Source organism: Robertkochia sediminum, assembly GCF_016786255.1.
Classification (GTDB): domain Bacteria; phylum Bacteroidota; class Bacteroidia; order Flavobacteriales; family Flavobacteriaceae; genus Robertkochia; species Robertkochia sediminum.
Map to the genome: position 1 here is coordinate 46,840 of NZ_JADMKT010000075.1, position 57,671 is coordinate 104,510.

The following is a 57,671-nucleotide window of genomic DNA, read 5'->3' on the forward strand; positions in this document are numbered from 1 at the left end:
GAACGAATGCTTTACCATTCTTCATGAGATTGCCACGTCGTAGCTTCGCTCCTCCTCGCAAAGACAACGGCACCCTTTAGTCCCCTTTACCTCTTGATACTCCGTAGCTTTAGCGAAGGAGTACTTCACCTCTTTACACTCCGCAGCTTTAGCGAAGGAGTGCTTTACCATTCTTCATGAGATTGCCACGTCGTAGCTACGCTCCTCCTCGCAAAGACAACGGCACCTTTAAGCTCGCTTTACCTCTTGATACTCCGAAGCTTTAGCGAAGGAGTGCTTTACCCTTTCACACTCCGTAGCTTTAGCGAAGGAGTGCTTTACCATTCTTTATGAGATTGCCACGTCCTAGCTACGCTCCTACTCGCAAAGACAACGGCACCTTTAAGCTCGCTTTACCTGTTACCTGTTACCTGTTACCTGTTACCTCAAAAAAAAACCACCCCTCCATTATCTGAAAGGGCGGCTTATATCTTGAGTCTTTATTCTTTATTCTTTACTCTCGATTCTAACTACCTTCTAATCATCATACGTCTTCCTCCCATAGAATTCGGACGCTTACCACCAAACTGGTCGAACTTCCATGTAAGGGTTACCATAAAGTACTGGGTAAGTACAGTACCCTGGGAATCCTGAACAAAATCGACTCCGGCAGTACGCTGGGTATTGATATTCTGGTTGAGCAGGTCATAGGCGATCACTTTAAGGCTGGCACTTTTCTTAAAGAGCTCAACCCCCAGGCTCATATTCCAGAACACGGCATCGCGATCAAAAGAAGGATCTACATTCCCGTTATAGGTATAGGTAATATCATTCCCCCAGATAATATTTTCCGGCCAGTAGGTCGTGGTTCTAAGTCCTGCTGTCTGGGTAATGAAATTAATATCTTCAAAACGATCGAGGTTGTATTTCACCTCATTGTAGTTAAAGGAATACTGAGGCTCGAACTCTACCAACTCATTCCAGGCAAAGGTCATCGAGGTTCTCAATCCGGGAGCCGAAGTCTTGGTTTCCAGCTGCACCCCGTTCGAAAAGTTGATCGCTTTGTTGTAACGGTAATTAGGATCAAAACGAAGGCTCAACGTATAATTATCATTCTTCTTCAACTGCTTGTTATAGCCCACTCCGGTAAACAGGCTATAGGCCCCATCAACATTTTCATAGGTGGTAGTTCTCAGGAAATCGGCATCGGTAGTGGTTCGGGCCACCACCTGATCTTCTGATAACTGACCGCTCAGGTACACAAAGAATCCCTGACCACTCCTCCAGTCGTAATTACTAAAGTTCATTCGAACGCGGTGTTCCAGTTCAGGATCAAGGTTAGGATTACCCACCACGATGTTCAGCGGATTGCTCACATTAGGAATGGGCTGCAATTGGTTCACCGAAGGCACATTTACCCTTGGGAAGTACCCCATAAAAATTCGGGTATTCTTACCGAGCGACAAGCGGCCGCGCATTTGAAACAAAAAGTTATTATACTCCTTGGCAAACGACCCTCCCTGGAGAAAATCTTCATTCTTAAGGTCGTTGGTCTGATAGATGCCTTCCAGACTTATAAAATTACGCCCTTTGCGGTATGAGAGCCCTACCGAAGGACTCTGACGGATGTTCCTGAACTCAAAGTCCGAACTTAACAGGTCATTAAAATCAGTATAGGTCCCGCTGTTCTGATCAAGATCAAAAACCGAGCGCTCGTTCTTTTGCTCCGATTGCTCGTACTGGTATTCGAGCTCCAGACGCAATGCCTCCGTGATCGGATAGCGATAGCTAAGCTCTGCCAAATAGGTGTTGTTGGCATTGCTCACCTCAGTCTCCTGATCAAGGGTTTCCACAGAAGCATTCGTTCCGAAAATCTCCCTGCGACTCTGCTGTGCACCAAGGCTTTTCGTCAGGTTGTTGGTATTACTAAAAGAGAATTGTACAAACTGCCCAAGGGTATCGATCCTTTTAAAAACATCGAATCTATTGGAGAAATTTCGAACATCGGCATCGCTACTGTTAACATTCTCATTCTCATTGATCAAGGCATCCTGCTCGTCTGTAGAGCGGGTACTGCTCGAGGTAAAGCGCTTGGAGTTACTCACGTTCATACTCGGTCTCACAGACAGCTGCCATGATTTATCCAGATTGTATTCCAGGTCACCACTCACCCTGTGTGCGTTGGAGAAGGAATTAGAAGAAGATTCCGATTCGGTAAAGAAACGGCCATCCGGGAGGAGGTTCTCTCTGGAGGTACGCTGGTCGTTCACGTTCTCACTATTTCCATAGAAGTAGTTCGCCCCTAATTCGAAGACATCTTTTTTAGCATTGGCATAACTGGCACCTGCATTGGTCGAGGTGGTGATCCCGTCGCCTCCACCAAAACTTACGCCATTCACAGAAAAACCACCATTACCGCCCCCAAAGCGGCTTCCATTGACTGTAATAGCACCATTTCCTCCCACGGCCTCAAAGACCTCATCTGTAGAAAATCCGGGACTGTTAATATTGTTAGAGGCAGCGAGTACACTCACCCGCTGGGTGTTGTTGAAGTAATTCATGAGTCCGCTGGCCTGGTAACGATCGTCGGTACCATATCCGGCAGCAACCCTTCCGAAGACTCCTTTGTTCTTATCCTTTTTTACGGTGAGGTTAATGGTCTTATTCTCGCCATCTCCCTGATCTCCCGTAAACTCTTCGGTACGCGTCTTGGTATCGGTGATCTGGATCTTCTCGATCACGTCTTTTGGTAAGCTACGGGTAGCCACCTTGGGATCACTATCAAAGAAAACCTGTCCGTTAACCAGTACCCTGTTTACAGGCTGTCCGTTCACGGTAATATTTCCATTGAGGTCTACCTGCACTCCGGGCAGCTTTTTCAAAACATCCTCCACAGAGGCATCGGGACGGGTCTTAAAAGATCCGGCATTGAATTCCAGCGTATCTTTCTTGATCTTTACCGGAATACGCTCAGCTACCACATCGACACCTTCCAGCTGTTCAGCCTGAAGCTTCAACAGCACGTCACCCATGGTGAGGGAGCGCTTATCCAATGTGATCTCACGGGCATTGGTCTCGTATCCGTTATACGACACAAAGAGTTTTACGCGTTTTTCGGGCGTCTTAAACTCCAGGTCGAAGGCTCCCGATTTATCGGTTATCGTATATGATATCAGGCTTGAATCGGCAGGATTCTCTGCATAGATGGTCGAGGCCTCAAGGGCATGAAGGTTATCGGCATCTTTTACGGTTCCTGTAATGTGGTATTCCTGGGCTGCAAGGTTCTGAAGCCCCATTAGGGCAAATAGTAAGTAAAGTTTTTTCATTTAGGTTGTATCAGTTTAGGGCTTAGACCAGCCTTGGAAGAAAGGGTTTAACCTGTTTTTGTTAAGCTATTCTTAAAAAAACAACCTTTTCACACAAAGGCATGACATTTACCTTAAGTCGTGCCGAAAATAGATACAACCTTTTACAACTAATGTTAAAGAAAAACCAATATTTCAGGAAAGTTCTTACTTCTTTCTCAGGTACACCTGAACGGGAACCCCATGAAAGTCGAAATTCTGTCGAAGTTTGTTTTCCAGGAATCGCTTGTATGGGTCGCGCACATACTGCGGCAGGTTCGCAAAAAAGGCGAACTGCGGTGTAGGCGTTGGCAACTGGGTACAGAATTTGATCTTTACATACTTCCCTTTATAGGCCGGTGGCGGCTGGTGCTCTATGATCGGAAGCATGGTATCATTGAGCTTTGATGTAGGGACACGTTTTGTCTTGTTCTTATACACCTCTACGGCCGTTTCTATAGCCTTATAGATACGTTGTTTGGTAAGCGCAGAAATAAAGATGATCGGCACATCGGTGAAAGGCTCGATCTCTTCGCGTATGCGATTCTCAAAATCCCTAACGGTATTGGTCTCCTTATCTACGAGATCCCATTTATTTACCAGGATAACCACCCCTTTCTTATTGCGTTCTGCCAGCCAAAAGATATTCTGATCTTGTTTTTCGAAGCCCCTGGTAGCATCGATCACCAGCAAACACACATCACTGTGTTCAATAGCACGCACAGAGCGCATCACGGTGTAGAATTCCAGATCTTCCTTCACCTTGGCTTTCCTTCTGATCCCGGCGGTATCTACCAGGTTAAACTCAAAACCAAATCGATTGTATTTCGTATCAACGCTATCTCTGGTAGTTCCGGCGATATCGGTTACGATATAACGTTCTTCTCCGAGGAGGGCATTGATAAATGAAGACTTTCCGGCATTCGGACGCCCCACTACAGCAAACCTTGGAAGTTCACTATCTTCTTCCTCTACTTCCTCCGGCAGCTTTTCTACCAGGGCATCGAGCAACTCCCCTGTTCCACTACCATTAATACTTGAAATGGTGTAATATTCACCCAATCCAAGGGAATAGAATTCAACGGCATCGGCCTCACGCATGGCATTATCGACCTTGTTCACTGCAAGGAACACAGGCTTTTGGACCTGCCTCAGCAATTGGGCCACTTCTTCATCCATACCGGTAACACCAGTAGACACATCGACCACAAAAACGATCACATCGGCTTCATCTATCGCCAACTCCACCTGCTTATCGATCTCCTGCTCAAAAATATCATCACTCCCCACTACGTAACCACCGGTATCGATCAGGGAGAACTCCCTTCCGTTCCAGTCACTACGGCCATAATGCCGATCCCGGGTAACCCCGCTTATTTCGTCTACGATCGCATCTCTACGTTTGATCAGACGGTTAAAAAGGGTCGACTTCCCGACATTGGGCCTACCTACTATGGCTACGATTCCGCTCATATCATTCTATTTAGTGTGCAAAGTTACGCACAAAGCTTTGAAGTTAAAACAAATACTTCTCAGGCTTGATCTCCACCGGCGACCTTCTCACAAAACCCGGCTCTTATAAGAAGGATGCCAAGGCAAAAACAAGCCATGTTTACAACAAAAATTATTTTCTTAAAAATAAACTAAAAATCTCATTATCAAGTTATTACGTTTTCTTAAATTTGAGATCCTACTATACCTGCATTAAAAACAAAAACCAGAATCATTATGAATACTTTGAAAAATGTGATGCTAATTATTTTTCTGGGATTGTTCACGATAAGCGTATCGGGGCAGACCACGAAGGATAAGAAAGTAATGTTAGACGCAGATGATGCGAAAAAAACCCTGTTGGCCGAAGATCCCGGGTTACAAAAAATGTTCGACAATTCTGTGGGGTACGTCATTTTCCCCAACGTCGGAAAAGGAGGTCTCATTGTTGGTGGCGCCACCGGTAACGGCGTTGTTTACGAAGGTGGCAAACCCATTGGAATGGCTACACTATCTAAGGTAAGCGTTGGACTACAGGCCGGAGGGCAGGCGATCATCGAAACCATTTTCTTTGAAACTAAGAACGAGCTGGAAGAATTCAAAAAAGGAAAGTTTAAACTGGACGCCGGTGCTTCTGCCGTTGCCCTCGAAGAAGGGGATGCGATCACCGCCAACTACTCTGAAGGGGTAGCCATTGTAACCCACACCAAGGGTGGATTAATGGCCGACGTTTCTGTAGGGGGCCAAAAATTCAAATTCAAGCCTTTCAAATAAGCGTAACGATATACATGAAAAGGAGAAAGGAGTTCCCGGCCGGTTGGCCGGGTTCTTTATTTCTGGTCGTAACCGAAACGCCTTAGCTGGCGCTGATCAGACCTCCAGTTCTTATTCACTTTTACATAGAGCTCAAGGTGTACCTGCTTTCCGAAGAACTTTTCAAGATCTTCACGGGCCTGTACCCCTACCTTTTTAAGCGCAGCCCCTTTATGGCCAATGATGATCCCCTTTTGGGTATCGCGCTCCACCATGATCACCGATCGCATGCGAATGATCTTCTCGTCTTCCAGAAACTCTTCAGTCTCTACTTCCACCGCATAAGGGATCTCCTTTTTATAATTCAAAAGGATCTTTTCGCGTATGGTCTCATTCACAAAAAAGCGCTCCGGCTTATCGGTAAGCTGGTCTTTAGGATAGAATGGCGGAGACTCAGGAAGGAGTTCCAGAATCCGATTAAATACCTGTTCTACCGAAAAATTCTCCAGGGCAGAGATCGGGTACACCTCGGCATTAGGCACTTGTTCTCTCCAATAGGCCACCTGGGTCTCCAGTTGCTCCTGGTCGGCCTTATCGATCTTATTGATCAACAAGAGCACTGGCACCTTAGAGCCGGTAAGCTTTTTAAAGAAGTCTTCATCCTTCAGCGCCTTTTCGCCGATCTCTACCATATAGAGGAGCACATCGGCATCGTCAAAGGCCGAACGTACAAAGTCCATCATAGACTTTTGCAGCTCATAGGCCGGCTTGATCACTCCCGGTGTATCAGAAATGATCATCTGAAAATCGTCTCCGTTCACGATCCCGAAAATACGGTGACGTGTGGTCTGGGCCTTGGAGGTGATAATGGAAAGTTTTTCGCCTACAAAGGCGTTCATAAGGGTCGATTTCCCCACGTTGGGGTTACCGATAATATTTACAAATCCTGCTTTATGCTTGGTCATAAGTTGCTTTTGAGAAATAGGCCTTCATCCCGGCGTTGATATGGGGGGCAAGGTATAATACGGCGATCATGTTCGGGATCGTCATCACCGCAAAAGCCAGGTCGATCAGATTGATTACCAGGTCTAAAGAGGCTATCGCTGCAAAAATAATACTAATTATATAAATATAGTTGTAGTACCCTCCGATCTTTTTACTCTTCGTTAAAAAGGTAAGACACTTGGTTCCGTAATACGAATAGGTAAACAGGGTCGATATGGCGAATACCACCACCAGTACCATCAGGAATTCGGCTCCCCATCCATAGAGCGAACGTTCGAATGCCATCAGGGTAAGACTTATCCCGTTGCTTTCCGGCTCCAGGTAGGCTCCACTCACCAAAATGATCAAGGCGGTAATGGTACAGATCACTACGGTATCGATAAAGGGCCCGAGCATGGCCACGAGGCCTTCCTGCACGGGTTCATTGGTTTTTGACTGACCGTGATACATAGGAGCATTTCCCACTCCCGACTCACTGGAGAACACCGCACGACGAATCCCCAGCAGGATGATCCCCCAGAGTCCGCCCTGAATGGCCGTATTAAAATTAAATGCCTCTACAAAGATCATTTTAAATGTTGGCAATACCTTATCGATATTGGTGATAATGATAATGGCTGCAGCCAGCATGTAAAGGGCAACCATCCACGGTACCAGCGATGCTGAAGCTTTTGCAATATTCTTGAGTCCGCCAAAGATCACAAACGAAGTAATGATCACCAGGGTGACACCGATTATGGCCCTCCATGTGAACTCTCCCAGGTTGGCAATATGGGTATCCGGTTGCACCACGGTGATCAGGGTTTCGGTAAGCTGGTTGGTGGTAAATGCAGGAAGCACTCCCACTAGGCCGGCAACACTGAAAACCACAGCCAGGGGCTTCCCGTATTTCCCGAGTCCGTTCATCATATAATACATAGGGCCACCCAGCACCCCTCCGTCGGTATCCGGCGAGCGGAACATCACGGCCAGGGAGCAGGAATAGAATTTAATACACATCCCGATGATCGCGGTAACCCACATCCAGAATACCACCCCGGGCCCTCCATGGTGAATGGCAATAGCCACCCCTGAGATATTCCCGAGACCAACAGTAGCCGCTACGGCTGCCGCAAGGGCCTGGTAATGACTTACATCTCCCGGATCAGAATGTTTATCGTACTTCCCTGCGGTGATCTGCAGGGCGTGTTTAAAATACCGGTATGGCGTAAACCGAGAGTAGAATACCAGGAAGGTTCCCCCTCCGATCACAAAAATGAGCATGAGCCATTCGGCGATTCCGATAAGTTCACTGGTAAGGTTTTCGAGAAATGCTATCATAGGTTGTTAGTGGTTTTGAGGTAAAAATGGGTTACGGCCGGTTAAAATAGTCATTTTGTAAGAAATCAACGAGTGAGGAAGCATCGGAAATTAATGAAGCAAGTGCATTCTTCGCCCTCTCATGGTATAGCCTCGAATACGCTCCTTAACCCCAATACATTCCAGACAGCAATAAAAGAAAGGGGAGCGAATTCCGCTCCCCTTGTGTATAAAGTTCTACGTAGATCAACCTGTAAAACTCAGCTTCAGACACTTACTCAGTTGTTTTCAAGACCGGAGGTCTTCCGCTTTGCGCTAACTCAAAATTTTCTTATTCCACTACCTTCTTCAGGGTATCTTCGATATACCCGGGGGTAGACATGATCTTGGTAAAGGTTCCCATAGTAAGGTCCGGGAACGACAGGGCGATACGATAACGCCCATGCAGCATCACCACCTCTTTTCCGTTCACCAAAAGTTCGTAGGGAAGAAATGCGGTATGCTTATGATCTCCGATATCGATCTTAGGCATAAAGTTCTTTTCACCATCGGCATCGATCATTCCAAATCCGTAAACCACCAGATCGGTATTGGGGATCGCCACCTTATACACCTGTGTGAGTCCGCTAACCCCATTTTTCACCGCAGCATCAATATGATCTACGGCAGCCTGATGACTTGCGAATTCACCCAATTCCACCACATCATCAAACTTGGGCATTCCAAACATATAGCGGTACGACTTCAGTTTTTTAGCATCGAGTCCTTTTTCTGAACCAAAGGCCTTTCCGTTATAGTCCCCTATAGCCGACATGGCGTTAACCAGCTTTTTAGCCAGGGCATCGTAATTCGATTTTACTTTACTGTAGTTATCTCTAAAGTAAGCCGTACCCCAGTATTCCGGAGTGGTATAGCTCACTACCGACTTCCCACCTTCTTTGGTGATCGCCACACGAAGGGTCGCTGCAAGACCCCTGAGTTCACCAACCTGCTGAACAGATCTCAGCAATTCTTCGGCGGTAAAAACAACGATAGCCGCATCGGCATGCACGTTGTCATAGGTACCCACCACCTTAAGCCCTTGTGCGTTCAAGGCGTCAACCACCGCAGTTTTTGTAACTGCTACAGATTGATCCCCGGCAGTTCCCAGGGTATACGGGCGAAGTTCCTGGGCCTGAATATTCACAAAAACTGCAAGAAGCAGTGCTAAGAACCATATATTTTTCATTGGGTCGTGTTTTATTTACCCAGTAAAATTAGGTTTGAGGGTGAAGGATTCACATGATAAATCTCATAGAAGGCAGAAAAACGGTTGTATTTATGAGGGAGCGTGTGTAATGAGGAATTATTTTCAACGACAAAGACAACAAAATGAAGCGCTTACGAACAGGTTTAATTTTTTTTGTGATTTTAGTTTGTTTTAAACCCTGAAAGTTTCGTATGTTTGCAGTCCACATCGCGGGATAGAGCAGTAGGTAGCTCGTCGGGCTCATAACCCGAAGGTCACTGGTTCGAGTCCAGTTCCCGCTACTAGCAAAATCAAGGCTTCTGAGAGATCAGAGGCCTTTTTTGATTCCAAAAATTGGCCCGGGTACAATATAGGTCAAGCGAAATCCGCCTATTCCTGCTTTTTTTCATTCCCCTATAAAATTGACCTTAAATGGTATTATCAGAGTATAAAAACCCTCAAAAAAAAATTAAAATTATTTTTTGTTTGTCCTGTTTGGGAATCGCTAAATGGAGGAATAAGTCAAATAAGCTCGTTTACCCGGCCTGAAATGGGGGCCTGTAAAGGAGATGAAAAAATTTAGTTTATGTCTAAACCCAATTCCGAGAATATCCAAATTCCAGGTTGGAAGCACTAAAACCTATATTTTACTTCTGCTAAAAAATATCTTGGTAATATTGGAATGGAAGATTCGGTGGTCTGAAACTCATTAATAACAATATTTGCAAATTGCCCTCGGTTGGCTAAATTCTTTCCTGAAATTCGATAGGACCAGTTACCCTTCTTGGGATTTAGATTGAAAATCACATCAGAAAACAAATAGTAGTCTGAGTTGAGCGTATAAAAGTTGTTATTTACATCAATCTTTATCCAATCATTCAATTCTACAAGTGCATTTAAAAAGCCTTGGTAATAACCATTTTCAGATTGTTGATCATTAAAATATCCTTTAGAATAATTGTATTGCAATTGAAATTTAAAATTCAACGGAATATTGAAATAAGAGGTACCCTGAATGGTATATAAAGCATTGTAGTTTTCGAGAATACCACCTTCGTTATTAATCATTACCCCCATGGTGTTCCAGAATTGATCTGAACTAATTTTAACGGAGAAAGGAATGAAATTCAGGTATGTTGATATTGCAAAATTTCCATTAACCATTTTACCACCTTCTAATAATTCGTACTGGTTGAATATTATATTTTCATTTACAAATGAATTGAAACTATACCTTTTATCGGACAATCCATAAGACAAGGAGGAGTTGATGAATAATAAATTTTTATAATTCTTGTAGGCATATCGAATACTGAAATTATGATTTTTGGAGTCTGCAATGGTATTACTTCCTCTGACTAGGGTTCGGTAATTCCTCAATAAGTAATTACTATTTATTTGAAAGCTCCCAGGTAATTGATTGTAATACACATAATTAAAGTTAAAAACCCCTGTACTCTTACTTTTATATCCTATTGAAATAGAAGGACTTAAAAAGCTGAAGTTCTCAATTGATAAGTCACTGCGCAGTTCATTCATGGAATACTTTAAAAATGACTTGAACTTCCAACTTGAAGAAAGATCGTAGTGATATTTGGTTGTGATTTTATACCCGTTATTTTCGTATCTGAAATTCCCGGAAAGACTATCTACCATTTGGTTGTCACCTACGAAATATTCACTGGTTATTTTCTTATCCTCGGCGAATCCTTCAACTCTTACGGTAGCTTCAGAGTGTTCGAATTTCATAAACAATTCACTATTAACACCACCATACTTTTGGGGGGCATTTATAGCTTGTTTCCCATTGCCGTCATTTTGCGTATTTGAATTTTGATCAAATAAATTTGGCCTTAGTGACAGTTTTTGATCTACTTCATTAGAACCCCAGTAACCATTAATGAATAATAATTTGTTTTGACTCAGCTTTTTCGAAATATCTAATTGATTGTAAAAACGGAAATTTTGTCCCTCTACATTTTGAACTATATTTTCCCCGTTTAAATCCATTTCTCCATACCTTTCAGAAGGCTGAAAATTAAGATCTGCCCGATAAACATAATAGGTTTTTGAGTTGCCCAAATATTTAACCTCTACCTCCGCGTTGACAACATCATCGTTTAATTCTAAATATTTCCTTTCGTAAAACGATATAGAATCTAATGCTCCAATGTATGATCCTGATATTTGATACCATTTATCTTGCTGATCCTTTGATATGTTTATCATAGACCGCAGTGTTAAATTCTTATTCAATTTACCAACTATACTAAATGAGTTTAAAAACGAATTATTGAAAACATCTTCATTTTTTGAAAGTTGAGATTGAGAAACCTCATCAATATCAACAATTAATTGATTCTCTTTTCTAAAGTTTTTGTCAGATAGGTTGGAAGATCCACTGGCAGCGGTAATTTCTGAAGTCTGAGGGACTGTCAATTCTCCAATATTATTTAAATGGCTGAGATTGAAAATTTTAATTTTCTTTCTGAGTAAGCCTATGTTTCCCCTATTTGAGTACCTCTCGTTATTACCTAAGCCAAGATTAATATTACCGAACCATACGTTTTTCTTCTCATCATTCAATTTTAAATTAATGGCTACTTTATCACTTTCTTTAAAGGATTTTAGTACTGGATTATCTTCAAAGTTATCAAGGATCTCAACAGCGGAGACATGGGATGCATCCAAATTTTTAGAGAGTATTTTGTACTTATTATCGAATAAATCATCACCTTCAATTAAAAGCTTATCAATAAATTTTCCATGAACCTTGATCTCGCCATTTGATTCGACCTCTACTCCTGGAAGTTTTGCAAGTAAATCCTCAATCACTTGCTCATTTCCATCTTTATAGCTATCAGCATTAAAAACAATAGTATCTCTTTTGATTATAATTTTTTGCTGCCCCTCTAATACAACCTCATTTAATTGCTGAATATCCTCAACCAACTCGAAGTTGTATTCATTAGCCTTTGCTAAATCAAGAACTATCTCTTTAACAATTGATTTATAACCCAGAGCGGTAATTTTTAATTGTAACGTATCGTTCTGTTTCACATTTTTAGGCAATAGGCTGTACCGCCCGTCTACATTTGAATAACCAAATGAATTAATAGCTTTATTATGAAACAATAGAACAGAGATACCTTGTAATTTATCTCCATTACTATTGGTGATTTTCCCATAGACTTGTGCATTTTGTGCGGAAATACCAAGTGAAAAAAAAAATGCAATTAGACACAAAAATTTATTCATCAAAGGCTTCGATATAGACATTACTCATCGGCAACTTAACCTGATTACTCAATCTTGAGTTTCCAGCTTCAGATAACACTCTCCCTCTTTTGACACCTTTTTTATGTCGCTGCATTAGGTTCTTTTTATATGTGTTTAAGTCAATCCATTGTGCATTTTCTGTATCCGGTCGAGGCAATTCTATTTGGCTAAATCGTTTAGTTGGATATTCTAAAGATTTGAAGTAAAAATATATCTCTTTATTCTTGTCATATGCCTCCAAAATAAGGCCGGGTAGTCCATACAGTTTCCATGGTCCAAATGGAACGGGAATCTCAGGGCTAAACCAGGCCGTGTACTCACGACCTCTGAATGAACCAGTCGCTTTAATACAATCTAAAGCACCTATTTTTTTTGTTTCCTGACTAATCTTCCAATCAATAACCGGAATCTCTTCCTTAACATAATTCGATCCAACATTACTGGAATTTAGGGAATTATCAATTCTATTAAAATGACAAATTAAACCATTAGGAAATGTGGCCTTATTAATGAAATAATGTTGATTCTTATTTTCAATATGAGTCATTTTATTTATCGGACCACCCTCCAGGGAATCCTTTCGAAATACATAGGACGATTGATTCTGGTTAAAGGTTAAATAGGCATTATAATCAATTCCAACGGGAGCCCCCATTCCAAAACTTTGTATATGGCCATACTCCACTAAGCCATACCTATTTTGAGAATGAAGAATTTGAGTTATGATAATGCAGGATAGAAAAATTAATTTTTTAATCATGTTTCACAGATCTAGACAGTTGTAGGCCATATTACTTTTTTGAACTCCTTCACAACTCGTTTCTCACTGAATTATTTATTACTTCATTTATGCCTCCTGGAAAAAGTTCCACCTTAATTCCTATAAAATATCGAATATAAGCTATATGATAGAATTAGCAAAAGGTATTCTGACCTTTTAATTTTATCCTTTAGTATGCATTGTATAATGAATAGCGAGAGGGTAACACGCTAAAGCGATGTTACGGATAGTAGGATTCCTTTCAATCCTTTGTGATTACTGACGAAACCCTAACCTCATTTTTACTATAAAAAGGAAGTCTTTTAGTAAGGTGTTAGCCATCACATTTCATAGGATTAGTTATGGAAGATTAGGGGCTTACAACCTACTCAAAAAAGAATTTCGAGAATAATTTCAACCTTTCGCGGTATAAAATATCTCCGTTTACAAACGTTTAATTAGTAATACTAGAAATTCACCACCTTATCCAGGGCATCGTCGGCTTCCCTCTGCATAAAGCTAGCCTGATAAGTGATAGTGGTAGTGATGGAAGAATGGCGATATAATTTTTGCAACATCTGGATAGAAATCTTATCACCGGAAATATTACCAAAGGTATGGCGTGCAATATGCATAGATAATTTCTTATCAATACCCAATTTATCAGCAATAAGCTGCAACCTTCTGTTAATGGTTCTGGTAGCGGTCCGGATCCTGGTAAGGACCTGCAACTTATCATCAAAATTGGTCCCCTTAAGATAGTCAAACACCAGGTCATTTTTTAAAATGGCATCCTTACGATATATGGCAAGAATCTGTTCAGCCTTTTCCGGCACCTTCAGCGAAACCAGTTTCTGGTTCTTATTCATACGATATAACAACCTGCCATCATTGAAATCACTCCACCGGAGCTCCAAAACATCACTTACACGTATTCCGGCAAAATAGAAACTTATAAGCCATACGTGTAAAGCTCTCAATTGTGCTTCAGTGAGATCCTCTGCGCTTTCCAACTTTACCACCTCCGAGATCGACAAACCTATTTTCTGAGATTCAGGAATCTTAATCGTGATCTTACCTCTTCCAAAGGGATACTTTGCCCTGGAAGCCACCCCCTCGGCTATGGCCATGTTATAGATCTTACGGATCATGATCAGGTAATTTACAGCCGTTCTTGGTTTCCTTTTCTCCTGATTCAGAATAAATCCCTCAAATTTCTTTAACACATTTACGGTAATCTCATCAAAGGGTATATTACCCGGTCCTAAGAACTTCCTGAACTTCTCCACCCTGGCTTTTTGGGTCTGGTACTGCCGGTACTTTTCTGCTCGTTTAAGATTATCCAGATGAATATTAGCCATATCGAAGAAATCGAGTCGATCCTCCCCTTTCACCCTTTTGCGCACTCCCTTAGCACTGATATGTTCTCCGTTAATCTCCGCTTCCAGTAACTTATCGTTGACGGCTGCCAGTTTTTTGACAATAAAATGATTTAAACGAGTGGCATTGGGATGACCGGATCTAACCAAACCCCGATCTTTATCCCAAAATCTCGGAGCAATATATTGACCGGTAAAAACATAAGAAGTCTGTCCGTTTTTTGTGATCCGTATAGTAATTGGATACAAACCCCGGGAGTTCATCTTCTTCTTCAAAACTGCCCTTACCGATGCCATTTTTTACAACTGAATTCGAATAAAGTTACCTATAAAAAATGGTACCCGGGTACAATATGGGTCAAACATTTTGTGATATTAAACGGTATTATTTGAATTCAACAAAAATTAAAAACCCAGTAATAACAGGGGATTGAAGCATTTTGATGAATATTGATTTCCCTTCCAGCCCCCCTCATAACCCGAAGGTCACTGGTTCGAGTCCAGTTCCCGCTACTAGCAAAACCGGTTTCGAGAGAAACCGGTTTTTTTATGCCCTTTAGCGAGCGGAATTTATTCCAGCGAGCGTGAGGGCATAAAAAAACCAGGCCTTGCGAAGCAAGCCCAGGTTTTGGTTGTAAAGCTTCTCCCCCATGGTCCGCCGAGCAAAGCGAGGCAATCCAGTTCCTCAACAAATAAAACCCTTGAAACAATCCTTTTGAAATAGTCCGATAAACAGTTTACTGTATTATCGGGATACGAGAAAGGAGCTACTTGTGAAGCAAGTGAAGGGTTTTATTGGCACTATCAACTCCCCGGGATCATGAAAGAGCGAAGCGAATTTCATAATCCAGTTCCTCAACAAATAAAAGCCTTTAAAAGCATCCTTTTGAAATAGACCGATAAGCAGTTTACTGTATTATCGGGATATGAGAAAGGAGTTACTTGTGAAGTAAATGAAGGGTTTTATTCGCACGAAACATTTAATTTCTGATACTCCGACAGCATTACTGTAGCAATTTCCTGACCGCTAAAGATCCTGATACAGGATAAATCCGAATTTCGATCAACTCTCAAATCGAATAATTGCTCATTATGACTTACATCGAGACGATTTAAGAGGTTACTGGAAATATACAGGTGAGTTAAATTCGCATTCTGCTCCAGGTCGATCGTCTGCAAAAGGTTACCTGAGATCAACAGGGTCTCGAGCAAAATGTTGGTGGTAAAATCTACAACCTGAAGCTTATTGGAAGGAATAAATACATGTTGCAAATTAATGGCTCCTGTGGTATTAAGCGATACCAAATCATTATGACTTATATGTAACACTTCCAATGTCTTATTATGAATACTAAATTCCTCAAGGTAATTCCAGGACAGATCAAGATCTTTCAGGCCTGTCATTTCAGACAAGCCATAAATATCACCAGCTGAAGTGAATTCATTAGCCTGAAGGTCGAGGTAGATAAGGTTTGTATTGTTGCTAAGATCAATTGCAGCAATGCTGTTTCCGGAAAGAGAGAGTGTATCCAATAATACATTTTGACTTAAATCGATCGCTGTTAAGTTCTGGCTTGCGGCGGATAAAAACTTTAGATTGACAAATCCCTCTATCCCCGCAAGATCTTCTATTTCTCCAATAGCACCGGAAAAATTTATATCTAATTGGATCACCTTTTCAGCATCCTCTTTTAAGATCTTCTGATTGACCACGCCGTCTGAATCAAAGCCCTGTTCAATGAGCATGGTTTCAAAATGAGCATCAGGAATATTAATATATGCTTCAGCATTCGGTCCGGTGGCATCATCTGTTGCGCATGACACCACTATAGCTAATGCAAAAAGGCCAATCGAATATGTTATGCTATTTTTCATAAAGGGGTATTTAAATTCTTACAACACCTACTACAAGACGTCTCTTCAATCTGTTTGTTACAGTTATTTCCCGGCTTTCTTTCCATGAAAAGACGGCGATGAACAGCACATCATTGGCAAGAATTTTCTGCAAAAGCAATTCTTTATGCTTATTCCTACCAAACCTGACGAATAAAAAACAGGGGACTGCGAAGCAGAAACCGAGTTTGACTGTAAAACCCCGATGGTCCAACGACCGAACGCAGCGAGGGAGTTACTCCAGCTTCCTCATTAATAAAACCCTTTAAACAATTCTTTTGAAATAGCCTTTACTTGTAGGTAATTCTCCTGCTGGTTTAAAACTGTAAAACAAGTATATTTACTTTATATTGTTGACAATGACCTATTATCGCCTCGAACATTCATTAGATTTAAATATAATTGGAGATTACCCTCAAGTCCAATCCTCCATTTATCCATCAGATTTAAATGATATAATTAATCATTCTGAAATACAAAGAATCGAGAACTTATCTCCTATAGGGGTATTAAGTAAGAAGGCGAAGCTCACGGACTTGGTCAGTGCAGTGGGAAAAGGATATAGCCTAAAACTCCTAGTTAGTAATAATCTCAAAATTATTCTTGAGAAATACGCGATAAAATCTGAATTCATTAGCACAATGCTCACGCAGGGCAAGAAAAATTTCAATGATTATTTCATAATTGATTGTAATAATGACAGAACAAAAAATATTGATTTTTCAAAAAGCAAATTCAGTGTAAATACCCGAAGGATTAGAATAGGAAATTCAACTCAGGAAATCTCTATTGGGTCCTATCATGAATTGGAACAGGCCATTGAGGAAGCAAAAAAACATAGAAACCGAATAACTATTGATGTCCTTGCATTTCCTGATAATTTTGAGGACCATTTTTTTATAATTAGAAAAGTTAAAGGTGGAATTGGATATTATGTTTCAGAAGAGCTCAAAAGTGCAATAGAAACTTCACGATGCACAGGTATTAAATTTACCGAAGTTTAATATTTGAATAGTATCTACGAACACTAAATAATATTTCGTTACTCAATTTTGCGCAACCTTTTTCAGTTAAATTCCCAAAAGCAAAACACAAAAAAACTCGTTTACCCGACCTGATCTCAGGGCCGATAAACGAGCTGAAGGAATTTTATTTATGGTTTATACGTGATGAATAGTCTTCTATAATATTAAGAATATCATTCTACCTCCCTATCCTGAGCACTCATAATTCTATTCGATCCATACCGGTAAGGAGATACTGCTGTTTCCTGTGAACCGGATCTTCAAAGGTGTATCTGCATCTTTTATACTTTCTGCATTGACATCTTTACCTGTTCCGTAATTGATCTGGGCGTTGTTGTTCTTATTGACGTTAACCACAATTACGATACGACTCCCTTTTTCGATCATCTTGCTCACCAGTTTCGGATTGTTAAAGGAAATCCTGTGCAACTTATCCGGGGTCAACAAGGTTCTCTGTTCCCTGTTACCGGCATAACTCGCCCTGCCGATATAATAACTTAAATGAAAATAGTTTCCTTCAGGGGTTTGCTGATACAAGATCACCGAATAATCAACATCCTTTTTATTAACGGCTAACTCCAGGTTCCCCAAAAAAGAACCGTTTATAATCACATCTTTATCTAAGGGAGCTGACCGGAACACCAAACCATCTTTCATGTTAATTTCTTCGCGCTCCAGGGGCCATGGATAGTATTCTGTATTGGTCATGGTCGACCGATCTTTAAGATCCACTTCCATTGCGAGTTTAGCGCTGTTTGCTGATGTTACCAATTCATGAAAACCTTCCTCCTCGTCGTTACTCAGATAATAGGTAAGGGTGTCGTTCGTCATGTCCTTCAAACTGGGCTTGTGCATCCAGGTGTTCCTTCCCATGACCTGAAAATTCACTTTATCCCTGAGCAATTCAGGTTTTTCTTTTCCCTTAAGAATATGATCAAACCACTGATAGACCACGTCATATCTGATATCTATTAAAGCTGCCTTATCCAGCTTATAATTTCTAAGGTATTCCATGGGCCTGCCCTGTGCGGTCCAGTGATCATAAGGTCCGATCAACAAATAATGTTGCGGATCTTTTACGTATTTATGGTGCTCCTCGTAATAATACAGTGCGCCTCTTTGGGCATCGTCGTAATACCCGGTGATCGTAAGAACGGGGAGGTCGATCTTTGAAAATTCGTCTTTATACGGAATCATTTTTTTCCAGAACGCATCGTAACCCGGATGTTGCATATAGGCATTCCACAAGGTATTTACTTCGCCATCCAGGCTGTCTAATTTATTAAACGCCACCCCGCTGTTATACCAGGTATTCTTCAGGTTGTTCCAGCGATCAAAATCGGCCAATACTTCTCTATCCAGATACTTGTTGTTAGTCACATAAAAATTCCATGAATAAGAGTAGTTATGCAGCACATTGTTTTCCATAGGATAATCGATACCCGGAGCAATAGCCACCGAAGGAACAATGGTTTTTAAAGCCGGATGTACCCGGTGTTTCATGGAAGCCCATTGCGTAAACGCATCGTAACTCCCTCCATACATCCCGATCTGCTTATCAGACCAGGGCTGTTTACTGATCCAATCCAGAACCTGGTATACATCGGTATTTTCATACTCAAAGGGGATGATCCTGCTCTTACTCTTTCGCTTTCCACGGGTATTGGCAACAACCCCTACATACCCTTTGGAGGCAGAAAGCATGGCCCACAAGGGCTTTTCTTTTGCATAGATCGAAAATGCCAACAGGGTTGGCAGCTCTCCTTCCCTCCTGCCCTTCCGCTTTACCACCACTGCCGAAATTTCTTCACCGTCTTCAGCAGGGATAATAATGCTATCGTCTATATCGTACCTGCGCAAGTGATCTTTTGCTATTTCTTCTGCCACAATTGTTTTGGCCGACGAAAACACAGTACTGAAGAAACATGCATTTACAAGAGCCTTTGCCTCCTCTACCGAGAGCTTACCCTCTTCTGTATGCTGGTAGGAATCTTCAAAATTTTCAAGATAGCGCGCTGTCTGATCTCTGATCACCATGGCCAGATCGAGATCTATGACATGAATATCATCGGAAGCCCTTAAATAGTTTTCATAAGCACTTCGAAAAGACGCCTCAAAGTTTCCTGACATCCGGGCCTGGGCATACAGCTTATAAAAGCGCAAAAACAATTGTTCATCTTTTGAGGCGGTATCTTCCAGCTGCAGGATCACCTCATGCGCTTTTTGATAGTTTTCACTAACCATATACGCACGGTAAAGGTCTCTCTCTTCTAATTCCTGATTCGATAATTGTTCTGCCAGTTGTCGCACCTGTGCCCTTTGCAGTTCGGGGTTTGGAGCATCATTCTTTTCGAAGCGGATCTCCTGACCAAAGGCGATGCAACTAAATGCCATGGCCCCTGCGATCATTAGTTTTCTCATTATTGAGGATACATGCATGGCTACTTCGTTTTTTGTGGATCTGAATAGGCGATTAACTCACTGGTATAGATGCCATAACCATCATCCTGGGTATGCATAATGTATTCTTTCAACAACGGACTATACCACCAGAAATCGGTTACTTCTGCTTTCCCTCCTGTACTTAAATTTTCGATGGTACCTTCATATTTGATCTTATAAGCCCAGAAGGTACCCGCTTCTACAGTGATCTGTTCATAGCTGATAATTTTCACATTCCGATCGGATATTCCTTTACCTCCCGATTCGTTTTCCCAATGTTCGATATGCTTCCAAGTTTTGCCCACCTTCAACGGCCAATCGTGAAAGGGATTTTCGCCTTCCTCACCATTAACCATCGTAGCAGCAGGTATGGTATCGTGTCGGCTATTACCAAAATAGAATCCGAGATCGCCATTATAGTCCACCACTTCTTTTACATCTACTCCTTCTCCCATTACCTTATCGTTTATGGTACGCTGCCACTTCCAGGTCCACTTCTCACCGATCTCGAAATCGGTTAAAGTGGGTCTTCTTGTTTCAAGAGAAGTATTGTTTCCGCATGAACAAAATAGGTTTAAAATAAATAAAAGGATCAGTTTAGTTATACCCGTAAAATTTAATAATTGATACATGATCAGGTGTTTTTATATGTTATTCAGGGCGAAATAACAGGGATGATATCATTTTAGGAAGGGAAAGTACAGGAGCGTGCAAATACCGCTTTAAGCGTAAAATTCCGAGGACTTCGATTACAGGCTATTCAGGTTCTTGAACTTGATCGACTGACGGCTGGAAACTTCAATTTTTTCTCCTGTGGTCAATACAATATGCAGCCTGTTATTAAAATGGGGGTATATCTCTTCTATGTATTGGGTGTTAATGATCTGGCTTCTGTTCGCCCTAAAGAAAACCGCAGGATCCAGCTTTTCTTCCAGTAGATTTAGTGATCGCTTTATCATGGCCTTATGTTCGCCAAAATACAACCGCGCATAATTATCCAAAGACTCTATATAACGAATTTCAGACAGGGGTATAAAATGACATTGCTCCCCGTCTTTAACGAAGATCTTGCGGTGCATGGGCAATACCTCAGGCTCTTTCTTTGTTGTTGATAATTCCTGCTTCACCTTTTCAATAGCCTTAGCAAAGCGCTCGGCCCTCAGTGGCTTCACCAGATAATCCAATGCATTTAATTCAAAGGCCTTTACCGCATACTGGTCGTAGGCCGTTGTAAAGACCACTTCCGGAACCGTTGTAAGTTCTTCCAGGAGGTCAAAACCCGATTTCTCGGGCATATGTATATCTAAAAAGATCACATCAGGGGCCTCTTTGGCAATCAACGCCAATGCGGCATCGGCCGTACCGGCCTCCCCTGCAATGACAAATTCAGGGTGGTTTTTCAATGCCCGCTTCACCTCTTCCCTGGCCAAACGTTCATCATCTATAATTATCGCCTTAATTGTTCTCATCCGTGCTCAAAGGTAATCTTATGGTTGCTTGCACCCTATCCTGATCCAACTGCTTTAAAGTCAGGCTTGCTTTATCCTTAAATTGCAGGTATAACCGATCCCGCAAGTTCTTCAGTCCCAGGCCGCCCCCGGGAGCATCTCCCGAAATTTTTCCCGGATTACTGACTTGAATATGCATCTCATCATCGCTTTTATGGATAACCAGGGATATTCTCCCTCCCTGTACCTTTTTATCGATGCCGTGTTTAATAGCATTTTCCACTAACAGTTGTACGCTCAATGTAGGCACCTTTACGGCCTCTAATGATTTATCTACGGAGACATCCATAGAGAGACGTTCTTCAAAACGCAGTTTCTCCAGCTCTATATAATCATTCACCAGGTCTAATTCACTCCTTAAGGTATTCAACCCTTTATCCTTCTCATACAGGGAAGAACGCAACAGGTCTGACAACAGATCGATGCCGCGTCTTGCCGTGTCCGGATTCTCCAGGATCAAAGATTTAATGGAGTTGAGGGAATTGAATAGAAAATGCGGATTCAGTTGGGCCGATAAATTATCGAGCTGGGTTTGCTTGATCAACGTAGACAGTTGTGCATTTTCTTTTGCTGTATTGACCTCCTTCTGATAGTAATGATATAAATGATAGGCCAGGATCCAGATCGACATCAGCCTTAGTGCCGTGATCAATATGGGATTCCAATACACAATGGCCTCTTTAAATGAAACATTAGGGTCCATAAGGGTGCTCCAGAAAAAATACCATTTCACATTGCTGATCAGCACATAGATAACAGACAACAAAAGTATACTGGGAACCACGCGCACCAACAACTTCTCAAGCGGTAAGCGTATCCAGTTTGCTTGTACCGCAAATTGCTTATAGAGATGCGTCAGACTGATCCCAATGGCCACATCAATGGCATAATTCAGGAACGTACTAAAAACACTGTAATGATCTCTTGTGTATACGATGTAAGCCCAATAGGTGGCCACCAAACCCCATCCGGCCAACTGACATTGCCAATACAAGGGGAGCCTGCCTTGTTTTTTTGTTCTGTTTCGTGTAGTGTCCATAGGCCGCTCAAACTAGTGAGAATGATGAATAGTTAAAAACAAAAATACATGAGCGTGAAATAATAGTGGTAAGCGTGAACAAATTTTGCAATGCCCCCTTAATTACCTGTAACTTATACTCATGGATTCAAATTCTTAAGGCCGATTCTCCCCGATCCATTTTTGCAGATCACCAATTTCCTCCCGAACAAAGTTGTTCCATTCGGTGGTATCGGTTAGCCCGGCTTCTTTCAATGCCCTAAGGTACCAATCCTTAAATTTAAACATGGGCATACTTACAAAATCACTAAAGTCGGCACCAATAAACCACACCTTATCTAAATGTGCCAGCACCTCATCTACAGAGAGGCGCTCATTGCTGAATTTCAAATGGTAATTGCCATAACTAAACACCTCGATCAAATCCAATTCGAACAATGCTTTGATCACCTCCATCCCCTCAGTCTTTGCCTCGGCGCTGGTATAATCGCTATATCCAATGTTATTAAGAATGTTGTAGATATACTCCACTCCATCGGGCATAAAAAGTTCCCTATTCTTTTCTGCAAACAATTGAGCGTTCATCGAAGTTTTTAAAATCAAAAGTTCCTAGACAATTTAGACCATCTCCGGCAATAATGTGAATTTATCTTTCTTTTTCTATATCATTTAAGTAGAAAAAAGGAATAACGAAAGGGATAGCTTCCATAAATAACCAGATCACAAAAGACGAAAACACAAATTTTTGTTGTAGGTTAAAACCTACTTTTTTAGTTTTACCTCCCTAATTATTAGCAACCCCTATGAAAGCAATTTACTTTTCATTACTACTTACTTTACCACTGCTCACATTCAGCCAAAATACCTTTGAAAAAGCACACATTACCACCACAAAAGGTGAGAAATTAGATGTTTTTGTTAAAAACTGGGACTGGATAAATTCTTCTAAGACCATAAGCTATAAATCATCGATGGACTCCAAAATAGTAAACCTACCCGTTGAAGACATAATGCTTTATGAGATTCCGTCAAAAGGGATAAGAACAGAACGATTCACTGTTGAAATAGATTGGGAGAATGAAAACAGGAAAGAAGATAACGCATCAAACTATCAAGAGGAAAGTATACTACTTAATTACCTGGTAGATGGTGAGATCGATCTACTGGAACATGGAAGAAGTCAGCGCTATTTCTTTTATAGAAAAGGTTCGGAAACTCCAAAATTACTGGTAAGCTACAGGTATACTGAAAACAACCTGGTACAATCCAATGCTAAGTATCGCGAACAACTCTATTCACAATTCAAATGTGCTTCAATAGGATTAGAAGTATATAAAAAACTCCCCTATTCGAGGAAAAAGCTAACGGATATCTTCGAAAAGGTTAACGTCTGCCAAAATGCGACCTTCAAATCGTATGAAACCAAAAAGCCATTAGGCGTACTGAAGATGTCTGTAAACGGCGGAATTACTTCCATGGCCTTAGAACAAAGTGTAAGGCAGGAAAACGGCATACAAAAAATCGATTACGACAATAACACGGCTGTTACCGGAGGACTGGAAATAGAATACCACTTTAACTTTAACAAAAGAAACTGGAGTATCTATACCAATCCGACCTACCAAAACTACGGACGCCAGGAAAAACAACTCTCCTTGTTTGGATACCCCGGAACAGCTACTGCGCAATACAGTTTTATCGAAATACCTTTCGGGATCAGACGCCATTTCGTCCTGAGTACCAAGTCCGCCTTATTCATTCAAGCCGATTACGGGGTTATCGTTCCCTTGAACAAAGACGACATCTTTTCCTTTACACAGGACCGGGAATTTCAAGAAAACTTTTACGTTACCGATGATTCAGGGTCGAATAGAAGTCTGAGTTTTGGACTGGGATATAGTTTCAAGGATAGCTATGGGGTAGTACTGAAATACTATTCAAGCAAGGAAATTTTTGATGGAGGAGCTATCAATGGAAATTTTGACGGAGCTTTAATGATCCTTTTCAGATACAGGGTTTTATAAGGCTTCCTTTCTTCTGCAGATCGGATGTTCGCGCAAATAAGTCTCCAGGGGTAATCAGCGGATTAGCCTTGAGAAGCGATTCTCTGGATATTCGATCTGTAGTAAAGTTAGTATCCTCACCCCGAGCTTGATTTGTTTTATACAAGGTAGCCATAAACTTATCTGAAATGTTTTTTAACCCGGCTATTACATACGCAGGATCTTCTCCTAAATAATCATTCCTCAAAAAGGTAGGCTGAACGATCTCGTCACCTATTTTTCCGGGTTGAAGACTGTCACTAGAGCGGATCTCAAGCTCCTGCCACAGGTCATTGACTGAATCCAAACGCGTAAATCCTCCCTCCCATTGTTCTACTTCAGCAAACATTTCTTCCAATTCCCCGTCATTCACCCAGGCATTCAGACCTTCATCAGCCGGCATCTTTAAATCAGGATCCGAATCGCAATCAGTCAGGGAAATGTTTGGATAAAGCATACGATCACGATCGTGCTTTTGACCTTTAACTCCGTAGAACGAACCCCATATACTCTTCTTCATACCACCTGAAGCATATGTCTTTTCTCGTAAATCTTTGAGATCCTCCTCTCTGTTGATCCGGATCTTATAAGTGGATTCCCCTTTGTGAGTGGCCCCATTAAAAGACTTGTAAACAAACTCAGAACAGATCATGGTGGATCTATTCTGCTCCCGTAAGGTGTTCAGAATGGCACTAGCCTTCTCCAGGACTCTCCTCACAAACCTAACCACCGCCGGATTGAGATCTACTTTTCTGGTAAGACAGATCATTGCGATCATCAAAACCTTCTCATGGGCGAAGTCACTTCCAATAAACTTTTTACAACTCGCCATAACGGCACTCATATCCTCAGCAGATTCCATATGCCTGAAAACGGTGATATCGGCATCTGTATAACTTTCTTCCAGGTTTCTGATCACAACCCCTTCCCCTATAGCCTCGGCTACCTTGCCATTACCCATATAGATCGCGGCATGATGTGCCTTAGTACCATCAAACCACATGATGGCCCTGGAAAGCCAGTGACTGCCATTGCAATGCATCAGGATATCTCCTTTCTGAAGTTCGTTTTTAGTCATAAATTATCTGTTACTCCTTTAATTCAGGCCGCTTGGTAAGCGAAAATTCCCCCGAAAGATCTCTGTAAACCCGGGCATTCCATACTTCATTATTTTCCATCTCAAAGTTCAGATCATAATTCATGCCTTTAACCACCTGCTTTTTCGCACTAATGATCCGAACAAGCTTTAACGGAGTATCCATCTCGTCCAATACAAAGGCTACCGCCTCCTCGATCTCAGGATCGATCGGAGCCTCTTGCCACCCTCCAGCCGTGCTCTTTCCAGGAGCACTTTCCCAATCCTGTTTACATGAAACAAGCAATAACAACATCGTAATGAAAAACAAGACATCTCTTTCTTTAAGACCTTCTAATCTCATCTTAAATTCACTTTACATTATTCAATGAACACCGATCAACACTTTCCAGTCCCTCACCTATTCTTAGTAATCTATTGCGTATCACCCCTCATAATACCAAAGGAAATGCCGGAAGAAAAATGCTTCCTGGCTGGAGGATATGGAAACGATCTCTATGCTATCTGTATTCGCATTTACAAAATCCAGTAGCTGCTGCTTATGACTAAATTCTTTTACTTTGAGTGCTTTCTTCATAGTTATAGGGTTATGCCTTCCTTCGCTAAAGCTATGGAGGATGACACGGTTGTGCCCTCCTTCGCTAAAGCTATGGAGGATGACACGGTTGTGCGGGTTTATATCTGTAATTGTTACCGGGACATGATTTTACTTTCAATAGGATACTAAATACTGATAAAGGATCGTCATTACTCTTTATTCTTGGCTCTTGGTTCTGTTTAATACACTATACTTTCTCCGTCTTCCGGCACAAACACCTTATCTGATAGCCCTATACTTTCAACTTCTCTTTTGAGCTGTTCTCTTGTGGTCGGACAATGATTCACCGCCTCCATATGGTTGGCGATTACTTCTCCCGGGGCATTTTTGATAAACTTCAGAATATCATCCATACGCATGAGTAAAGGCTGGAAGAAATCCAACTGCGCTGTACCACAGGCCACGACGGCGATACCGGGGTTGAATTCGGTAAGCACCTTATGCACATCATCAGTGTAAATGGTATCGGAACTCAGGTAAAGGGAACGCTCACCAGGTAATTCCAGGTAGAATCCCATAACATTCCCCATGGGTTTTGCCACATATCCATAACCATGGCGGGCCGGAATACCCGTAATGGCTCCTCCCAGAAATCTACTTTCTTTCCAGTAGTCTATAGTCTGTTCTACGTTAAGGCCCCTCTTTCTGAGCTCCTCGGCATCGAGCACACTGCAGGCTACCGGAATTTGATGCTCCTTTAAAAAACGCTCCCCTTCCTTGTCCAAATGATCGGGGTGCAAGTGGGTGATCAAACAATGGGTGGTTCTTTCCACGGCAGCCATGGCATTGGCAGGCAGGTCTACTATGGGGTTACGCCTTGGTTTAAACCTTAACAAGGTAAACGGAGGTCCCGCTTCCCCCTTTTTCGAAAGCATGGGGTCGACCAGGATCACATGGTTCCCCGATTCGATGATCATGGTGGCATTACGCAAATGTTGAACCCTCATAAATGTGATGTTGAAGATGGATAAATGATGATCACAGCACCGGAAAGAAATGGCAGGGATGAGGAATACTAAGATACGGGGAAATGGGGAAATGGGGAAATGGGGAAATGGGGAAATGGGGATGTGGGGATGTGGGTAGACAGGTAGTGATAAAGTAAAAAAATACATCCTTCGTCTTCGCGAGGTTTACGGAGTAAACCGTGGCGATCTCATTAAGGGTAAGTAGGTACCTGGGTAAGCGGGTAAGCGGGTAAGCGGGTAAGCGGGTAAGCGGGTAAGCGGGTAAGCGGGTAAGCGGGTAAGCAAGGATAGAAAGAAATGGTAAAGGTTAAACATTATTAACGCTAAAAGTCTAACTAACACCAACTTGCCCGTCAAATAATGTTAATTTTTAGACAAAATTCTATTTTTGTTTAACTTTTTGATTAGTTTTGATAAACAAAATATCTACCAATTATGAGATCTTTAATCATTACTGCCTCCCTCATCCTTTTGATCGTATTCACCTCCTTTGCACCTGAAATCCAGCAATTCCAGGGGCAAGCCGTATACTATTCCAAATCGAAAATGGAATTAGGAAGTTTTGGGGCACGTATGAGCGAAGCCCAAAAGAAGCAAATAGAAGCCCGGCTGAAGAACCGACTGGAAAAAACCTATACCCTTAATTTCAACAAGGAGGAGTCGATCTTCACTGAAGACGAAAAGCTTGATGCCATTTCCGGAGCTACTGACTCCTGGGGCGACAACTTCTCAAGAGGTGACCAATACAAGAATGTGAAAGAAAATGCGCTTATCCAAAGTCAGGAGTTCTACGGTAAGCGTTTCCTGGTAAAAGATAAATTACAGGAGATCAAATGGGTCATGGGAAAAGAAACCAAACAGATCGGACAATACACCTGTTTTAAAGCGAACGCGGTGGTACCGACCAGGGAGCTTGCCTGGTACGATTTTTCATGGGGAGACCTCAGGTCTGCTGAGAACACAGAAGAAGGTGCTGAACCGGACACTGCCCTCACCAATATTGAAGCGTGGTACACTCCACAGATCCCCGTGAGCCACGGTCCCGGAGAATACTGGGGACTCCCCGGACTCATTCTCGAAGTAAGTGCAGGGAACACCACCATGCTCTGCTCCAAGGTAGTACTGAACCCTAAGGAGACCATTGAGATCAAAGCTCCCAATAAAGGACAGGAGATCAACAAGGAAGACTATCAGGAAACCGTTATGAAAAAAATGAAAGAAATGCGGGATAACCGCGGAAGAAGAAGATCCTAACCTCCCCTTCTAAATTCCTGAACCCTTTACCACCATCTGATGAAAAACATCCTTTTACTCGCTTTTCTGATCTCGGCCCTTACTGCACAGGCGCAGATCAAGATCGAAGGCGTTGTTACCGACACCCTTAACAATCCGCTGGAACTGGCCAATGTTATTGCCATTAACCAACAATCCAATACGCTGGAATCCTACGGGATCACCAGTGCAGAAGGCAGGTATCAACTCGATCTCACAAAAAATGCCTCCTACAAGATCCAGATCAGCTATGTGGGGATGAAAACCGTAGAAGAGATCATTACGGTTAAAGAAACCGATATCAAAAAGGACTTCATTATGCAAGCCGACAATGTGCTCGATGCCGTAGAAGTGGTGTATGAGATGCCGGTAACCGTTCAGGGGGATACCGTAGTATACAATGCCGATTCCTTTAATACAGGTACCGAAAGGAAACTTGAAGACGTCCTCGAAAACCTGCCCGGGGTGGAGATCAATGCCGACGGACAAATCGAGGTCGAAGGTAAAGTGGTGAATAAACTCATGGTAAACGGCAAAGACTTCTTTGATGGCGATACCAAACTGGCCACACAGAACATTCCTGCCAAAGCGGTAGACAAGGTGCAGGTATTGCGAAACTATTCGGAGGTAAGCCAGTTGAGGAGTGTGCGTAACAACCAAGATAATTTTGCCCTTAACATCAAACTCAAAGAAGGTAAAGAAAACTTCTGGTTTGGGAATGTCACTGCAGGCGCAGGTAGCTCTCCCGATGACGCCTTATACCTGGCCCAACCCAAACTCTTTTATTACAGTCCGAAATACAGCCTCAACTTCATTGGCGACCTCAACAACACCGGAGAGGTAGCCCTTACACGACGGGACATCAGAGGCTTTGGAGGTGGATTCCGCCCCCCGAGTAATGGCAGTGGAACCAACCTCAACCTTGGGGATAACAGCCTGAACTTTCTCACCAACCAAAATAATGCCCTGGAAATAGAAAACAAACTGGCTTCGGGAAATTTCAGCTACTCTCCCAATCCCGGCCTTGATCTGAGCGGATTCCTGATCTACAACAGCAGTCGTATCCTCTCACGTGAAAACAGCTTTGTACAATATACCGATCCGGAACTTGGCATTCCCGATGAGATCACCGAACAGTCCAGTAAGGAGCGTTCCAACCAGGGGGTGCTTAAGCTCAGCGCCTCTTATCAGCCTAACGTCAACAACCAGATGGATTACGATGTACTGGGACGTATAAGCGACGACAATCAGCTGCAAAACGTATTCTCCTCCGTGATCGGAAATACCGATCAGCTGGATGAAGTGACCTCATGGAGTATCAACCAAAATTTCAATTACTACTACACCCTTAACGAAGACAATATCTTTGCCTTTGAGGCGCAACACCTGTATCGCAATGAAGATCCGTTCTACAATGCCATACTTCAAAATGACGCACAAGGAGATGACAACTACGATCCAACGGCCGAAGCCCTTGGTTTAGACACCACCCAGGATAATTACAATATCGTACAAGATCGCCGGATCAAGTCCAACCAGCTCGATGCCAAACTGGACTATTACAATATCCTCAACACCAAAAGTAACCTGAACCTCACCCTGGGAACCATTCTGAGCAAACAACAGTTTAACTCCGACCTGTTTCAGTTCCTTTTGGACGGTTCGCGATTTGACCCTACCCCTAATTTTAATGAGGGAAGGGCTACCAACGATACCGAGTACATTTTTAGTGACATCTACCTGGGAGCCCACTACCGCTTCAGAACAGGGAAATTCACCATAACCCCGGGCTTCTCCATCCATGCCTATGGGAATAAGAACATCCAGTTTGGGGAGACCTATGAAGATAACTTCTTCCGTTTCCTTCCCGATTTTGAGACCAGGATCCAACTCAAGAAAAGTGAGTCGCTCACCCTGCGCTATGAGATGCGTAACCAGTTTACCGATGTAACACGGCTGGCAGCAGGGTTGGTGTTGAACAACTACGATAACATTCAGTTTGGAGAGCCGGAGCTACAAAATGCCCTGTCGCATAATGTAAGCCTTGTATACAGCAGCTTCAACCTTTTTAATTACACCAATGTTTTCGTAAGGGCATCTTATGCCAACAACATCGATCAGATACGAAGCCTGACGAATTTTGAGAACGTGATCAGGACCAGTACCTTCTTTAACTCCCAGTTCGCCGATGAGAACGTGAATGTGTTCGGGAGGGTACAGCGCACGTTTGGAAAGGTGCAGGCCAGTTTGAACGCCAGTTTCAATTACAGTAAGATCAACCAGTTCATCCAGGGCAACCGCTCAGTTAATGAAGGATATACACAAACCTATACCCCCGGCCTTCGCACCAACTTCAAGGTGGCTCCTAACCTCACCCTACGGTACCGCTATAGTGTGACCGATAACAACCAGGGGAATCGTAAAACTAAATTTGTCACCAATGCCCCTTCGGCCGAACTGGATGTTTACCTGTGGAAGAAGGTAACGCTCAGATCAGACTACACCTATACCGACCAGGACCTGGGGAACGGGAATTCACAGTCGTTCCAGAACTGGAATGCCACCCTCTCCTACCGCAAGGACCGGGATGCGCGATGGGAATATGAGATCAGGGCCACGAATATCCTGAATATCGACGCCCAGGTTCGAAACAGCGCCAACAATATTTCGGTATTCGTTTCTGAAAATTTCATTCAGCCGCGATTCATTACCTTTAGGTTTGTTTACAACCTTTAAAGAAGGGTGTTATTATTTGTACCTCAGGTTTATGACGCCTGAAACCTCACAGGCAAAAAAATTAATCGGCAGGGCTACCCACCGCCATGATCACCGGCATTTCTGAATCATCGAAAGACATGCTGAAAGGCACTGACAAGGTTTTGATATGGAGGTTTGCCTTTTCAAAAGCTTCTTTGATCTGTCCCCTGCTAAGGGCATTGGGAGCATCTTCCTGCTCCGCCAGCCAGTCCCATTGCACAAAGACACCTTCATCTGTCAACATGGAAGTGAGCAACCTCAGCGTTTCCGGATAGTCGGGAAGAAAGCTACACACCGAAGATGCCACGATAAGATCGAACTTTTCGCTTAACGCCTCATACGACCGGATCAACTCCAGGGATAATTCGGCTGCGATCACTTCGACATTCTCAAGGTCTTTTTTTGCCAACATATCGATCATCCCTGCCGAAGCATCCAGAGCGACGATCTCCCGCGCTTCAGGCAACATCAACTCACTCAACAGGCCTGTACCACATCCGAAATCGAGGATGCGCAGTGCTTTCAGATCAACAGCTTCCGTAAGATTGGCATATGCCTTTTGAGCATAAACCGTTACCAGGGGGTACTCCTCCCACTGCCCGGCCATATCGTCCCATTCGTTACTCATACCCTATCGATTGAAATAGTAGTAACCCCATCACAGAACTCTGCAAGAAGGATGCTGAATGTTATGAGGTTATAAAGTTATGAAGTTACGGGGATATGCATGTTATAGCTCTGAATCCGCGATTGCCTTACCTCTTTATTTTTTTCGTAAGACGTTCCCATAAAAGGGTCACACAGTACAAGCTGAGGACCAGTAGTGCACCGTAAACGATCCCATTGGTAAAACGCATAAACCACACATAGGCTTGCGGACTCCCTCGGAAGCCTTCGACTGCCGAAGAGAAGCTAAAGCTCATATTACCGGCAAGCAAGTAAGACACCGGAGCCCACAGGATCGCGAGCAACAGAGACAACCGCAACACCCCGGAAAGAAAAGCATACCATTTCCCGGAAGGATCCCGCAATTCCTTCACCCAGAAATACAGGGTTGCAGGCAAGGCCATTAACCCCGCCCAGGTAGTAAAGGTCCCCAGTGGAATGGTATCGGCAGTATCCAGACCTAAGGTTAATAGTGAAGAACCAGAGAGTAATAAGGCCAGAGAAATCAAGGTAATGCCTAAGCTGGTAAAAAAGTAAAGCTTTCTGTTTTTCATGGGTGTGGGTTATCTGGTTTCCTCTTTTATTCTCCATGGCGGATCCAACCTGTTCTCCCCTCCGTAATACAGAATAAGCCTGTTCCCATCGGGATCCTTCAGGCGTGCTTCCCGCCAGAGCCAAGGTTGGTCGGTGGGATCCTGATCGAATTGAATTCCCAGAGTTTTTAGTTCGGCCACCTTTTCATCCAGGTCATCACATTCAAAATACACATAAACCCCTTCTCCTGAAGGCAATTCATCTACACGGTGAATGGAAAAGGAGGCATTTCCGTCCGGACAAACAAAACGGGCGTAATGCGGCACTGCCTTTACAATAAGTTTGAGTCCGAGGTTTTCATAAAAGGGCACAGAGATATCGAGGTCAAGGGAAGGTACGGTGATCTGGTTTAAGTTCATTCTTCTTCTGATTTAGCATTGGAGGCTTCAAAATCGGTCTCCAGTTCCGGATTTAAAAACACGTAGCGTTCTCCATCTATGCTAACGATAATCGCATCATCCCTAACCTGGTTGAGCACATCATATTTATCGTGAACTTCCAAAGGTTTAACGAACAGCATGCGCTCCTGCTCCTTATTGATCCTGGCATTACCCCATAGCCTGTCACTGCGTAAAAAATCACCATGCTTTCTTGAAGTAACCTCAACAGGCAGGTCTGCAATAGGTATAGATGACGTTTCGCTAAGCGCTATCAACACTTTCAATACCTTGCGATGTTTACCATATTTGCGGAAATAGCTCACCGAAATATTAATATCGGTTGAATCCTTGAAGGTCAGATTATAAAAATCTCCTTGTACTTCATTAAACCTCCCCTTTTCATTGTAATACAAATACGGCACTAAGTGATAGTAAGAACTTTTATAGTTCGGACTCATGGCAGCAATACCTCTCGCATTAAGCGCTGATAAAGGAACCTCAGGTTTTATGGCATAATTGGAAAGCACCTTATTACCGGAACAAGAAACCAGAAGGAAAACCAGTAAAGCATAAACGGGGATGAATTTCATTTTTATAAATACATGGGTTTGTTAATTTGACCATCTTCGAATGCCATGATGGCCTTCACCCTCTAAAGTAATGAAAATATACTATCCCCTTCAGGTTGAGATATTCAAGAAAAGAAACTTTTATCCATTAAAAAACTCAGGATCGAGGCAGGTATGCTTCAGAACGGATCGGGTTGCCGTGTATATCGACCACCGAAAACGGAGTATGCGGTTTTCCTTTTTGAGCCGCGAACTTCTTTTTCAGATAATCTTCCTTCAGCGTTTCCGGAACCTCGATCACCAGGGTATCCTTTGTACCACCGGTTCCCCGAATGCGACGTTTGAAAATATGCCTTCCCCGATAGGATTGAAACTCTTCATCAGAAATGATCCTGCCATCTTCTTCAGACCTATATACGGCATCGATCTCCTTGATCACCATTTGTGCCTGAAGGCTATGGACTCCAATAACTGCGAACAATAAAAGAAAACAAAGAACCCGGAGTCCTGTATACTCATGTTTCGTCGTGCAATTTGCCATCGCTAACTTTTTATGTGTTTTGTTAATACAGACAGGGGAATATCTCCATAGGCCAATAAGGCTTCATGAAAATCCCTGAGCCTGCTATCAGGAATATCGCCTCTTAACTGTTTGATCACGGCAGCGCCGTATTTATAGGTAATGACCTGTGCCGGCCATTGTTTCATGCGTTCAATTTCACGCATCCCAATTGCATCTTTTCCTCTAATATGCTGTCGCCAAAAACGGAGCGCTTTTTCATCAGACCACCCGTAATAATTAAGCCCTACATCAAGAACCACCCTTACCGACCGGATCAGATTCCATTCGAGCATGCCGTACTCGGTAGCCGGAGTATCGTAGAGTCCCAATAAATCTCCAAGCTCCTCCACATAGGCACCCCATCCTTCTGTAAAGCAATAGGAACTAAAATGTTCCCGGACCGTTCCGGTGGTCGCTAAGCCTCTCAAATAAAACTGATAGTGATGCCCCGGTATCGCCTCATGAAGATACATCCAGTGTGTGCTTCCTCCGTCATAGGTATCTCCGAAAAAATTATAATAAAAGGTATCATTGCTATAGTAGCCCGGTACACGAGCCAGGTCTGGGTTAGTCCCCCTGTCTATGTTTACCACGGGCACTTTATCAAGGTGCGGAAAATAAGATGTTGCCTTACGGCGTAAACGAGAGCGAAGCTCAATATAATACGCCTGTACCTCCTTAGCATCCTTGAATTCAAAAGCATGTTCGCTGAGGAATTGAGCCAATGTTGTTTCGCCAACACCGTGCTTCCTTTTAAAATCTTCGATCATCTCCTCAACCCCGGCGATCTCCTGCAATCCGAAGGCATAGGCCTTTTCGGGGGTCAGATCCTTATCGACCCATCGCTTGAGGAAATAAACATACCATTCTTTCCCCATAACCTCATGTGCGAGTCCGCTTCCCTTAAGCGGCGTACTTTCTGCACGCCATTTTTTCTCAAGGTTAATACGCTCCAGGTTCATGTCGATCTCGTATTGGATCATATCGAGTTCGAGCCGCTGATGTGCCGTAAGTGCAGTACGGTCTGTATGGTAGAAGATAGATCCTTGTTCACGAAAAAAGGCCTCCTGAGCGGCTACTGCTTCCGGAGATCCTATAGCCTCCAGGTTGGCACGGTAACTCAATTGAAAAGGGGGGAGTTCCAGATCCTGATACTTTTTAATAAAACCATCAACTGAAGTATCAAAATCATTCCCCCCTGTCAATCCACCCCAAATGAAAAGGGTCATCAAAACTAAACCAGAAAATAATCGCATTGCTCAGAATGTTTAACCCCTTACCAGGGAATTCATCCAAACGATACTTCTTTGGGCCACCTCCGGATTGTACTTTTCCCTGAGCGCCTGGCTGTAGGTACCATTGGTAAGAGCCCGTATATTTTGCTCCATGCTTTCGAATTTCAGGAAGGCGTGATCGGTATCGGGAACCAACTCAAAAATTGCCTTCCCCTGATGGTCGTTCACCAGGTCTGCGATCATCCTGGCGTACTTAGCATTTATTGCCTGTATATCATACTCACCATGCATGACATTGACGTTGGTGGTTACCTGCTTCCAGGCATTGGGAATATCAATATCTGCCAGGGAGCGCCAGAATTTATAATGACGTCCCAGGTAATAACCACGTTCCAGCTCGGCTTTTAGTCCCTCCCTGCTCAGGTATTCGGTATAACGCCCGCTGTTTACCATTTCAGTATTCGAAAGGTCACTAACCATTAGATCTTCTATAAAAGGGAAGCTTTGCTTTGAGGCTTCCACCACCTGTTCTTTGGTCGACCCGAACATCATTTGTTGTTCGGTAACCACATCTTTCATATAATCGCACCAATTCTTACCCACGGTACCATATACGATCACCCCTTTTGGTGAAACCTGTTGGGCTAATATGGGAGCCACGATCCCGCCCAGAGAATGTCCAAACAGGAAAATATTATCCTTATCTATCCGGGCATCTTGAAGTAATGTGCTATAGGCCTGGGAGAACGCTTCCAGCTCCTGGTGAAAGGTAATATCCATACATCCGGTCTCACAGTCGCTATCGCCCATACCTGGCTTTTCTACCATATAAACAGCGTATCCAGCAGTTATCCATTCATTAATGAGCTTCTTCATAGGCACAAAGTCCGGGTACTCCACCGACTGGCAGGTGTATCCCTGCAAATAGAACACTACAGGAGCGTTTTCTTTTCCCTTGGGAGTATAGAGTATAGATCTTAAGTTATTCCCTGGGTAAGACACCACTTCGTAGTGCAGATCGGCCTGCGGATGCTCTTCAAAGGGTCGTGCCATGGCCTTACCCTTATAGCGACGCACCTCCCCGTTCTCATTCACAGCGACCTCAAGGTCTGCTCCTCCTCTGATGGCACTGGTTACACTTCGAAAACTATTGAGGTCATAGGTTTCCTGACCATTGATCGACAGCAATATGCTGCCTTCCTGAATGCCCATTTTTTCGAAGGTGAATCCGGGTCTCACGCCCTGAATATAAACACCACGGTCTACATCTCCTTCAATATTGGCTTCAGACAATGGCCCTACGGCTACCCCGAACATGGCTCTTCGTTCCAGCTCCTGCCCAGTCACCAAAGTAATGACGAAGAGCAGGAGCATACTCATAACTGTGTTTTTTGATCTCATGATGGTTTTAATTTTTAACTCTGAAGTCAAAGAAACCGGATTTCAAAAAGGGAAAGGGCGTAAAAATTGCTAAAACAAAACAGCGGCCTTGTAATCGCCTATTTTACCGGCGCTATACCTGGTTAAGCCTGGACCTTACTGAGAGCATACCTTATGGGTTTTACAGAAAGATAAATACTGATAAAACCTATATACAGGTAAAAGGTAAAAAGCAGGAACCGTTGTACCGCACCATAGTATTCAAGAGGGTAAAGGTCTGGAGCAAATGCAGGGGTCAGGTTAAGAAAGATCCCGGTTACAACCAGGGCAAAACAGGTGAGTGAGATCCTTGTAAAGGCCGCAGAAGTCCTTCCCTTCCATAACAATGCAAAGCTCAGCGGAGCGCTATACCCTACGATCATGAGCAGTCCGAAAACATTATGTAACGCATGAGGGGTGGGAAAGAAACCCAATCCGATCTGACAAATGGCGTAAGACAATAGCAGGATTCCGGGAACCCCCGACATGCTGTTTTTTCGGGCAAAACCAATAAGCAATCCGGAGAAGATCGCCAACAGTACTCCAACGACCACGCAAAAGATCTGCCAGGGCAGTTGAAGCGGAGATCCGGCTCTTCCGATCTCACTCACGGTCTGCGCCAGAGGGTTATAACCTTGTACGAGGCCTCCCAATAAAATAGTTCCGGCGATAAAAAGTATCGCAACATTCCATCCTAGGGCAACCCCTCTGATCTGGTGTGAATTTGATGTTTTCATAATTGATGATTTTTGATTGATGAAATGTAATAGTATGCTACCCCATGAATACCATGGGGTTCTAGATCGATCTCAATGTATAAGTGAATCGCCTTAGAGAAAGCGTAAAAATTGCGAAATAGGATCAGGAAGCCTTTTTGAGGGCACGTCTCAGGTTCTTGACATCTGAAAATCCCACCATATGATTCACCTCGGCCATCGAGAAATCCTTTTGCAGCAGCTCTCTGGCTTTCTCCAGTCGGATATCCAGCAAATACTTGTAAGGTGTTTTGTTATAGATAGACTTAAAACTCCTCAGGAAATGATACTTCGACAAACAGGCATTCGCTACGAGGTCGTCAAGATTGATCTTCTCGGTGTAATTGGCAACGATAAAATCTCTTGCTAAAGACACCCTGCGGTAAAGTTCCTCACGGGTTACCCTTCGGGCGGAATCAAGATTCTTCATTTTTCCTTCCAGCTTCAGCTGATCATTTACCAGACACTCGGCCAGACCAACAAAAAAACCATCCATATCAAATGTCTCCTCTCCTCCTTGATGTACTGCATTAATAACCGTATTCACGTTATCGTTCAGAAAAACACCCGTTTGGTTCTGATGATAATGACAAAACTGCTCGGTAAGCCTAACCTGATCCTTTACCATGAGGTTATCCAGCAAGGCCTCCTCATGGAGCAGGCGGGTGCGTGCCACATCATTGATCAGTTCGGCAGAAGGAAAGATGCAGACCCCATGAACTCCATTGTGGTCATCTATGGTAAGTCCCAGATCACAATGCTTATCAACGATCAGAAAACGATCGCCTTCAACGTCGTAATGGTGGCCGTTAACTTTATAGCGCTCTGTACCCGAACGCACGATCTTCACTGACGGACGAGGAGTTTCTGTGCGAACTTCGAGATGGGAAACCGAAGAGATCACAAAGTCTCCCAATGGGTTATTCTCAGCAATGCTTTTTAATTCAACTGATGCTTTCATTGGCTAGGTGTTTGTTATAAGACTTGAGAAAATTCACTATGTAACAGCTCTTAACATAGTTTAACAAACAGTGATGCGGTAATGCGTTGATGCGGTGACACGGTGACGCGGCTTTAAGAGGAATGTCTTCGCGAGGTTGGTCTGCCAACCGTGGCGATCTCATAAAGGTTACAAGGAGAATGGGGCATGGGGAATAGAGAGTGGAAAATCGGGAATCGGGAATTGGGGATGTTTCAAATATTCGATCTTGATCAAAAAAAAGGGAAGACCAATGGGAACCCACTGTGTCTTCCCTTTCAGCTCAAAAGTCAAAAGAAAGTACATGAAACCCGGATAACAGCCTCCGGGCGGACTTTTATTTACTGAACTCGCTATCGAGCCAGTTCATTCGGGTCGTTAGCCAATTCTTGAGGTGATCGACCTCTTCTTCATAGGTGTCAAACCATACCGGATTTGGCCATACGTAGTTTCCAAGGGTGCCCCAAAGCTCGTAGTTATCGGTTTGGGAGGCATCGATATAGTTGGCATACGCATCGATCTTACCCAGTAAGTATCCCATATTATTTTTATAATATTGAAAACGCTCTTTTACAGCATTGGCAAAATAAGGATCCTCAAAAAGCCTTGAAAACCATAAATTATCTTTGATCCAATACCCTTCGGTGTATCGGGCATCGGTATATTCCACATTGCCATAAGAAAGATCAAAATCCCAAAGCGGCCCCATTTTGATCTTTTCTCCCGGGACCCATGTAAAGTAAATACTCGACCAGAACTGGGCATCGGTCGTTTTGGAGATCTCATTGATCAGGTACCAGTCTACAAAACTCGGCACATCGATATACGCCCGGTAACCGGTATCGGGATCCTTAAAGTTTGATCCGAAAAGCGCGGATTCAAATTCGTTGATATGATTGCTAATCGCATTGTAGGCAGCACTACCCTGTGCGATCTCAGGCGACTTGATATTGAACACGTTGTTGGCGAAGTGACTGGTGAAAATCTCCGGGGTAAAATACACATCTTCCGGATCCAAACGCTCCAACTGGTCGATCTCTACCAGGTAACCGTTTTGCCCGATATTCACACGATTCGGGGTCACCTCTACTTTTTGAGCCATCAAATAGGTACCCTGATAATCGTCATTGACAAACAGGTCTACGAATTCACCCTTTGGGGTATAACCAAGCGTACTCATAGCTCCCATTTCATAGGTGATCTTATTACGCATAAGAGATTTATCGGACCACTCTGCCAGGAATACCCACTTGCGATCTGCCGGAATCCCCAGCATTTCTGTGCTCTCTGAGAATTTTACCTGATAGGGCTTTTTACCAAATTCGACACCCTGCCACCACGTGGAATTACCACGACCTTTGATCTTCATAAGGGTTTCCTCCATATGCGGATAATCCAACTGGCCATATACCGCTATATTTCCCACTACATAATCCTCTTTAGAATCGATGGGGAGATCATTGGTATCTACATATACAACAGGGATCCCATTATCATACCGCAGGCGAATATCATAAGTAACCTTTCCGTCTCCATCAGGATATTGCACGGTCAGGGTAACAGGGGTACTGAAATCCCCTTCAGTACTTCCACTTACGTAAGGCATGCCGTTCATCTCGAACTCCACATCACCGGCATTAACCCCAATGGTAGACACCAGGCTTTTCATGGTAGCTCCCCTTGGAGCGGTTCCGAAAAAGGTATGGTCGCCGTCAAAGGTGAGTTTCAGATCAGTGGAGAGTGAAGGATTGTCTTCTGCTTCGAAAACAATATTGTACACCTCAAGAGTTTCACGAATAACCGGTTCATTGGTATCCTTTTGGCAAGACGCCATAAAGCCGATCGCGATCAGCAGGAAAAGTCTTTTCATTAATGTTAGTTTAAGGACGATGGCCAGGAGATCAAAGTATCCAATTCCATCACCGAACAAAGATATACGATAGTGTGGGATGTAATCATGATTTTGGTCAGGGAAATGGGATCTCTCCCAGCAGCATTACTGTAAGCCGATTTCCTCCTACCCTAAACTTTGGAATAGAGCAACACGCTCCAGCGATAAGAGATCCTCCTTCGCTAAAGCTTCGGAATAGAACAGCACGCTCCAGCGATAAGAGATCCTCCTTCGCTAAAGCTTCGGAATAGAACAGCACGCTCCAGCGATAAGAGATCCTCCTTCGCTAAAGCTTCGGAGGATACAAAAAAAGGCTGCAGAATCTGCAGCCTTAAAAACACTAACCAACCAATAAACTTCAATAATCAAAAATCAATTCTACTCACTAAAAGTTCAACATGCCTGTAGGGCTTAGGCATGTTACTATAACACATAGGTTAAGCAATATCTTGAATGATCGTGAAAGCTTTCACTTTTAAAACCACAACCATTTATATTCCAATGATTTAACGATGCAAATATACATCAGGAGTCAAGCCCGGATATTGTAAAAACCGAGGGTAAAATTTCATTTTAATAACTGATTAACAGTGTGTTACGAAGTTATAAGGTTATGAGGTGATTTGGGATATGAGATGCGGGATACGGGATGCGGGATGCGGGATGCGGGATGCAGTTTAAAACAAATCTTTTTCCAAACCTAAAATAATAATTAGGAATACCCCCGAAAAAGAATTCTTGGGAAACCAAAATACTTGTCAGATATTTAATAGAATTTATATCTCCTGTACTATGACACTCACAGCCAGACTAAAAAACTACCTCGGTCTTCTATCAGGTCTTAGCCTACTCCTGCTCACCATACCCCTCCATGCGCAAAACGCTTTATCCGGAGGCGAAAGTCACCCCGAACTCGTGACCCTCTTTAAAGCCTGGAGGGCGTTTGAAAATCCGCCCTTGAAAGACGGTGCTCCCGATTACACCCAAGCGACCTTTGAAAAACGGTGGCCGGAATTCCAGAAATTAAGAGCGCAATTAAAAGGCATCAATAGGGAAAACTGGACCGTACCTCAACAGGTAGACTGGCATATTGTTTGGGCCGAGATGAACGGATATGAATTCAATCAGCATGTGCTTAAACCGTGGGAACGGGATCCCGCATTTTACAAGTCGATTTGGATGTCAAGAAGTGATGTCCCCGCCCATGAGGGGCCTACCCATCATGCGGTGACTGAAGTGTGGCAATACGATTTTCCGCTATCGGAAGCAAATCGGGAGAAATTCCTGAACTCCATTAGCATCATCCCTGCACTCAATACACAAGCAAAAACCAACCTCACCGGAAACGCCAGGGATCTGTGGATAGCCGGGATCAGGGATATCGAAACCCAGGTAAGTGACCTAACCCAACTTAAAACCCTTCCCGGGGTTGCTGAAGACAGTGAGCTGGCCACTGCAATCGACCAGGCCATGGCCTCCACCCTTGAATTGGCCACATGGCTCAAAGAGGAAGCTCCTAAAAAAACAGGTCCATCCGGTATCGGAAAAGACCAATACACCTGGTACCAGCAAAACGTGCACCTGGTGCCCCTCACCTGGGAAGATGAGGTCATGCTCCTGAAAAGAGAACTCGCCAGGGCATGGTCTTCCTTAAAACTCGAAGAACACCGCAACCGCAACCTCCCTGAACTCGATGCTGCCAATAGTCCCGAAGCCTATGACGCCCTTGCAAAAAAGGCTGCAGAAGAACTTATCAATTTTCTCGAGACCAACGAGATCGTTACCGTCAAAGACTATTTCAAGCCTGCCCTCGATGCACACCTGGGAGCCTTCGTTCCGGAAGCAACCCGGAATTTTTTCTGGATCACCGCCCACCTGGATCCCAAGCCCCTGTTCTCTCATTTTTACCATTGGTTCGAATTGGCCAGGATGGATCTGGAGCCTCAGGAAAATACCATTCGAAGGGGTGCTTTGCTCTACAATATTTTTGACTCGCGAAATGAAGGAATGGCCACCGCAGTAGAAGAGATGTTTATGCAGTCAGGCCTCTACGAACAAAATCCGCGGGCACGAGAGATCGTTTATATCATGATCGCTCAGCGCGCGGCCAGAGGACTCGGTTCGCTTTATGCACATGCCAACGAGATGACCATGGAAGAGGCCGGTACCATTCACTCGGAATACACGCCACGGGGATGGATGAAAACTGAAAAAGAATTACTCATCTTCGAACAACACCTCTACCTGCGACAACCCGGTTACGGGACCAGCTATATTACCGGGAAGTACCTGGTGGAAGAGGCCATGGCGGCATACGCCAAAATGAAGGAGTCTAAGGGGGAGGATTTCAAACTCTCCGATTTCTTCGATACCCTGAATAGCATCGGGAATATTCCGATCGCCCTGGGGCAATGGGAAATGACCGGAGATGGATCACATTTGAAGGGAATCAATGAATAGATATGATTAGGGAATGGGGAGTCGGGAATGGGGAGTGGTGAGTGGTGAATCGAGAATGGAGAATAGAGAGTGGTGAATAGGGAATTAGGGGTTTCTTAAATATTTCATCCAGATCAAAAAAAAAGGCCGCAGTAACTGCAGCCTTAAAAACACTAACCAACCAATAAACTTAAATAATCAAAATGTTGTCAACTTCAATTTTACTCACTAAACTTTGTACGTGCCCGTAGGGCTTGGGCACGATACGATAACACATAGGTTAAGCAATATCTTGAATGATCGTGAAAGCGCTCGCTTTTAAAATCACAACCATTTGTATTTCAATGATTTAACGATGCAAATATACAGCGGGAGTTAAGTCTGGATATTGTAAAAACCAAGGGTAAAATTTCATTTTAAGACCTGATTAACAGACGGTTATACGGTTGCGAGATCACTCCAGTGTTTGTATAAAGTCTTTTAGTTGCTTTTGCAGCTGGGGTTGACCGCTTGCCAATTCCATCGCCTTTTGGGCGGCTTCCAGGGATTCAGCCTTCATTCCGGCCTCTTTTAGTGTTCTCCCTAATGCATACCAGGTAGCTACCGATTCCGGATACAATTCGGTATTTAACTGATGTACAAAAAGAGCTTCATGCACCATACCTGTTCCGGTCAGGCGCTCACCCACTTCAATAAATCGCTGCTCCAGATCAAAAAACACATAGCGCTCGTCTTTTGAAAACCTAAAGGCTTCCTTCTTAAGAGTTTCAATATCCCCTTTCATGAACAGGCTCGTGAGGTAGTCCATGGGGTCCAGAACGAAATTGTCGTCTTTAAAATTCAAGGCTGCTTCCAATACCGGGTCCTGGTTGTTTGCAAACTCTTCAAAGGTCATTTGCACTGCAACATGGGGAGGCAACCATTCCTGGTTTTCCCATTGGGGTTTGTCCTGCCACCAGGCAAAGCTCAGATAAACAGGGATCTTACTATTCGGCAATTCCTCTTTATTATTATCTCCGTAAAAGTTGATATTCTCCCCCGTGGGTTCCCCCACAAAAATGGCATTGGTGTAATTGTCCAGTTCGTTCACCAGGTTCTGACAGGCAGAAAATGTCCTGTCACCCAAGATCACGAACAGGTTTCCTACCTTATCGATCTCCGGATGAGCGATGATATCTTTAAGAACCGCCCTATTCTTATAGTTATTTCCACCCCCGTTAAGACGCACATCGATCACCAGTTTTTCAATATTCTTTGCTTCGATCTCCTTAAAGACCTCATCGTAGAATTCAGGGATGGCCATGAGGGAATCATCCTTGATCTGACTCTGACGCACATACATGGCATTGTGGTCTTCCAGGTATTCTTTGTAGTAAATGCGTTCTAAATGTTTGAGGTAATTCGGCGTTGCATTGGTATCCCTTGCAGAGATCCAGCCATCCTTATTCTGGGTATATCCGTAGCTGGCAGGGGTGCGTTCTCCTTTTTCCATCGGATTCATTTCGCGATCGTACTCTTTTCCGTCTTTAACAAGGGTAAGCGTAACGGGAACTGTGGGGTCTTCAATGAACCCTTCGGCAGTAAGGATCTCTGTAAAAACCAGGTAACTCATTCCATAAGCCTTAAAGAACTGCGAATTTTCGGCCGGGAAATAAGTAATTACCTTTTTGTAAACTTCATCAATATCCCGCCCCTGGATCTTCAGTACCCGGGCACCGACATCATTAGAAAACTCCTCCCGAACGCCTTCGATATAGATACCATCCTTAAATTGTTTGAGATGTACGGGGAGTTGTCTTAGATCATATGGCGTATTTCCTAATCCCACACTGGTATGCCCGTAACCGAACAAGGCGATAAGCTTCATGAGGCCGGTTGCCATCTCATGATCTTCGGCTTCATCTGCCATTAATAACAAGGCATCTGCTGCATCCTGAAATTCTTCCCGCGTCACCTTTTTATAAAGAAAAGGGTATTCCTTGTCTATAAGTTCTTTTAAATAATTGATGTCTGATTTCCAATCTGCACTTTCGGCATCCTGCGCCTGTAAGGGTAACAGCGTGAGTACAGCGCAGAGCAGCATGATGATGTTTTTCATAATCAGATGGTTTTAAATTGATTGATGATATACTAATAAGACATCGACTGCTCAGAATTGTTACACTTAAGGGAGATGAAGATATGCGGTTATGCCGGGAATGGGGAATGGGGAATGGGGAATGGGGAGTAGGGAATGTCTTTGATCTATGCGATTTCGTCTTGCTTCTTGAAAACGGATCACGCTTCCCTCATCACACTTCACCTTTGGTCAATACAAAAAAGAAAAGGCTGCACCCCTGCAGCCTTTACTAACCAACCAACTTAAATAATCAAAAATCAACTAAAAATAGTGTCGACTTCATAAAGTACCCGGCAGTTGCCGGAGGGTACTTTAATAGCTTATGACAGCTATCTAAATCATCATCGGTGCAAATATACTATGCATGCATAGTTTTTTGATTGTAAAAAACGAGCATTAAATTGCTGTTTTACAGCACTATAACGTTGTAGTGGCGTCGGAATTCATAAGGACACATCAAGGCATAAAAAAAACCGGATCGAACATGCTTTTATGTCTGATCCGGTCTATATTTTCATGGATGATCCTCTATATCATTTTTGTGGTAATGATCTTTACAGGGCATGCTTTCTGTGCTTCCACACACGGATCGTATATGGTATTGTCATGCGACTTGATCGTGTAAAACCCCTTCTTATCTTTCGAATGCAGGAGCACACTTTTACCGTCTTTCTTAGACATTTGAAATTGCCCGGGTGCCAGTTCCACACAGTAATTACACCCAATACACTTTTCCCTTTGTAAAGTAACTACGACCACTATGCAGAAACGATTTTATACAGTTTATCAGACATACGAATTCTGAAATCGGTCTTAAAGGTACAACTATCTCCTTTTTGAGCCTGCTCTGCATTTTTATCATCTACCATCATTTCGGTAAGTTCGAATTCCTCTACCCCGGTGGTAGGTCCTGTGATCAGAAGTTTATCACCCACCTTGATGTCATAGGCTTCGATCTTGAACTGGGCGATCCCGGCTTTCGGGAAGAAATGCTCACCCTTACCGACATATACCTTTTTCTGGGTAGCCTGCGATCCCGGACCATCACTCCACTCCCCGAGTTTTTGCCCCAGGTAGTATCCGTTCCAGAATCCGCGGTTGTATACTTTAGAAAGCTCTTCCATCCATTCGGCCACACGCTCTTCGGTGTAGGTTCCTTCATCATAGGCATCGATAGCCTCACGGTAGGTTTTGATCACCTTGGCCACGTATTCAGGAGCTCGTCCGCGACCTTCGATCTTAAGCACCTTGGCACCGGCGTCGATCACCTGATCGAGGATATCCAGTGTACAAAGATCTTTAGGCGACATCATATATTCGTTGTCGATCTCGATCTCGAATCCGCTCTCCTGGTCGATCACGGTATATTTCTTACGGCAGTTCTGCTTGCAGGCTCCGCGGTTGGCCGAGGAGTTGTGTGAGTGCAGACTCAGGTAGCATTTACCTGAAACAGCCATACAAAGCGCACCGTGACCAAAGATCTCGATCTCTACCAAATTCCCTGAAGGGCCTTTGATCTGCTCTTTCTCGATCTGCTCACAGATCTTCTTTACCTGGCGAAGACTAAGCTCGCGGCTCATCACCATGGTATCGGCGAACATGGCGTAGAAACGCACGGTCTCGATATTGGTGATATTGATCTGGGTAGAGATATGTACTTCCATACCGATCTGACGGGCATAGGCGATCACCGCCTGGTCCATCACGATCACCGCGGTAATATCGGCAGCCTTAGCCTTATCGAGAAGGGTCTTGATCAAGGTAAGGTCATGATCGTAGATGATGGTGTTCAGGGTAAGATACGTCCTCACGTTCTTCTCCTTACACCTTCTGGTGATCTCCGGAAGATCGTCCATGGTGAAATTGATACTGGCACGGGCTCTCATATTCAATTGGTCTACTCCAAAGTATACAGAGTCGGCACCATTGTCGATCGCAGCCTGAAGGGATTCAAAATTCCCTGCAGGGGCCATTAATTCAATTTTTCCGGATTCGGTCATAGCTTCAATTTTTAGCGGATGCAAAAATACGATTTTAGATGAAATATAAAAGCATCCGTTATCTTAAATATTACGCAAAAACCTGAATAACAATCAAATACCCTATCTTACGAGATCATTCACTCCCCGGACGCTGACTACAAGGGTTTTCCGGAGGTGTCGGGATATCCTAAGCGACCCAGCTCCTCCTCCATTTTTCACCCCTCGGTTACCAGACGATCATGGCCCTTTCTTTCCTACTTTTTTATATATTTATCCGGCTAACCAATGCAATTAAACTCCTGGAAACTTACCTCCATACCCCACTTCCCTATTGCAAACCTCTAACGCTTAGAGGCCTGCAACCTATTTTTAATTGCTGAAGCATCCCTACCGGCCCTTAGGGCGGCGTATACCATATTCCTATTTCTTAGCCCTAAGCCCACGATCCACTATGGACCTCAGGACAAGTCATGGTCCTGACAGGTCATATAATCCAAAAGTGTTCCTGAGGGAGCAGAAGAACAAGATCATCAAAGAACATCAATACCATATGAGCACAACATCAAAATACACCCTATGCATCCACGGCGGTGCCGGGGTCATCACCAAAGAAGAACTCAGCGATGCCGAAAGAGCATCGATCGTAAACGACCTCAACGCCAGCCTCATTGCCGGAGAGGAAGTTTTAAAATCCGGAGGTTCAGCCACCGATGCGGTTTGCGCTGCCGTAACCGCCCTGGAGAACAGTCCGAACTTTAATGCAGGAAAAGGCTCGGTTTACGCCCGTAGTGGAAAACATTACCTGGAAGCCTCTGTAATGGACGGAAAGACATTAAAGGCAGGAGCACTGGCCAACAGCCAGACCATTAAGAATCCCGTAAAAATGGCTAAGGTGCTTATGGACCGGGACGATATCGTTTTTCTTTCCGGCGAAGGGGTCGATGCCATGGCGAAAGATCATGGTATGGAGATCGTAGACAATACCTGGTTCGATACGCCCTTTCGTAAAGAGCAGTGGAAAATGGCCAAAAAGATGGCCGGAGACCAGACCTTCCTCGACCATACCAACTTTAAAAAGGGAACGGTAGGGGCCGTAGCTATCGACAGTGAAGGTAACCTGGCCGCTGCTACTTCCACAGGAGGGATGACCAATAAGATAGACGGACGAATTGGCGATACGGCCATGATCGGTTGTGGGACTTATGCCAATAATAAAACCTGTGCGGTTTCCTGCACCGGGATCGGCGAGATGTTCATTCGCGCTACCGTGGCTTCACGTGTTTCAGATATGATGGAATACGGTAACATCTCATTTAAACTGGCAGCACAGCGCTCTATCGACGAGCAAGCCGCCCTGGAAGGTGATGGTGGGATCATTGCCATTGACCGGAATGGAGATTTTACCATGCCGTACAATTCAGAAGGCATGTATCGCGGCGTGGTTACCCAAGATGACCGTAAGGTATATATCTGGGATACCCCTGAAAACAATTAAATAACCCCAAAAAACAACTTTGTGAAAACTACTACCACCCTACTCAGCCTCTTCGCGGCGGTTACCTTTTTAACCTCCTGCAATGAGACGCATAAAACCGAAGAAACTACTGAAACAGTGGCCACCGAAGCTTCCACTACTAAAGGATCGCTCTTTATCATAGGCGGCGGTAAGCGTCCGCCGGAACTGGTTAAAGAACTTATGGACCTTAGTAAGCTCGAAGAAGAAGATCATTACGGGGTGATCCTTCCCATGTCGAGCTCCGAGCCCGACTCTTCAGCCTGGTATGCCCGTAAGCAGTTCACCGACCTGGGCGTGGCCGAAACCAAGCTTGCCGGATTCAACTTTACCAAAGAACATATGCCCCAGGCATGGATCGACTCTGTAGAAAATGCCAGCCTGGTCTATATTTCCGGAGGCGATCAGAACCGCTTTATGGGTATCGTTAAAGGAACTCCCATAGCCACCGCCATTCACAAGGCCTATGAGCAGGGAGCCGTGATCGCAGGAACCAGTGCGGGGGCTGCCGTAATGAGTAAGAAGATGATCACCGGTGATGAGTACAAGCACCCGGAATACACCGGGGAGTTCCGCACCATCGAAGCCGAGAATATTGAGATCGCCGAAGGGTTAGGACTTGCTCCCGAGCTTATCGTTGACCAGCATTTTATCTGGCGTATGCGTATGAACCGTTTGCTGAGCGTTGCTATAGAACACCCGGAAGAAGTGGCCGTAGGTATTGATGAATCAACCGCCCTGATCGTAGACCGAAATGGCTATCGCACTACAGGGAAGTCACAGATCATCGTGGTCGAAAGCAGGACTGACAACTTGCAAACAAAGAACGGACTCCTGGGGAGCGACAACCTGAAGGTTCAGGTGGTTCTACCTGGAGAAACCTTTACTATTGGCAACTAAAAAAACACCCTCACTATGCGATTTACCAAGAAGTTTCCCGATACCATAACCATTATCCTGAGCATCAGTATCATTTTTATTCTCCTCACCTGGATCGTTCCGGCCGGGGAATACGCACGAGAAACCGTGAACAATGTCGAGGTAGTCGTTGCCGACTCCTACGAGAAAGTACCCGCGAATCCGCAAGGTCTTGGCGACCTGCTCATGGCTCCAATCAAGGGAATGACCTCAGCGGCCTTTGTGATCGCTTTTATCTTTATCGTTGGGGGTGCCTTTTCTATTGTGAACAAAACGGGCGCCATCAATGCCGGAATTTTCAGGATCATCGAAATGAGCAAGAGCAGACCGGCCACCAAGAAATTCATCGTTCCCGGGGTTACCGCCCTGTTCTCTCTGGCAGGGGCCACTTTTGGCATGAGTGAAGAGATCCTGGTATTTATCCTGATCACCATTCCGCTTGCTCGGGCCCTGCATTATGACGCCATCGTTGCAGCGGCTATTCCGGTGATCGGTACCGGGGTTGGTTTTGCCGGTGCTATTACCAATCCGTTCACCATCGGGATCGCCCAGACCATAGCCGAAGTTCCGCTATTTAGCGGAATGGGATACCGCTTTGTGGTTTGGATCGTGCTAACCACCATTGCGTGTATCGCATTACAACGCTATGCATCCCGCATCGACAAGGACCCGACAAAGAGTCCGATGTATCGCCTGGGATCGGTACTTGATAAGGAGCAGGATGAGCCTGAGATCCCCGAGCTGAACACCCGCAGAAAGCTTATCCTTCTGGCCTTTCTGGCGGCCATCATTGCCCTGGTCGTAGGAGTGAATAGTTTTGATTGGTATATCAATGAGATCGCAGCCTTGTTTCTCGGATTGGCCGTGGTAAGTGCCGTGATCTACAAATTGAACATCGACATCGCCATAAAAGAATTTACTCAGGGAGCAAAAGATATGATGACTGCCGCCCTGGTGATCGCCCTGTCTAAAGGATTATTGGTGATCAGTGAAGATGGAAAGATCATTGACACCTTATTACATACGGTAGCAGTGCTGGCTGGTGATTCCAACCAGGTGATCTCCTCCCAGCTTATGTTCGTGTTTCAATGTACGCTTAACTTCTTTATCCCATCGGGATCCGGACAGGCCGCATTGACCATGCCTATTATGGCGCCTTTGAGTGATCTGCTGGGTATAAGCAGGCAGGTGGCTGTGCTTGCGTTTCAGATGGGCGACGGACTCACCAATATGATCGTACCCACCAGCGGGGTAACCATGGGAGTGCTTTCTATCGCGGGAATACCCTATGATAAATGGTTTAAATGGGCATTGCCTTACCTGGTGATCCTGTTTATTGCAGCCTTGGTATTAATGGCCCCTCCGATCCTGTTTTTTGAGTGGTAATTTTTTTGAAAAGCATTTCACCAATTCAAAGGATTTTTTTAGTTTTGGCCCGCCTAAAGCAAGAAACGTTCTTTGCAAGGCAAGCCGCACATGTGGTGAAATGGTAGACACGCTGTCTTCAGGTGGCAGTGCCCTCGGGCGTGGAGGTTCGACTCCTCTCATGTGCACATGATCCCGGTCAACGCAAGTTGATCGGGATTTTTTGTTTAGTCCCGTCGGCAGTTTACTGGCGTAAGGGAATAAGCAAAAAATCCCAAAGGCTGCGATAGCAGGCCCGGGATCATGGGTAAAGCACCCCCTCCGAGGTTGACCGAGCGCAGCGAGGTACTCCTCCCTAAAAGTAACAGGTAATAGGTGACACGTAACAGGAGCTAAAAAATCCCAAAGGCTGCGATAGCAAGCCCGGGATCATACCCCTGTACTATATTTTCAGCCTACGGAAGAACTCTCACTCTTTCAAAGTTCACTCAACAACCAATCTGACAATCATAGAATATCATTACTCTAAACACAAGAAGGATTAAAAAGTGACTAATTCGGGAGTACTTTTGAAATAGTTAAAAAGACTCACCAGCTTATTCAAATCACCTGTAATCAACGGCCTTCCTGTAAGCTACCTCAAAATGGAACTGCTTAATCGGATCATATTTCGCTCATACTTGAACCGAATAGGATTGGTAATCGGCTCAAAGGACGTAACCTTTCCTGAATGGTTCTTCGGTTTCCAAAATTCAAACATTTTAAAAAGTAAACATAATTGTTTACTTTTGTGAGTATCTATGCAAACAAACATGTTACCTGAAATAGCTAAAATAAAAGGAGTTCATCCCGGGCTTGTATTAAAGCGTGAGCTCAAGCGCAATCATATTAAAAGCTCTGCATTAGCTATGGCTATAGGTGAACACAAGCAAACCCTAAGCGCCATCATCAATCAGCGCAGAGGTATAAATCCGGAATTATCCGTTAAGCTGGGTTCCTACTTTGATATCGAGGAAGACTACTTCATGATGTTGCAAGCCGCCTACGAGGTCAAAAATAGTTTGACTGCAAAACAGCAAAGAACACCCGACCTCAGCAAGTTCAGGAAGGTATTGTTTTGGGACACCTCTATGAATCAGATCGATTGGATAAAAAACAAACGTGTGGTTATCCAGCGAATATTGGAACGCGGCAATGAATCGGAGATCAGGGAAATGATCAATTTTTATGGCAAACCGGCGGTATCAAAAATAGTCAGTTCCATAAAAAATTCACGCTTACCTTCATTTGAAAAAAATGCAGAAGCTTATAACCTTATCTGAATTTAAATGCACTTACATCGCAATACTGTTTCTGACCTGCTTTGGGATTCGTTAACCACGCTCATGGCGCTTAAAGAATTTGATCCCTTTCGTTTGGTTGGTGGTACCGCATTGAGTCTGCAACAAGGACACAGGAAATCTGTGGATATTGATCTGTTTACCGATAAGGAATATGGCTCTGTAGATTTTGGGCAGTTGGATGAAGTATTAAAACAGACATTCCCTTATGTGCAATCGCCAATAGCCGGTGAGATCGCATTTGGAACCTCCTATTTCATTGGAGAAAATCAAGATAAGGCCATTAAACTGGACCTCTTTTATACAGACCCCTTTGCATTTCCATTATTAGACGTCATGAATATACGCCTGGCATCCACCCGGGAAATAGCCGCCATGAAACTGGAAGTGATCGCTAATGGTGGCCGAAAGAAGGATTTTTGGGATCTGCATGAGCTTCTTGATGTTTACACTATAGAAGAAATGTTCGGATTCTATAAGACCAGAAATCCATATGGCGCTACCACCCAGGAACTCCTGGCGGCTTGTTTGAACCATTCACTCGCCGATGAAGATTTCACCCCGAATTGTTACCGGAACAAAGCCTGGGAACTCATAAAACTGGATTTAGTGGAACAGGTCGAAAAGTTGTCCTGAAGTCCTTAATTGTATCCTTTTTTTATTCCTTGATCCCTTCCCAGTTAGAATGGCAAGGTAACCTCAGTCACTTCTCCATAATTTATAATTATCCGTATTTTCTTCAAAAAAGTTACTTGCAGGGGAAGGTAAAAGACCTCCTTGCTAACTTTATAGAAAATAAAGAGGCCTGACCAAGCACCCCCAAGGTTGACCGAGCGCAGCGAGGTCTCATCAAGAGATTTAATCCATACATTTAGGCCATAAACAACTTTCCTATGAAAGACCCATTCAACCTGAAACGCTTCCTCGAGGCTCAGTCTGACGGTTATGTAATTGCCTTGAACGAAATAAAGAGCGGACAAAAATGCAGCCCTTGGATGTGGTATATCTTCCCTCAATTCGCATGCCTCGGCAGGAGCAGTACGACCGTATACTATGCCATTAAAAGTACAGAAGAAGCCCGTGCTTATCTCGATCACCACATCCTGGGGAGTCGGTTAATGGAGATCACTAAAGTCTTTCTTGAATTAGAAAACAAAAGTGCCCGGGAGATCCTTGGCAGTCCGGACGACCTGAAGATGAAGTCGTCAATGACTCTTTTTAACCTCATCCAGGGCGAGCGTAGCTTGTTCGATGCCGTCCTGAATAAGTATTATGGCAATAGACGTTGTCAAAAAACGAAACTGGTATTTACTGGTAATTGACAACAAGGAAACTCCGAATGCCATTCGCTTTTAAAACGCTCCAAAAAAACGCTCCCGATATCCTGTAACCAATTTTGATCGATGACGTCTAAGCCTTAAATCATCAATCAAAATCAAATAGATTAGCCTAAACTGGACGCTTTACTTCAAAGGTAAAACGATCCAAATAGCACTCCCTTGCTCATTTCCGGAAACGATTTTCAGAAAGGAAGCAAAAACGAGAAGGCACGACCAACCCTATGGTAATGGCTTTCACCATTTTCTCTGACCCCCGTCATTGCTGTATCCGGTAATTAAAGGTACATTAAAGAATTAACCCTGAGGGGCATGCCTGCCTCTCTTCTAAAATATAGCGCCATGAAAAAGTTCTTTTATCTTTTGTTCATTGCGGTAGCCGCATTGAACTTCTCCTGTAGTTCTGATGATGATGAAGGAGAAGCACTCACCAAAGACGGACCCTTTCCGATAAGTGAACTTACCGGAACCTGGGAGGCTACGAAAGCACAGTTTAGCGTAAGTACGAATTCGGTAGATGTGATCGCCGATGGCGGAACCGCAACCATGACCGTACAGGCCAATGGCCGGTTTACACTAACCATAGACCCCATAAACCGGGATGCGTATAACGTTAGCGGAGAAATGTTCTGGGAAGAATGGCAGCAAACTTTTTATTTTGCCATTGTTTGGGCCGATGAACCCGGCGACTGGGACACCTATGGTCATACCTACGACGGCACGACCTTTACCGTAAATGGTGGAGCCGATACCGGCGAATACGACTTTGATAATGACGGAGATTTCGAATCCTGTTCCGTACATTTTATCTTTGATCGTACTTAAGCCTTCCCTGCTAATACCTGCTGCCTGTCCTGATGGACTGCCTAAACCATCACTCTTTCTTCAGCATCACCTCACGATTTGTAACAATGTACTATCTTAGGGGTACTTTGACCGAAAAATCCTGAAGACCCCAACACCTAAATTGATTAAAGACCTTAGGGTGACATAACTAATACGGTTATTAAGATGACACACATCCTAAAAAACAACAACCTGGAAATACACGTTGACCGTCCGCTTGAAAACTATTGTTTTTCGCGTTTTGACCAAACCGGAAAAATTGTAAAAGTGAAATTCTGCGGCACACAGATTTCCGGAATAGAACGCACCGATGCTGAAGATGAAGATGTGATCGGGAAAGGATTTTACAATGAATTCGGATTTGATTCGCCATTGGGTTTTGAGGAAGCGAAAGTTGGCGAATGGTTTCACAAGATCGGAGTGGGGTTATTGAAAAAGACCGATGCCGACTATAAATTTGACATCCCCTACGAGATCGATCCCGCCGAATTCGAAACAGCGGTAAGTACAGACCGTATGATCATAAGCTGCACCGGAAAGGTGGTGAATGGGTATGGATATGTTTTGAGAAAAGAGATCGCACTACAGCAAAGCGGATTTACGATCAACTATTCCCTCGAAAACACCGGAGTAAAACCCATCGTTACCGACGAATATGCGCACAACTTTACCGCCATCGATCAAGAGCTTACAGGACCGGACTACCATCTTACGTTTCCCTTTGACATACAACCGGATCTGTTCGATGAGCATGTCGACCCTGAACACAAAGTAAGTATAGGACCTCGTGACATCACCTTTAAAAACACACCTGAAGCCCCCTTCTTTTTCGGCTATCTGGCCGGCAACGAATTTGTTGACGCCTCATGGGAACTCTATAACCACAAGAGTGGAATAGGTATACGTGAAACCGGAAACTTCCCGGCCTATAAGGTGAATGTTTGGGGGTGGACTCATGTGATCTGTCCGGAGCTCTTTTGCCCCATTCGGGTATTGCCCGGAGGTACTGCAAAATGGTCCAGAGCATATCAATTATTCAACGCTAGCTGATCAAAAGAAGTTTATCATATATCGTGTCACGATGAAAAAGATCATACAAGTAGGCCTATTCACTTTTTTAACAATGGCTTTTGCTCAGGACAAAGGACAACTACATGAAAATGTCACCGAGAACTTCATTTTAAACTACAATTCTTCTAATTATTCCGACCTCTATCATATGCTCGATCCAGTGATGCAACAACTCGCTTCAGAGGCTCATTACACCAACCTGATAAAAACGGTAAGGTCAAATTTCGGGACGATAAAACAAATGGAAGTATCGGGTAAGTCAGGAACTGCATACCGCTATAAAACTACATTTGAGAAAGGACTCATCAATATATTCATGGGTGTTGATGAGCATGGAAAGATCAGCAGTTTATTCATTCCCCGAAACGAGGAAGAATACACGTCCATACCGGAAAGAAACACTACGGCAATGATCTTTCCTTTTAAGGAGGAAGCCTTTGTGTACTGGGGCGGCGAGACCCTTGAACAGAATTATCACATGGAAGATCCCAACCAGCAATTTGCCTATGACATATTAATGGTTGCCGGCGGAGCCCCCTTTAAAGGTGACCCTACAATAAACGAGAGTTATCTCGTATTTGGTAAAGAACTCATGGCCCCTTGTGATGCCATCGTAGTCAAGGTGATCGATGGTATAGCCGATAATACCCCTGGAGAAGTGAATACCGAATCGCCTACCGGAAATACGCTGATTCTACAAACGGCTTCCTATGAATACGTGTTGATGGGACATCTAAAAATGCATTCCATACAAGTCAGGGAAGGCGAACAGGTAAAAAAAGGCCAGGTCATCGCTCAATGCGGCAATTCTGGGAACACCACACAGGCACACCTGCATTTACAGTTACAAAACACACCCGACCTTTTCAATGCCCTTGGAGTCAAACTCTATTTCGAGGAGATCATGGTAAACGGCCAACTCAGAAAAGATCATATGCCCGTGAAAGAAGATCTTGTAAAAAATACCGGACCATACTAAACAAGGAATTCTATGAAAAATCTACTGTACATCTTATGCTTTTGCCTTACCTTCTCATGCCAACAGGCTCCAAAGAAAGACAAAGTCCATGAGGCCGACATAGAAAATCAAAACTATTGGAGACACCTCGATTATCTGATCCAACTTAAAAACGACGTTGCCAAAAAACACTGGCAGGAATTTGGAAAAAAGGACAACTATCAGCCTGTGGTGTACTATACTCATGAAGGGACCTATGTGCTACATCCGAACAAGCACATCCTGAGCATTACAGAAAATCAGAAGATGGATCCTTTAAAAAATGTGGAACGTATAAAGCTTTCTGCAAAATATACTGACACCCTTAACTTCAATTTTTCGACAAGCTATACCGATACCGATAGCACCTCCTTGCACTTTCGCGAAAATGTGTTGTACTTTCAGAGCTTTGATCTCACCAAAGACTTAATTGGAATTAAAGATCTGCAAGACTGGTCGATCATGGTGATCCACGAACTGTTTCATGGCTATCAGAGAGCCGTACCTCAATTTAAAGCCTATTACACCAACCTCGACATCCCGGGAGGTCCGGATGAATTTCTCGGAAAGTACCACAGTGAATTAGCATGGTTCAAGGAAAGTATTCATCAGGAAAATGAGATCCTAAAAAGTATCTGGATCGATGACACCGACCTCATCTCTGGACTTAAAGCATACGATTCGTTGCGAACCATACGACTGGAGCGGATCAAAAATGAATTCGGGACCGACATCCGGGAGGCAGAAGATTACGAAATACTCATGGAAGGACACGCCCGGTATTTTGAATCCTTGTGTAAGCGATACTTGTCTGAACATACCAGTGACACCCATTTGCTCAGAGAAGAAGACCTGGCACTGATCACCAATATGTTCAAAGGCTATGACATTAAACTGGATAAAGGATTATATGACATCTACAACGACCGCTATTATTACCAGTTGGGCTATAATATTTCCATGATCCTTGAAAAATACCTTCCGCAGTACAAGGAAACGATCTATACCAAAGAACACAACTTTAACAGTTACCTGGAAACCTTAAGTGCCCGGGAAGAAGCCACTGTTCCATAATCCGGAACCATCGTTTTACACCACTGCTCTTTTCCCGGAGAACGCTGCGTATTCAAAACCGTGCATTCAATCTCAAAAACACACCCAAACCTCTAAAAACAAAGGAGTTAAAACGTTCGTTTTCGTATTTTTAAAAAACCAACCGAAAACTGATCCGCATGAAGACCAGATTATTCTCCCTGTATACCCTCCTGTTCACTATTCTTATACACGCTCAAGCGCCGGTAGGGGCGTGGGAGGCCATCACCACCGATGAACAGGGGCTGGAGATACGTATGGTTGGGATCATCACTGAAAACCACTACCAGGTGCTGAGCCGTTACGAGGCCCAAAGCGGAAAGTTCATCGACACCAATGGCGGCCGTTGGTCTCTTGACGGGAACACCATGACAGAGATCGTGGAATTTGACAGTAGCCAAAATGAAAGGGTAGGCGACACCATAACATTTCAAGTGAAAGTCACTTCAGATACCTTCACGATCAT

Annotated in this window: 48 protein-coding genes and 2 tRNA genes (1 of these 50 running past the window's edge); 19 read left to right on the forward strand and 31 right to left on the reverse strand. The window is 43.8% G+C overall.

The genetic code is table 11. The features are described from left to right. Positions 1-509 precede the first annotated feature (509 nt). Both IS446_RS08855 and der read right to left on the reverse strand, forming a co-directional pair. Entirely contained in the window at positions 510-3,305 is a 2,796-nt protein-coding gene (locus tag IS446_RS08855) for an outer membrane beta-barrel protein (protein ID WP_203059936.1), read from the reverse strand. A gap of 186 nt (positions 3,306-3,491) precedes the next feature. Further along, entirely contained in the window at positions 3,492-4,796 is a 1,305-nt protein-coding gene (der, locus tag IS446_RS08860; RefSeq protein WP_203059938.1) for a ribosome biogenesis GTPase Der, read from the reverse strand. A gap of 255 nt (positions 4,797-5,051) precedes the next feature. Here der and IS446_RS08865 point away from each other — a divergent pair, with 255 nt between their 5' ends. Further along, positions 5,052-5,588 (forward strand): lipid-binding SYLF domain-containing protein, encoded by a 537-nt coding sequence (locus IS446_RS08865; RefSeq protein ID WP_203059939.1) that lies wholly within the window; start codon positions 5,052-5,054, stop codon positions 5,586-5,588. A gap of 56 nt (positions 5,589-5,644) precedes the next feature. On the opposite strand, the gene era is transcribed toward IS446_RS08865, so the two are convergent. The 3 genes from era to IS446_RS08880 form a co-directional block, all read right to left on the reverse strand. Beyond that, on the reverse strand, positions 5,645-6,532 hold the full coding sequence (era, locus tag IS446_RS08870) for a GTPase Era (protein WP_203059941.1): 888 nt from the start codon (positions 6,530-6,532) through the stop codon (positions 5,645-5,647). Further along, the gene (locus tag IS446_RS08875; protein WP_203059942.1) at positions 6,519-7,892 is read right to left on the reverse strand and encodes an alanine/glycine:cation symporter family protein; all 1,374 of its coding nucleotides are present in this window, start codon (positions 7,890-7,892) and stop codon (positions 6,519-6,521) included. Before IS446_RS08875 ends, era begins: the two co-directional genes overlap by 14 nt. Before the next feature lie 310 nt (positions 7,893-8,202). Further along, positions 8,203-9,099, reverse strand: a complete 897-nt coding sequence (locus IS446_RS08880) for a hypothetical protein (RefSeq protein WP_203059944.1) — start codon at positions 9,097-9,099, stop codon at positions 8,203-8,205. Between the two features lie 229 nt (positions 9,100-9,328). Here IS446_RS08880 and IS446_RS08885 point away from each other — a divergent pair. Beyond that, positions 9,329-9,401, forward strand: a tRNA-Met gene (locus IS446_RS08885). A 331-nt stretch (positions 9,402-9,732) separates the two neighbouring features. On the opposite strand, the gene IS446_RS08890 is transcribed toward IS446_RS08885, so the two are convergent. The 4 genes from IS446_RS08890 to IS446_RS08905 form a co-directional block, all read right to left on the reverse strand. Beyond that, positions 9,733-12,357, reverse strand: coding sequence for a carboxypeptidase-like regulatory domain-containing protein (locus IS446_RS08890; protein ID WP_203059945.1), 2,625 nt, complete (start codon positions 12,355-12,357; stop codon positions 9,733-9,735). After that, positions 12,350-13,138 (reverse strand): GLPGLI family protein, encoded by a 789-nt coding sequence (locus IS446_RS08895; RefSeq protein WP_203059947.1) that lies wholly within the window; start codon positions 13,136-13,138, stop codon positions 12,350-12,352. Before IS446_RS08895 ends, IS446_RS08890 begins: the two co-directional genes overlap by 8 nt. A 467-nt stretch (positions 13,139-13,605) precedes the next feature. Then, positions 13,606-14,814 carry a site-specific integrase gene (locus tag IS446_RS08900; protein ID WP_203059949.1) on the reverse strand — a complete coding sequence of 403 codons (1,209 nt, stop codon included), beginning with the start codon at positions 14,812-14,814 and terminating at the stop codon, positions 13,606-13,608. A gap of 666 nt (positions 14,815-15,480) precedes the next feature. Beyond that, a complete protein-coding gene (locus tag IS446_RS08905; RefSeq protein ID WP_203059951.1) occupies positions 15,481-16,392 on the reverse strand; it encodes a leucine-rich repeat domain-containing protein in 912 nt (303 codons plus the stop codon). A 377-nt stretch (positions 16,393-16,769) separates the two neighbouring features. Between IS446_RS08905 and IS446_RS08910 the strand changes: the two genes are divergently transcribed. Further along, positions 16,770-17,414: a hypothetical protein gene (locus IS446_RS08910; RefSeq protein WP_203059952.1), complete on the forward strand. Its 645-nt coding sequence runs from the start codon at positions 16,770-16,772 to the stop codon at positions 17,412-17,414. A gap of 228 nt (positions 17,415-17,642) precedes the next feature. Here the strand turns inward: IS446_RS08910 and IS446_RS08915 are convergent, their stop codons facing one another. From IS446_RS08915 to IS446_RS08935, 5 genes are all read right to left on the reverse strand, one after another. Next, entirely contained in the window at positions 17,643-19,856 is a 2,214-nt protein-coding gene (locus tag IS446_RS08915; RefSeq protein ID WP_203059954.1) for a CocE/NonD family hydrolase, read from the reverse strand. 20 nt (positions 19,857-19,876) lie between these two features. Continuing rightward, complete coding sequence (locus tag IS446_RS08920) at positions 19,877-20,509, reverse strand: hypothetical protein (protein ID WP_203059956.1); 633 nt, start codon at positions 20,507-20,509, stop codon at positions 19,877-19,879. Between the two features lie 117 nt (positions 20,510-20,626). Then, positions 20,627-21,346 carry a LytR/AlgR family response regulator transcription factor gene (locus tag IS446_RS08925; protein WP_203059957.1) on the reverse strand — a complete coding sequence of 240 codons (720 nt, stop codon included), beginning with the start codon at positions 21,344-21,346 and terminating at the stop codon, positions 20,627-20,629. Next, entirely contained in the window at positions 21,333-22,424 is a 1,092-nt protein-coding gene (locus IS446_RS08930; RefSeq protein WP_203059959.1) for a sensor histidine kinase, read from the reverse strand. The genes IS446_RS08925 and IS446_RS08930 overlap by 14 nt, the downstream gene beginning before the upstream one ends. A gap of 135 nt (positions 22,425-22,559) precedes the next feature. Beyond that, on the reverse strand, positions 22,560-22,988 hold the full coding sequence (locus IS446_RS08935) for a hypothetical protein (protein ID WP_203059961.1): 429 nt from the start codon (positions 22,986-22,988) through the stop codon (positions 22,560-22,562). A gap of 218 nt (positions 22,989-23,206) precedes the next feature. Here IS446_RS08935 and IS446_RS08940 point away from each other — a divergent pair, with 218 nt between their 5' ends. Next, the gene (locus tag IS446_RS08940; RefSeq protein WP_203059963.1) at positions 23,207-24,427 is read left to right on the forward strand and encodes a porin family protein; all 1,221 of its coding nucleotides are present in this window, start codon (positions 23,207-23,209) and stop codon (positions 24,425-24,427) included. On the opposite strand, the gene IS446_RS08945 is transcribed toward IS446_RS08940, so the two are convergent. From IS446_RS08945 to IS446_RS08960, 4 genes are all read right to left on the reverse strand, one after another. After that, positions 24,408-25,523, reverse strand: a complete 1,116-nt coding sequence (locus tag IS446_RS08945) for a C40 family peptidase (RefSeq protein WP_203059965.1) — start codon at positions 25,521-25,523, stop codon at positions 24,408-24,410. The two genes, IS446_RS08940 and IS446_RS08945, sit on opposite strands and share 20 nt — an antisense overlap. A 10-nt stretch (positions 25,524-25,533) precedes the next feature. After that, on the reverse strand, positions 25,534-25,884 hold the full coding sequence (locus tag IS446_RS08950; protein WP_203059967.1) for a cystatin family protein: 351 nt from the start codon (positions 25,882-25,884) through the stop codon (positions 25,534-25,536). An 81-nt stretch (positions 25,885-25,965) separates the two neighbouring features. Beyond that, positions 25,966-26,118: a hypothetical protein gene (locus IS446_RS08955; RefSeq protein ID WP_203059969.1), complete on the reverse strand. Its 153-nt coding sequence runs from the start codon at positions 26,116-26,118 to the stop codon at positions 25,966-25,968. Positions 26,119-26,318: 200 nt separating this feature from the next. Beyond that, the gene (locus tag IS446_RS08960; protein ID WP_203059971.1) at positions 26,319-27,086 is read right to left on the reverse strand and encodes an MBL fold metallo-hydrolase; all 768 of its coding nucleotides are present in this window, start codon (positions 27,084-27,086) and stop codon (positions 26,319-26,321) included. A gap of 456 nt (positions 27,087-27,542) precedes the next feature. On the opposite strand from IS446_RS08960, the gene IS446_RS08965 reads away from it, so the two are divergent. After that, on the forward strand, positions 27,543-28,361 hold the full coding sequence (locus tag IS446_RS08965; RefSeq protein WP_203059973.1) for a GLPGLI family protein: 819 nt from the start codon (positions 27,543-27,545) through the stop codon (positions 28,359-28,361). 39 nt (positions 28,362-28,400) lie between these two features. Next, a complete protein-coding gene (locus IS446_RS08970; protein ID WP_203059975.1) occupies positions 28,401-31,115 on the forward strand; it encodes a carboxypeptidase regulatory-like domain-containing protein in 2,715 nt (904 codons plus the stop codon). A gap of 61 nt (positions 31,116-31,176) precedes the next feature. Here the strand turns inward: IS446_RS08970 and IS446_RS08975 are convergent, their stop codons facing one another. The 10 genes from IS446_RS08975 to IS446_RS09020 all read right to left on the reverse strand — a co-directional run bounded on the left by IS446_RS08975 (position 31,177) and on the right by IS446_RS09020 (position 40,165). Next, positions 31,177-31,764, reverse strand: a complete 588-nt coding sequence (locus IS446_RS08975) for a class I SAM-dependent DNA methyltransferase (protein WP_203059977.1) — start codon at positions 31,762-31,764, stop codon at positions 31,177-31,179. 127 nt (positions 31,765-31,891) lie between these two features. Then, a complete protein-coding gene (locus IS446_RS08980; protein ID WP_203059979.1) occupies positions 31,892-32,356 on the reverse strand; it encodes a hypothetical protein in 465 nt (154 codons plus the stop codon). A gap of 9 nt (positions 32,357-32,365) precedes the next feature. Next, complete coding sequence (locus tag IS446_RS08985; RefSeq protein WP_203059980.1) at positions 32,366-32,755, reverse strand: VOC family protein; 390 nt, start codon at positions 32,753-32,755, stop codon at positions 32,366-32,368. Beyond that, complete coding sequence (locus IS446_RS08990; RefSeq protein WP_203059982.1) at positions 32,752-33,366, reverse strand: hypothetical protein; 615 nt, start codon at positions 33,364-33,366, stop codon at positions 32,752-32,754. The genes IS446_RS08985 and IS446_RS08990 overlap by 4 nt, the downstream gene beginning before the upstream one ends. A gap of 136 nt (positions 33,367-33,502) precedes the next feature. Then, a complete protein-coding gene (locus IS446_RS08995) occupies positions 33,503-33,886 on the reverse strand; it encodes a hypothetical protein (RefSeq protein WP_203059983.1) in 384 nt (127 codons plus the stop codon). A 2-nt stretch (positions 33,887-33,888) separates the two neighbouring features. Beyond that, positions 33,889-35,163, reverse strand: a complete 1,275-nt coding sequence (locus IS446_RS09000; RefSeq protein ID WP_203059985.1) for a DUF885 domain-containing protein — start codon at positions 35,161-35,163, stop codon at positions 33,889-33,891. Between the two features lie 12 nt (positions 35,164-35,175). Next, complete coding sequence (locus IS446_RS09005; RefSeq protein WP_203059987.1) at positions 35,176-36,543, reverse strand: CocE/NonD family hydrolase; 1,368 nt, start codon at positions 36,541-36,543, stop codon at positions 35,176-35,178. Between the two features lie 122 nt (positions 36,544-36,665). Further along, positions 36,666-37,298, reverse strand: a complete 633-nt coding sequence (locus tag IS446_RS09010) for a DUF998 domain-containing protein (protein WP_203059989.1) — start codon at positions 37,296-37,298, stop codon at positions 36,666-36,668. Between the two features lie 124 nt (positions 37,299-37,422). Further along, positions 37,423-38,277: a helix-turn-helix domain-containing protein gene (locus IS446_RS09015; RefSeq protein ID WP_203059990.1), complete on the reverse strand. Its 855-nt coding sequence runs from the start codon at positions 38,275-38,277 to the stop codon at positions 37,423-37,425. 355 nt (positions 38,278-38,632) lie between these two features. Further along, complete coding sequence (locus IS446_RS09020; protein WP_203059992.1) at positions 38,633-40,165, reverse strand: CotH kinase family protein; 1,533 nt, start codon at positions 40,163-40,165, stop codon at positions 38,633-38,635. Positions 40,166-40,978: 813 nt separating this feature from the next. Between IS446_RS09020 and IS446_RS09025 the strand changes: the two genes are divergently transcribed. Next, complete coding sequence (locus IS446_RS09025) at positions 40,979-42,646, forward strand: hypothetical protein (RefSeq protein ID WP_203059994.1); 1,668 nt, start codon at positions 40,979-40,981, stop codon at positions 42,644-42,646. A 433-nt stretch (positions 42,647-43,079) separates the two neighbouring features. Here the strand turns inward: IS446_RS09025 and IS446_RS09030 are convergent, their stop codons facing one another. The 3 genes from IS446_RS09030 to IS446_RS09040 form a co-directional block, all read right to left on the reverse strand. Then, complete coding sequence (locus IS446_RS09030; protein WP_203059996.1) at positions 43,080-44,723, reverse strand: S41 family peptidase; 1,644 nt, start codon at positions 44,721-44,723, stop codon at positions 43,080-43,082. 549 nt (positions 44,724-45,272) lie between these two features. After that, on the reverse strand, positions 45,273-45,503 hold the full coding sequence (locus IS446_RS09035) for a ferredoxin (protein WP_203059997.1): 231 nt from the start codon (positions 45,501-45,503) through the stop codon (positions 45,273-45,275). Continuing rightward, positions 45,503-46,744 (reverse strand): peptidase U32 family protein, encoded by a 1,242-nt coding sequence (locus IS446_RS09040; RefSeq protein ID WP_203059999.1) that lies wholly within the window; start codon positions 46,742-46,744, stop codon positions 45,503-45,505. Before IS446_RS09040 ends, IS446_RS09035 begins: the two co-directional genes overlap by 1 nt. Before the next feature lie 433 nt (positions 46,745-47,177). On the opposite strand from IS446_RS09040, the gene IS446_RS09045 reads away from it, so the two are divergent. The 12 genes from IS446_RS09045 to IS446_RS09100 all read left to right on the forward strand — a co-directional run. After that, complete coding sequence (locus IS446_RS09045; RefSeq protein WP_235996455.1) at positions 47,178-48,221, forward strand: isoaspartyl peptidase/L-asparaginase family protein; 1,044 nt, start codon at positions 47,178-47,180, stop codon at positions 48,219-48,221. 21 nt (positions 48,222-48,242) lie between these two features. Further along, positions 48,243-49,139 (forward strand): cyanophycinase, encoded by an 897-nt coding sequence (locus IS446_RS09050; RefSeq protein WP_203060000.1) that lies wholly within the window; start codon positions 48,243-48,245, stop codon positions 49,137-49,139. Positions 49,140-49,154: 15 nt separating this feature from the next. Then, positions 49,155-50,543: a YfcC family protein gene (locus IS446_RS09055; RefSeq protein ID WP_203060002.1), complete on the forward strand. Its 1,389-nt coding sequence runs from the start codon at positions 49,155-49,157 to the stop codon at positions 50,541-50,543. 86 nt (positions 50,544-50,629) lie between these two features. After that, a tRNA-Leu gene (locus tag IS446_RS09060) sits at positions 50,630-50,710 on the forward strand. 624 nt (positions 50,711-51,334) lie between these two features. Further along, positions 51,335-51,844, forward strand: coding sequence for a HigA family addiction module antitoxin (locus IS446_RS09065; RefSeq protein ID WP_203060003.1), 510 nt, complete (start codon positions 51,335-51,337; stop codon positions 51,842-51,844). A 6-nt stretch (positions 51,845-51,850) separates the two neighbouring features. Beyond that, on the forward strand, positions 51,851-52,498 hold the full coding sequence (locus IS446_RS09070) for a nucleotidyl transferase AbiEii/AbiGii toxin family protein (RefSeq protein WP_203060005.1): 648 nt from the start codon (positions 51,851-51,853) through the stop codon (positions 52,496-52,498). A 257-nt stretch (positions 52,499-52,755) separates the two neighbouring features. Then, the gene (locus tag IS446_RS09075; protein WP_203060006.1) at positions 52,756-53,184 is read left to right on the forward strand and encodes a DUF1810 domain-containing protein; all 429 of its coding nucleotides are present in this window, start codon (positions 52,756-52,758) and stop codon (positions 53,182-53,184) included. 357 nt (positions 53,185-53,541) lie between these two features. Then, entirely contained in the window at positions 53,542-54,024 is a 483-nt protein-coding gene (locus tag IS446_RS09080) for a hypothetical protein (protein WP_203060008.1), read from the forward strand. A 186-nt stretch (positions 54,025-54,210) separates the two neighbouring features. Continuing rightward, entirely contained in the window at positions 54,211-55,095 is an 885-nt protein-coding gene (locus IS446_RS09085; protein WP_203060009.1) for a hypothetical protein, read from the forward strand. A gap of 31 nt (positions 55,096-55,126) precedes the next feature. Next, positions 55,127-56,095, forward strand: a complete 969-nt coding sequence (locus IS446_RS09090; protein ID WP_203060011.1) for a peptidoglycan DD-metalloendopeptidase family protein — start codon at positions 55,127-55,129, stop codon at positions 56,093-56,095. Positions 56,096-56,107: 12 nt separating this feature from the next. Then, positions 56,108-57,187 carry a hypothetical protein gene (locus IS446_RS09095; protein ID WP_203060013.1) on the forward strand — a complete coding sequence of 360 codons (1,080 nt, stop codon included), beginning with the start codon at positions 56,108-56,110 and terminating at the stop codon, positions 57,185-57,187. Between the two features lie 158 nt (positions 57,188-57,345). After that, positions 57,346-57,671, forward strand: partial view of a membrane or secreted protein gene (locus IS446_RS09100; RefSeq protein ID WP_203060015.1) — the beginning only. The gene runs 388 nt beyond the window's last position; only the first 326 of its 714 coding nucleotides appear in the window; the start codon lies at positions 57,346-57,348; its stop codon lies off the right edge, out of view.

Bases quoted from the DNA above. Each gene is read 5' to 3' on its own strand.
- IS446_RS08995 (WP_203059983.1), bottom strand. From the start codon at position 33,886: ATGGCAAATTGCACGACGAAACATGAGTATACAGGACTCCGGGTTCTT.
- IS446_RS08915 (WP_203059954.1), bottom strand. From the start codon at position 19,856: ATGAGAAAACTAATGATCGCAGGGGCCATGGCATTTAGTTGCATCGCC.
- IS446_RS08895 (WP_203059947.1), bottom strand. From the start codon at position 13,138: ATGATTAAAAAATTAATTTTTCTATCCTGCATTATCATAACTCAAATT.
- IS446_RS08890 (WP_203059945.1), bottom strand. From the start codon at position 12,357: ATGAATAAATTTTTGTGTCTAATTGCATTTTTTTTTTCACTTGGTATT.
- IS446_RS08935 (WP_203059961.1), bottom strand. From the start codon at position 22,988: ATGAACGCTCAATTGTTTGCAGAAAAGAATAGGGAACTTTTTATGCCC.
- IS446_RS08930 (WP_203059959.1), bottom strand. From the start codon at position 22,424: ATGGACACTACACGAAACAGAACAAAAAAACAAGGCAGGCTCCCCTTG.
- IS446_RS09055 (WP_203060002.1), top strand. From the start codon at position 49,155: ATGCGATTTACCAAGAAGTTTCCCGATACCATAACCATTATCCTGAGC.
- IS446_RS09025 (WP_203059994.1), top strand. From the start codon at position 40,979: ATGACACTCACAGCCAGACTAAAAAACTACCTCGGTCTTCTATCAGGT.
- IS446_RS09070 (WP_203060005.1), top strand. From the start codon at position 51,851: ATGCACTTACATCGCAATACTGTTTCTGACCTGCTTTGGGATTCGTTA.
- IS446_RS08945 (WP_203059965.1), bottom strand. From the start codon at position 25,523: ATGACTAAAAACGAACTTCAGAAAGGAGATATCCTGATGCATTGCAAT.
- IS446_RS09095 (WP_203060013.1), top strand. From the start codon at position 56,108: ATGAAAAATCTACTGTACATCTTATGCTTTTGCCTTACCTTCTCATGC.
- IS446_RS09005 (WP_203059987.1), bottom strand. From the start codon at position 36,543: ATGAGATCAAAAAACACAGTTATGAGTATGCTCCTGCTCTTCGTCATT.
- IS446_RS08960 (WP_203059971.1), bottom strand. From the start codon at position 27,086: ATGAGGGTTCAACATTTGCGTAATGCCACCATGATCATCGAATCGGGG.
- IS446_RS09045 (WP_235996455.1), top strand. From the start codon at position 47,178: ATGGACCTCAGGACAAGTCATGGTCCTGACAGGTCATATAATCCAAAA.
- IS446_RS09065 (WP_203060003.1), top strand. From the start codon at position 51,335: ATGTTACCTGAAATAGCTAAAATAAAAGGAGTTCATCCCGGGCTTGTA.
- IS446_RS08950 (WP_203059967.1), bottom strand. From the start codon at position 25,884: ATGAGATTAGAAGGTCTTAAAGAAAGAGATGTCTTGTTTTTCATTACG.
- IS446_RS08980 (WP_203059979.1), bottom strand. From the start codon at position 32,356: ATGAAAAACAGAAAGCTTTACTTTTTTACCAGCTTAGGCATTACCTTG.
- IS446_RS09020 (WP_203059992.1), bottom strand. From the start codon at position 40,165: ATGAAAAGACTTTTCCTGCTGATCGCGATCGGCTTTATGGCGTCTTGC.
- IS446_RS08965 (WP_203059973.1), top strand. From the start codon at position 27,543: ATGAGATCTTTAATCATTACTGCCTCCCTCATCCTTTTGATCGTATTC.
- IS446_RS09080 (WP_203060008.1), top strand. From the start codon at position 53,542: ATGAAAAAGTTCTTTTATCTTTTGTTCATTGCGGTAGCCGCATTGAAC.
- der (WP_203059938.1), bottom strand. From the start codon at position 4,796: ATGAGCGGAATCGTAGCCATAGTAGGTAGGCCCAATGTCGGGAAGTCG.
- IS446_RS09090 (WP_203060011.1), top strand. From the start codon at position 55,127: ATGAAAAAGATCATACAAGTAGGCCTATTCACTTTTTTAACAATGGCT.
- IS446_RS08900 (WP_203059949.1), bottom strand. From the start codon at position 14,814: ATGGCATCGGTAAGGGCAGTTTTGAAGAAGAAGATGAACTCCCGGGGT.
- IS446_RS08905 (WP_203059951.1), bottom strand. From the start codon at position 16,392: ATGAAAAATAGCATAACATATTCGATTGGCCTTTTTGCATTAGCTATA.
- IS446_RS08975 (WP_203059977.1), bottom strand. From the start codon at position 31,764: ATGAGTAACGAATGGGACGATATGGCCGGGCAGTGGGAGGAGTACCCC.
- IS446_RS09040 (WP_203059999.1), bottom strand. From the start codon at position 46,744: ATGACCGAATCCGGAAAAATTGAATTAATGGCCCCTGCAGGGAATTTT.
- IS446_RS08865 (WP_203059939.1), top strand. From the start codon at position 5,052: ATGAATACTTTGAAAAATGTGATGCTAATTATTTTTCTGGGATTGTTC.
- IS446_RS08955 (WP_203059969.1), bottom strand. From the start codon at position 26,118: ATGAAGAAAGCACTCAAAGTAAAAGAATTTAGTCATAAGCAGCAGCTA.
- IS446_RS08920 (WP_203059956.1), bottom strand. From the start codon at position 20,509: ATGTATCAATTATTAAATTTTACGGGTATAACTAAACTGATCCTTTTA.
- IS446_RS08985 (WP_203059980.1), bottom strand. From the start codon at position 32,755: ATGAACTTAAACCAGATCACCGTACCTTCCCTTGACCTCGATATCTCT.
- IS446_RS09075 (WP_203060006.1), top strand. From the start codon at position 52,756: ATGAAAGACCCATTCAACCTGAAACGCTTCCTCGAGGCTCAGTCTGAC.
- IS446_RS08990 (WP_203059982.1), bottom strand. From the start codon at position 33,366: ATGAAATTCATCCCCGTTTATGCTTTACTGGTTTTCCTTCTGGTTTCT.
- IS446_RS08925 (WP_203059957.1), bottom strand. From the start codon at position 21,346: ATGAGAACAATTAAGGCGATAATTATAGATGATGAACGTTTGGCCAGG.
- IS446_RS08855 (WP_203059936.1), bottom strand. From the start codon at position 3,305: ATGAAAAAACTTTACTTACTATTTGCCCTAATGGGGCTTCAGAACCTT.
- IS446_RS09030 (WP_203059996.1), bottom strand. From the start codon at position 44,723: ATGAAAAACATCATCATGCTGCTCTGCGCTGTACTCACGCTGTTACCC.
- IS446_RS08940 (WP_203059963.1), top strand. From the start codon at position 23,207: ATGAAAGCAATTTACTTTTCATTACTACTTACTTTACCACTGCTCACA.
- IS446_RS08875 (WP_203059942.1), bottom strand. From the start codon at position 7,892: ATGATAGCATTTCTCGAAAACCTTACCAGTGAACTTATCGGAATCGCC.
- IS446_RS08910 (WP_203059952.1), top strand. From the start codon at position 16,770: ATGACCTATTATCGCCTCGAACATTCATTAGATTTAAATATAATTGGA.
- IS446_RS09015 (WP_203059990.1), bottom strand. From the start codon at position 38,277: ATGAAAGCATCAGTTGAATTAAAAAGCATTGCTGAGAATAACCCATTG.
- IS446_RS08970 (WP_203059975.1), top strand. From the start codon at position 28,401: ATGAAAAACATCCTTTTACTCGCTTTTCTGATCTCGGCCCTTACTGCA.
- IS446_RS09085 (WP_203060009.1), top strand. From the start codon at position 54,211: ATGACACACATCCTAAAAAACAACAACCTGGAAATACACGTTGACCGT.
- IS446_RS09000 (WP_203059985.1), bottom strand. From the start codon at position 35,163: ATGCGATTATTTTCTGGTTTAGTTTTGATGACCCTTTTCATTTGGGGT.
- era (WP_203059941.1), bottom strand. From the start codon at position 6,532: ATGACCAAGCATAAAGCAGGATTTGTAAATATTATCGGTAACCCCAAC.
- IS446_RS08880 (WP_203059944.1), bottom strand. From the start codon at position 9,099: ATGAAAAATATATGGTTCTTAGCACTGCTTCTTGCAGTTTTTGTGAAT.
- IS446_RS09010 (WP_203059989.1), bottom strand. From the start codon at position 37,298: ATGAAAACATCAAATTCACACCAGATCAGAGGGGTTGCCCTAGGATGG.